This is a genomic window from Calditrichia bacterium, assembly GCA_020634975.1.
GTDB lineage: Bacteria > Calditrichota > Calditrichia > RBG-13-44-9 > J075 > JACKAQ01.
In genome coordinates this window covers 57672-101670 of the sequence record JACKAQ010000008.1, presented here as the reverse complement: position 1 = coordinate 101670, position 43999 = coordinate 57672, and the positions used below count along the sequence as shown (strand labels likewise).

Below are 43999 nucleotides of genomic sequence, written 5' to 3'. Positions count from 1 at the left end.
CACAATCAGGTGAAGAAATTTTCTTTTTGGTTAGCGGTTCAAGAGATGTATTTAAAATGAATGCCGATGGTTCAAATCGAATAAATTTAAGTAATACTGATTGCTTATGTGACAATATAGCTGTCTCTCCAGATGGATTACAGGTTTTGTATACTGAATATTGTTATGATGATTCGTCACATTCTCTCATTGTAATTGACTTAACAAACTCTGAAAAGAAAGTTTTGATACAAAAGAATCTAATACTTGACCCAATCTGGTTTCCTGGCGGATCGAAAATATTGTTTTCAGCAAACGACTCGACTTCGTGTGGCGGTCAATTTGTTTGTTCAGATTTATATATAATTGATAGCAATGGAGAAAATCTTTTACAATTAACCTATACGGTAGAGAGCGAATTTGAACCGGCTTTGTCCCCTTCGGCTGATAAAATCGCTTATTGGTGTTCAAAAGGGAATGGTTATGAATCTAATATTTACATCATGGATATGGATGGAAAAAATGCTGTTAAAATCACCGATTGTAACAGAGATTTTCATCCTATCTGGTCACCTGATGGTTCAAAAATTATATTTAAATCGATTCAGGATGATATTGGAGCCGTGTTTATTATTAATAGCGACGGTAGTGACCTCAAAAATATTTCAGAAGGTATATCTAACCTGGTAGGTTTTCATACTTTGTCACCTGATGGTACGAGAATATCATTTGTAGTAGATACAGATGGTGATCTTGTTGGAGATGCAATATATATATTAGATATAGAATCGGGAAATTATCAGAAATTAACGGAAGGTTGGTCATCTCCTCAATGGGCTAACTTAAGGATAGAGGATTAAGTTAAAATAGTTTTGGTGTGCTCTTCCCCCATACAAGCGGTCACGTAGATAAGATGTAAACAAATTATTGGGTTTTGCAGGGCTTTTTCCTTTCTACTCGGCTGCTAACTTTTCGGTCAAGCCGAACCCGCCGGTGTTGGATGATTAACAGGTTTCCGTGAATATACAAAATATTTGGGTCGATTTATGTACGGTGTTTTTGAGCGGGTCGGCTTTACTTTTAGTTAGACCATAAAAAATTCAAATAGGAAGCAATTATTGATGGAAAACAAAATATGCTTGATCACCGGTTGTAACACTGGCATTGGAAAACAGACTGCTATACAATTGGCAAAATTGAATTATACAATTATCACGTTGGTGCGAGATAGTGAAAAATCTAGAATGGCGTTTGAAGACATCAAAACTCGATCAAACAATCAAAACGTCAAAATGTTTTATGTCGATTTTTCATCCCCAGACTCGATAATCAGTGTCGTTGAAAAAGTTAAAGGCGAGTATTCAAAAATTGATGTATTGATTAATAATGCCGGCGTTCTCAAAAGAAATCTTCAAATTGGTTATAAAGGATATGAGATGACAATGGTAGTCAATTATTTCGCACCATTTTTATTGACCAACCTATTGCTGCCATTAATCGAAAAAAGCACTCACGGAAGAATCATAAATCTTTCATCCGAATTATATAAAAAAGGTGAGACCACTATATCAAAGCCTTCTTCTGCCAAAAAGTTCGACGGCAATAAAGTATATGCCGATTCAAAATTATTAATAGTCCTCTTCACAAAAGAATTGGCAAAAAGATTAAACGGTAAAAATATTACAGTAAACTCTGTTCATCCGGGAGTTGTTGGAACTGACGTTTTCAGAGACTATCCAAAATGGTTTAGCAAATTATTAAATTTGTTTATCTCAAAACCAGAGGTCGGTGCTGAACCGATTGTATATTTAGCAACATCGGACGAAGTATCAAATATAACCGGAGAATACTTTTCAAAAACACAACTTTCAAAAACTATCGACATTGTGAATGATGAGAAAGTTGCTGAACAAATATGGAAAGAGACTGAGACGATATTAGAAACCAACAATCAGTAAAATAAGGTCTAACATTTTGTTGCACGCGACGGCTTACGCCGTCGCGGTTGACAACTTCGCTGTCAACTTGTTTTAGATTTTGTTCGTTAATCCGATTACCTTTTCACACCGCGCGTGAAGCAAAGCGTTAGAAGCAGTTTTTATTTTTTTACAAAAGAAAAGACTCAAAAATGGAGTAATTGCCAACGTAGAAATAATAATTGAAAGACGTCAGCTTTTCGTAAGTGAATGCCAATTTGCGGGATAAATATTTAAGAGTCCCGATTCAAAAAGTGTGGTTTTGGCAGGTTTTATTTTTACTTTTTCTGTTTTCTGTCAGTGTTTTGGTCAGTCATAATTTTTTATTTTTCTGTGCAGTGCAAATCAGTTTTTGCGGTTCTAACTGTCGGTTGTACCGGACGCAACCGCGGGACTGTGCTTTCGTTCTAAATTTTAGTTTGTGCAAAATGGTTGTAAAAAATCAACAGATTGTGGTGTGGTGTTGCGCCGGTCCCGAAAAGCATGCCCTGGGCATCACCCGTGTTGTTAGTGCAAGCTCGTGCAGTTTTGGAGTAACTACCTGATAATTAACAACTAATTTTTTACAAATTTCTATACCCATCATTAAAACGCAATGGCATTCTAATATGAGATCCGCACCTTTATTCTTTTCGGTTTTTTTTATTATTGTATCATATCAGCTATCAGCTAAAAGTGTTACCATTCGGAAAATATTGGACAGCAATTTGTTTGAGATCGAAGGCGGGCAGAAAATTCAATTGGCATATATTGACGTGCCTTCAGTAATGGATCCCAATCCCAAAAATCGCTCATATGCGCGCTTCGTCCAACGATATGCCAAGGCTAAATTACTAAATAAATCTGTTGAAATTGAATACATTGTATCAGTTGAGGACGCAACGGACGTTCGCCTAGTTTGCATGTGGAAAAAATATCCTATGCAAACCGTTGATGTTATCAAAGATTATTTGGAAAACGGTTTTGGTAAACTGTTACAACAAACCGGATTGCCCGTTGAGGAAGCTTACTTTGCTGCCGCACAAAAGGCAAAAAGCGGACATCGTGGCGTCTGGAATCCAAATTTTTATAATATCGCTCCCCAAAATATTTATACCACTTACCTGATATTGGGCTACGGCAACGACAACGACGGTTCACCATATAATGAAATAATGCTAAACACAAAGTTATTTGCAAACGACAGTGAGTTTGGTATACAATTGTTAAGGACGTATGGGGAATACTCTTTAGAATACAGCAAACCACAAGATGGCGTACTTTACTATATCATTAGTTTAAATACGGGTTTTTATGGAAAAAACATTGGGTTTGAGCCGGGTTTTTTCTATATACATATTCCCTACGAACGACGTCACCGCAACTTTGCGTTGCCAAACGCCCGATTGAAAATCGGAGATTTGGATAAAGCATATTTCAGTCTGGATTTTCTCACTGATTTTTACTCCCCTTTTTCGATTGGGATAAATGTTGTATCTAATGACAATTGGTATTATAAATTTTGGTTTGGCATAACACCCTTGTCCTTAATTTCGAGCGAAGATAGATGGATGGCAGCCGTAAAATCTGAATTTGCAATTTCAAAGAATTTGTTGTTTAATATACAAGGGCTAATGGTTGACGATCGCTATGACCCAACACGATATGGTTTCCGGGCAGGTATCGGATTTCAGTTTCCCGTAAGTACTCGTAATCCTGATTTTAATCATAATTAGTCAAACATCCGGACGCGAAATTTGGGTCGTACCGGATGCAACTTCCCGGCTGGCAGTTTTGTACTTATTTATAATTTGTGCAAAAAAGTTTAAAATATCAGCAAATTATGGCGTAGTGTTACGCCGGTCCCGAAGGGATGCCTTCGGCATAAACCGTGTTGTTACGCGTAAAACTTGACACTAATGCCAACTTGAAACTGTTTCAAGAGAATAAACTAAAAAAAATAATGACCATTAAAAAGAACATATGAGAAAACTAATTGCAGCATTAAATATGACACTTGACTAATTGCGAGCATTACATCAACATTATACAGAACTATTAGGTCAGGGAGATGCAATTCTATATGGTCGAACAACATATCAACTTATGGAATTCTGGCGAACTATTTTGGATAATCCTTCCGAAGAAAAATCAATGAATGATTTTGCTACGGCTATTGACAAAATACCGAAAATAGTATTCTCGCGCACGATCAAAAATGTAGAATGGGAAAGTGCAACAATTGCAAAACGTGAGTTAAAAGATGAAGTTTTAGAACTCAAGCAACAATCTGGTAAAGATTTTTTGGAAGCCGCAGTTTAATTATACAGCTAATTAAACTTGATTTGATTGATGAATTCCAACTTTGTGTTCATCCTGTTGTTGTAGGTAGCGGTATGCCGTTATTTGAAAACATTGACCAAAGAACTATTTTAAAACTTATAAAGACTAAAATCTTTCGTAGTGGCGCAATAATTCTTTACTATGATCCGAGAAATATTTAAGCTCATGGAAAAAAACAGATATTAGAGATGACAGCGGCAATAACGCATAACCAGCAAATCAACTTGACTACTGTTCTTTCTCGACGGAATTTTGTAAATAGAATGTTTTGGAAGTCAATTTATGTTTATTGATAAAATGGCGTTTAATTTAAAAAATGAGTCCCAATTTTTACGAAAACCGAAATAAAAAAAAACGGTTCTCGGTAATTATACCAATCGTTTTTTAAAATAATAATAATACTTATTGGTGGGCAGGTTATTTACAAAGCTGTGAAAAAGTAAATTTAAAAACGGAGATCAAATGGAATATTTTCGTAAAGTTTTTATCTTTGTTTTTATTCTGTTTGCCACAGTTTCATGCACCTCACCAACTGAAAATAGAACTTCCAATGTTGAGGTGACAATTGAAGCCGGTCAGTTGATAAAAAAAACAATACAGATCAAACAGTTTACATATTTGCTGTTGAGCGCAATATTCTGGCTGTCATTAATTGGGCACCCCATTTTAATAATCCCTCAATAGCCAGGAAAAATTCAATTGCAATCTCCTTATCTGAAATAATTAATGGAAAAAGCGAAACCGTAAAAGAGGGAGATACAATTATTGTTCATTGGTGGACAAATCAATATACCCAGGACAAAAAAATGAATACCGTTTCAATTACACTATAGCCCGCATTTTTAGAGTAATAATATTCATGAGTCCGATTTACGTAAGTAAAATTATTTCCGTGATTTATAAGTTTAGGTTATTTGTAAATCTGAAAGTTTTTGTGATGTTATAGGGTGTAGTTTTTCGTGATAAAAGTCGGATTGTGCGGTAATAAATTTCAGTTGTATCGCCCAATCAGATACAATGTTCATTGATTAAAAGCTATCGATATTATGACAACTATTGGAAATATTGAAAGTATATGGCGGTATCCCGTTAAAAGTATGAGCGGTGAGGAAATAGCAGAAGGTTTTATGGGCTTTTCCGGCTTTTACGGAGATCGATGCTACGCCTTTAGGAATTCCTCTGCACGTAAAGGTTTTCCATATTTGAATGCAACAGCGAATCCGCAAATGTTACGATTTCATCCAAGGTTCCGTTATGCAGATAAAGCCGCCAAACCGCCAAACCTGATGGAGGCGATGCGCATCGAACCCGGTGTAAATCCTGCCAATCCGGATCCCAATGACTTAATTTTGGATGTTGCAACTCCGTCGGGCGACATCCTGTCGATTGACGATCCTGCGTTGATCAAAATGCTGACAACGGGGTTATCCGGTGAAAACCACATAACCTTAGTGCGTTCGGATCGCGCCTTAACAGATTGCCGGCCGGTTTCATTAATCAGTGTACAAACCATCCGCCAGATAGAAACGGAATCAGGAAAAACACTGAACAAACAACGCTTCCGTGCAAATATTTACATCAATCTGTCATCGGAAAAAGGCTTCGCCGAAGATACATTTGTCGGTCGCCGATTGCGTATTGGTGAACGAGCGGAGATTATGGTTTTAGAACGCGATCCTCGCTGCAAAATGATATCGCTCGATCCTGTTACCGGAGAACATAACCCAGAAATTTTACGTCATGTTGCAAAAACGCACGCGAATTTGGCTGGTGTTTATTGCGCCGTTTTGGTTGAAGGCATTTTGAAAAAAGGTGATTCTATAGAACTATTAGAAAATGTATAAACCTGGGAATAATTTCCAACAATACTGCAGCAACGAAAGGGACCTTCATTTGGAAAGCAACAAAGTAGATGAATTTATGGATAACCTGAACCATCCATACAAAGATGGCATTGCGTTTTTACGACAAATCATAAAACAATGTAATGAAAATATCGTCGAAGAAATAAAATGGAATGCCCCAAGCTATCGAATAACTGAACATTTTGCAACATTCAAACTATACCCCCCAAACATATTCAAATTGTATTACATACAGGTGCAAAGAAAAAGAACATCCACAGAAATTCCATTTGGATGACCCCTCAAGTTAATAAAATGGGCAGCACCGGATCGATGCACGATTACGATTAAATCGAATGAAGCAGCAAAAAAAAGTCGGTGAAGAAATCTCAACCATCATAAAAAGTTGGATTAAACAACTGTAATTCAACCATTTCCTTTCTGAGCACCGTCACCCCCGGAGATGGTTGAATTAATTTTCCATTCTCCCACGCTTTCGAATATTTTTTGGGTGTCAATCATCAGTTGCATCTTTTCCCATTTATTTTTATCATTGGTTGGCTTGAATTCAACCACAAAAGAGCGGCAAAAAATGTTCTGTGCAATTTTATAGACAGGTAAATACACTATGGCAAAGCTGATTAAGGCTATTCTTTTTATACTAATTTCAACCGAAATGATTTTTAGTCAGTCTGAGTCCACAATTCTCACGGACAATATCAGACCGAATTGGACAACCAGTGATTCAATCATGTATTTAAACATTCCCGATCGTCCGGCAAATGCGCTAACCGGTTCAGCATTTGTCAATCAGGTAAAAAATTTGAGCATCATCAATCGAGAAATAGCTGTCGTCAGTGAAATTTTATCTGGCAATGTCCCTTCTTTCTCCCGAAAATTAAAAGCCATAACAATCAATCAATCGATCAGCGGTAACAGCTATACGTTAATTTTTATACGCTGTGCGATTATATGGCGATCGGATCGGATCAGGATTATTTTTACATACCAATGACCCCATCCACTGCACAATTTTTGGCAGACAACTTGAATTGCATCCTGCCAACAAAAAAAATGGTAGATATCATATATAATAATGCCGAATTCAAGCTACAGCCTCAACCCATTCCGCCATCGGATACCATGACAACCGTTCCGGTTTTCTGGCAACACACAGGTTTAGTCAAACAACAATTTGATCAATTGGGATTTGACAGATCCGCAAATAACATCGTTGGCGGCACTAAAAAGATATATCATCATCTCAAATAAAATTTATAGTCTGGACAGAAATTATGAACGGGTTGTCATTTATGGCTGGCATTTGGGCGTGAATAATCCCATTCAACCAGTGTATAACGGGCATATAGCCATGTATGCGGATTATTCGCACGGCGTGCGATTGATTTCCAATTTGGCATTCCTCAACGGCGATTCTGTTCAAGTGGAAGACATTTTAACCCAACAAAGTTTGTGGATTTTATTGAGCAATGAAGGTATCATTCCGCAACCTTATTATCCGGATAGCAATTATTTAACCTCGCTGAATGACCATTTTGAAAACGCGCCAATCGATTTTCAATTAAACCAAAATTATCCCAACCCCTTTAACCCGACAACAACCATAAATTACAACCTGTCTAAAAAGGCTTTAGTTGAACTCAGCGTTTTCAACATGCTCGGTCAAAAATTGGTAACTTTGGTTTCCGGCGAACAGTCAGCCGGAAATTATGACATTAATTGGGATGCACAATCATACGCGAGCGGCATTTACATTTACAAGCTGAAGGCTGACCATTTTGAGCAAAGCCGAAAAATGATTTTGCTGCGTTAGGTTTTATTTTCAGCAAATAACCGGGCGCAACATGAGAATTATTGTTGCATTCTGCCATAAAATCAGGTCACTGATACGAAACCAAATCAACATATGCCCCTTCGATTTTCGCTACGCGCTTTTTGATTTTTGCTCTATTTTTGCGATAGAAATAATCATTGCCCTATTTATCCGGGATACATTTATTCGCCCATTTCTGGGTGATGTTCTCGTCGTAATAATGATCTTCTATTTCGTCCGGTCCTTTTGCGAATGCTCATTTTTAAACTTGCTTTTGGTGTCTTACTTTTTCAATACTCATTGAAATTTCGCAATACCTTGATTTGGTAAATATTTTGGGAATCGATGAGTGCGAGATTGCGCATATCATTCTTGGCTCGACCTTCGATTGGCTGGATATTCTTGCGTATCTGTTGGAGTACTACCGGCGTATATTTTTTCGAAAAGCGTAATCGCCACATCAATTGATTAACGGTACATAAAATATCGCTAACAGCTACACACAACGGTTATGCCAAATAGCTCCATATTTTTCAGCAGGACAGAAATTCATACATCTTTTGGACAATTTTTAAAAGAATTTGCTATTGATGTAAAATCATTTAAATCTTTTTTAAAAAAAATACTGTTGATTTTTATAAAGAATTTAATGTTTTCGTCAATTTTTCATGTTGATTTTGGGGAAATTTCAGTAAAAAAGTGGTTCAAGGCTCGATTCAATAATCGAAATCTATTACCTGAATTGTTGAAATAATAGAATTATTGCAACGTTGTCAATTGGTTATTTCTCATATTACGTCACAATCAAAAAAAATTAAGAAATTTGTTCAATGGAACCTATCCTGATTGTTGGCATCATCATCTTTACCGGATTTATTCTGGGTGAAATATGTACTCGTCTCAGATTGCCAAAAGTAACCGGATACATCCTCGCCGGAATCCTTCTAAACCCCGATATAATGCATGTTATTCCAAAAACGTTTATCGAGCACACGGCCCTCATTACCAATTTTTCATTGGCATTTATTACTTTCTCCGTTGGTGGCACCCTCTATTTTCCAAAGGTGAAGCGGTTGGGTAAACCGATAGTGTTTATTACACTATTTGAAGCCGAGTTAGCTTTTATTTGTGTTTCGATTGTTTTCATGATGATTTCGCCGCTGATTATTCCGGCAGAGTCAGGTGGCTTTTTTGCGTTTTATTTACCGCTTTCGCTACTAATTGCCTCATTAGCCTCACCCACAGATCCTTCGGCAACATTGGCGATCGAACACCAATACAAAGCCAAAGGTGAAGTCACATCAACAATAATGGGCGTTGCAGCGTTTGATGATGTTTTGGGCATCATCAATTACAGTTTGGCAATTGCCTTGTCGGGCATGTTTATTTCCAATCAATCCATCGCAATCAGTGCAATCACTCAACCGTTGTTCAGTATTTTCGGTGCAGTGATTTTGGGGTGTATTTTTGGCTATATTTTAAATCTGTTAACCAAATTAATTGACAAAGAAACAGAGAGTGTTTTAATAACACTCATCATCAGCCTTTTGGCATTATGCTACGGTATTGCAAAATATGTATCAGTTGATGAGCTGTTGTCGACAATGACAATGGGTATAATCGTAACAAACTATTCCATCCAAAGAGACAAATTATTCAAAATGCTCGAACGCTATACGGAAGAGCTGATTTTCGTTTTGTTTTTTACAATCAGCGCCCTTCATCTGGATTTTTCGGTGCTATTTTCAAGTTATTGGTTGATAATTTTATTTGTTATCTTTCGATTTATCGGGAAATTTAGCGGAGCTTTTTTGGGTGGTAAATTGTCAAAATCCTCCGAATCCGTTCAAAAATATACCGCCGGCGGGCTGATACCGCAGGGTGGTATCGTAATCGGTTTGGCGCTGGTTATTCAACAAAATCCAACCTTTCAACCACTCGCGGATATAATTATTAACGTTATCATCGGGTCAACAATTGTCCATGAAATTATTGGACCGCTGTTCTCAAAATACGCGTTGAAAAAAGCCGGAGAAATAAATCAATAATTTTTCAGCTCGGATTATCTGATGTATCATTTTTATTTCTTCGAATTCGCTTGAGTTTAGCATTTTAAGATAATGATTACTTTCAGCAGGCATGAATTCCGGATGCTTTTTTGTTTGTAAAAACGCAAAAAATCATTACAATGACCTTCGAGAAATCCAATGAAAACCTCACTCGCTGGAGAAAACCTGATGAAGAATACGATTACAGAAACGCCATACCGCACTATTGCGCGAATTACCGGAATTTTGTATTTGATAATAATTGTTTGTGCAGGATTCAGTGAAGGATTTGTTCGTGGCAATTTAATTGTTCACGGTGATGCAACGGCAACAGCCAATAATATTATGGCTTCCGAATTTCTGTTCCGTATCGGGTTCGCCAGCGATTTGATCGCATTTTTGTGTGATGCAGTTGTGTCTATTCTGTTTTATGTGTTGCTCAAACCGGTCAATAAAACGCTATCGCTGATTGCCGCGACGTTGCGGATATTGGCACATCCCGCAATTGCAAGTGTCAATATGTTGAATCATTTTATTTCGTTGGAGTTACTGAGCGGTGCGGATTATCTGAATACTTTCGGGGCGGATCAAATCAATAGTTTAGTGCTGCTATTTTTGGAAATGCACGGCATCGGCTATCTGATTGCCGGCGCTTTTTTTGGCATTCACTGTGTTATTCTCGGCTACCTCATTTTCAAATCGAACCTTTTTCCGGGTGTTTTGGGGATTTTTTTAATGATCGCAGCTGTTGGCTATCTGTTGAACAGTTTTGGCATATTCCTCTTTCCGGCACATGAGACATTTTTTGCAAATATTGTTGTTTTACCAGCCGTTATCGCGGAGCTTTCGCTTTGCATTTGGCTGTTGGTAAAAGGGGTTAAAGAACAGCGGATTGTCTGATAATCTGATTTTTAACAACATCATTTTGGCAACAGAAGTTGATTTTCAGGCAACCTAATGATACAAATTTCGGCTTTCGGGTGCGGATAAGCCATCCGGTGTAAAATCACCGTTGCTTTTGCACCATTGAATTCGCTGAATTGCCGAACCGGTCCAGGTGGTTTGGACAATCGTACCGTATTCATTTTTGGCAGTATTTTGGATTGTATTCTCATTCAAATCGAGTAAAAAATAATTATCCGCATCGCCAATCCGATATTGCAGGGCAATTTTTTTGATTTCGGGATGAAATTGAATGGCTTTTTCCAATTCAAGTGCAGCAGCTTTTAGCGAAAATTCCTGTCCGTTATTCTCCACCGGAATTATGAAAAAATCCTGTGGCGGCGCAATAATGACACCCGAAAGATCATCGCGGGTGCTGTCCGAATTACCGGAAAACGCAGCGTAAACCATCAATCCAAAAAACAAAACAAATACTGCGGCAACCACTTTTTTTATATCAAATTGCATCATTTTATTTCCTTTTTGGATTGAATATATCGAATTTATCAGGTGAAACAAGCTGAATCGCGATTGTTAAAATTAATTCAAATCCCGGTTACAATAAACATCTTCCAATAAATTGAATCAACATTATAACAGCAGAATCACTTCAAATGAAAAACCTTTGGTTACTCCTCATCCTCTTTTCGATTCAGCATCTCGCATTTTCGCAGGAATATAAGACGATTGAAATTGTTAACATAATTGACACAAACCTGTTCCTCTCAAAAAAAGGGCAATTTGTCAAATTAGCCAATGTGGAAACGGTTCCGATTTCTGCGGACGACAGCGGTTTGTCAAAAAAGATCATCAAATATGCCGAAAAAATGTTGAAAAATCAGCCGCTTAAATACACCGAAACGCAACAGGAAAACTCCGGCGACACGCTGTTTGTCCATTTGTATCAACGCTTTTTGGTGCCGAACAAATGCTTCAACATCGAATATTTGAAAGCGGGATTCGGCAGATATGCAAACACCGGCGATGGCAACGACATTGAAACATACGTTACGGCTGAACAATTCGCGAGATCCCGCAATAGAGGGATTTGGAAAAATCAATTGGTTACCGGCATTCCCAATCCTGATGACGCATACAGCATTCACTTCCGCTATTCAAATTCGATGAGAGAACGAGGCGGTGACCGACCATTCCGGGTGTTCAATTTGAATTACGATGATTTTTCGGGGAAACACAGATTACGGTTGAATTTTTCGAGCATTTTCAATCGCCACACCACAAATTCGGTGGATGATGTAATTGTTTCCGCCAGATTTTACAACCGCAGAAAATGTGCTGCAGTTGATTTTGGATTGGTTTATGCCCATCAGTTTACCGGTGAAGCCAGGGGGAAAATCCTGTTACCCGTGGTGGGTTTTGAATATGGCGACCTCGATAAAATGTTTACATCCTTCCACATTGTCGATGAAATTTTGTTGACTGGATTAACCTGGGGAATGAATTTCCGGTTCAACAATCCGATTGGCATTCTGACCGTTGGAGAATCTTTTGGAACGGATAAATGGATGCCATTTGCCAAATTGAAATTCAGTTTGGCAGATGTGATGGTCATTGATTTTCAGGGAAAATATCATTTCGGGAAAAAATACGGAAGTTTTACCTTTGGATTTGGCACTATTTTAAATCATTAAATGGAGAAAATATGGCACAAAATACAGCAATGAACAAACAAAATGCGATGGCATTTTACGATCTGATGTTCAATCAATGCGAGCCGGAAGCCGCGATTAAGCAATTCACCGGTGATGTGTATATCCAGCATAATCCCCATGTCGGCGATGGAAAAGCGGCATTCATTGAATATTTTCAACGGATGGCAAAGGAATATCCCGGCAAAAAAGTGCACTTCAAACGCGCCATCGCCGAGAACGATTTGGTGGTGTTGCACTGCTTTCAGGAATGGCCAAACGACCACAATTATGCCGGCATCGATATTTTCCGGTTCGATGAAAACGGGAAAATTGTTGAACATTGGGATGTGCTGCAAATAATTCCCGATACTTTTGCCCATGATAACGGGATGTTTTAAACCGCCAATTAACCGACAAGTTGTCACAAAGAATAATTTCTGGCTTGGTTTCCGCTGCGTTTTATCATTTCTTGATAATATCGATACTCGAAACAGCGGTCAAACAGAATATTTGTGATGAAATTTCAAACGATACACTCCAAACACCATCATTTTAAATGGGATAATTCCCGGCAGCCTGTGTTAACGATTGCGCCGGGCGACACCGTCGATTTCGAAATATTGGAAGCATCCGGCGGGCGCATTCGTCCGGATTCAACGGCAGCAGATATCCTCAATCTCGATTCGGACGTTGCCAATCCCGTAACCGGTCCGGTGTTTATCGATAGCGCTGAACCGGGCGATACGCTGGTTGTCGACGTCCTCGATTGCCAAATCAGCCAATGGGGATGGACGGGCATCATCCCGGGATTCGGGTTGCTGGCAAATGATTTTAGTGAACCGTATTTGCATCACTCCCGCTATTCATCTGATTTTATTGAATTTACACCGGACATAAAAATCCCCACCCGACCGTTTCCGGGCACCATCGGGATTGCGCCGGCTGCGGCTGGCGAATTTTCGACCATCCCGCCGTTGCCCATTGGCGGCAACATCGATTGCCGGGATTTGACCATCGGTGCCCGCTTATTTTTGCCGGTTCAGGTATCGGGAGCCCTTTTTTCCGTTGGCGATACGCACGCAGCACAGGGCGATGGCGAGGTTTGCGGCACCGCCATCGAATCGCCGATGACGATACGCCTCAGGTTTTCGCTGATCAAACAGCAGCAATCGCGTTTTCCGCGACTTTTGGTGAACAAAGAACCGGCACACGCATCCCAAAAATATGTTGTAACGCTCGGGATCGCGGATTCGCTGATGAACGCCGCAACCGAAGCCATCCGCGAGATGATCGATCATCTCATGAAAACATACGGTTTGAGCGCAGAACTCGCGTATTGTTTGTGCAGCGTTGCGGTTCATTTAAAAATCACTGAAGTGGTGAATGCCCCAAACTGGGTTGTCGGCGCGTATTTGCCAACAAACATGTTCAAATGACATTATTCGGATACTTAAAAATTTACAATACAAAAAAGGAAACAACGCATCATGGCGAAAATATACAATATTAATCTCCAACGGGTTGAAAACGATTTATACGAACTGGCCAAAATCGGCTATAATCCGGAAGACAAAGGCATTTATCGCCCCGGCTTAACTGATGCTGACATGGAAGGGCGCAGATGGCTGATGAAAAAATTTCGTGAAAACGGCATGACGGCGCGGATGGATGGTGCCGGGAATGTCATCGGTCGATTGGGCGACCCGGATAAACCTGCTGTGGTCATCGGATCACACACGGATTCCGTGCCCAGCGGCGGCATGTTCGACGGGACATTGGGTGTCATTGGCGGGCTGGAATGTGTTCGCATTATCAACGAGCAGAATATTGCATTAAACCACCCCATCGAAGTGATCGCAACCAGCGAAGAAGAAGGGCGTTTTGGCGGCATGTTCGGTGCGCAGGCCATCGTCGGTGATCTTACGCCGTCGTGGATCGAAACCGCCCGTTCCGCCGATGGCGAATATTTGATCGACGCATTGCGAAATTTCGATTTGCACCCGCACGACGCGCTGCATGCCCGCCGGGAACCGGCATCAATGCTAACGTATCTGGAATTGCATATCGAACAGGGACCGGTTCTCGATTTGGAAAAAATACCCATCGGCGTTGTGGAAGGCATTTCAGGTGTGTTCAAATGGATGGTCCGGTTGATCGGAAAAGCGGATCACGCCGGAACCGCACCGATGCACATGCGCAGCGATGCTTTTATGGGGCTGGCGGATTTCGGGCACGAAATTTACCGGATCATCGATGAAGAAGGTTCAGACAAAAGTCGCTTGACCGTCGGGAAAGTGGATTTAAAACCCGGTTTTGCGCACACCATTCCCGGGGAAGTCGATTTTACGCTGGTTGGCCGGGATATTGACGAAGACGTGATGCGCCAGCTTGCCGCTGCATGTCGGCGGGTATTATCCGCCATTGCCCGTAAACACCGGCTGATGTTTGAATATGAAGAACGCAGCTGGCTTTCGCCGCAGGATTGCCACCCGGATGTGATTTCCGCATTTGAAAAATCCACAAAAAAACTGGGCTACGATTACAAAAAATGCCCAGCGGTGCCGGACATGATGTCCAGTTTTTGCAAAAATTACCCCGTCCGGAATGATTTTTGTGCCCAGTGTTGGCGGTGTCAGCCATGCTCCGGACGAATGGACGCATTGGCAGGATGTCGAGAAAAGGCATAAACGTGCTGCTAAACACGGCTGTAGATATCGCGCAACAGGAAACCCCATTCAGCCTGTAGCGCCAATTTTTTGCCGCCCTCTCCCCCACTTCTTATCTCCGGCAATTATTCTCAAAATGAAATCATTTCTATTTCATTTTGAGAATTTCCCTCGCCCAAATTCAATAAAAACAAGCTAAATCCACTATTTTTCTTTTGGCATAAAACTTGAAGTATTGTAGACCAAAAGCCAAAAGGAGGTGATACGATGCCCTGTGGCAAAAAGCGAAAACGCAAAAAAATCTCAACTCACAAACGAAAAAAACGCATGCGGAAAAATCGCCATAAGAAAAATGGCAAATGGGATTAATGGATTTGTGCCATCAAATCCCGGCACAGATACATTCAACGGAATTGTGTAACCCGGAGATTCATGCGAAAACGTGAATCTCCGGTGAATTATCACAACTGCACCAGATCGCTATCCAAATACCATTTAACAGAAGAAATGACAATCTATAAATTATGAATTTATCGACCACTCAAAAATCAGGCACTGACAAAATTTTATACCGCCAACAAAAATCGCAACATTCAATCGCATTTAAAGATCTGAAAAAGTTCAAATTACAAACAGAAAATGGCGATGCGGGACAAATTCACGATTTGTATTTTGACGACAGTTCGTGGGCAATAAAATATGTGGTTATCGATTCCGGCGGCTGGTTTCCCGGTAAAAGACTGATTTTGCCGGTTTCGGAAATTGGCGATGCGGTGGAAGCTTTGCAGATTATCCGCGTCAATCTTCGGCGGGAAGATATCGAAAACGGACCCGGAATTGATGAGGTAAAGCCGGTTTCCCGGCAAATTGTGCGCACGCTGATCAGTCATCACAAAGTGCTGATCCTGCTGCCAACGGACAATCATTATTTGCCAAACTGGCTTATCAAAATCCTGAAAGCCGTTTCGTCCCAAACCGAAAAAATGCCGGCGCCGGCTGCCGGGCATCACCAACTCCGCAGCGCCCGGGAAATTGTTGGCTACAACGTTATTTATAATGATGAAAAAATCGGTTTTCTGAGCGATTTGATTGTGAACACGGTTGACTGGACGATTCCCTCGATCGTTGCAAAACAACGCAAACCGCTGATGGAAACATCGGTTCTCATGCTGTCCCCAGAGCATGTGGAAACTTTTGATTGGGCTGGTCACCAGATCGAACTATCTGACCCGCCGGTTTAAGCGATCGCAAAAATAAATCAGCAAAGGAATACGATATGTTAAGAAGTATGAACAAACTGCTCGCGACACACATTGCGGCAACTGATGGAAATATCGGAACATTGTTCGATGTTTATCTGGACGATGTTTTTTGGAAAATCCGCTATTTTGTTGTGGATACGGGCAACTGGCTGCCCGGAAAACGGGTGCTCATCGCGCCGCAATCGATTCTGGAAATGCCGGATAATCCGCCAAAAGTTATCCCCCTGAACCTCACCTGCCAACAGGTGGAAGACAGTCCGTCGTATAACACCGAAAAACCGATCTCCCGGCAATACGAAATTTCGTTACACCAATATTATCAGTGGAGCGGATATTGGCTGCTCGGCAATCCGTACGGCATTTTGACGCCATATCACAATATTCCCGACCCGGAAAAAGCGGCAGCCGAAGAATTATCAACTGCGCCGGAACACACTAACGAACACCTGCGGAGCGGAGTGGAAATTATGCGTTATTATGTGGATGCTTGCAACGGAAATATCGGGCATGTGGAGGATTTTTTGATCGAGGATGAGGACTGGCGCATCAATTACCTGATTCTGGACACCCGGAACTGGTGGCCGGGCGGAAAAAAAGTGGCCATCGCCCAACACTGGATCGAAAATGTGGACTGGAACAGCTCGCTGATAAAAGTGGAATTGAGCAAAGAAGTTGTGAAAAACAGTCCGGAATTCTCGTATGAAAATGTCAATCAGAAAGAAATCAAAGTTTAATGGGTCGTCAATCGGCAAATTGGTAATTCGGGTTTAAGGTATGATTTTTGGGTAATATGCATTAAATTATGCAAAACAGAAATCAAAAACCCAAAACCTGATTGATCGATGAAAAAAGGTCGTTTGCTAATAATAGATGACGAACCCGAGTTGCGAAAGCTGATGACACGGCTGTTCCGGCTCGAACATTATGATGTGTGGGACGTTGCGACGGAGCGTGAAGGCTGTGACATTCTCGCGGATGAGGATATTCACGTGATCCTTTGTGATGTAATGCTCGGCAACGTCAACGGCATTGAGCTTCTCCCCAAATTCAAAGAAATCAATCCTTTATGCGAAGTTGTAATGATGACCGCATTTGGCTCCATCGAAGACGGTGTGCAGGCCATCAAAACCGGCGCGTTCGATTACATCACCAAAGGCGATGACGACAACAAAGTGCTGCCCGTCGTTGAGCGGGCAATGAGCCGTGCGAAAATGGCGTACAAACTTGCTCGGCTGGAAGCACAACTGGATCAGCGATTCGGTTTCGAAAACCTGATCGGCGAATCCCAACCGCTGCATGATGCTATCAACATTGCCAAAAAAGTAGCCGAAACCAACACACCGGTGCTACTGGTTGGCGAAACCGGTACCGGAAAAGAGCTGTTTGCACAGGCGATTCACTATTCCGGCGATCGCGCTTCCAAACCCTTTGTTGCGGTCAATTGCAGCGCCTTTGCCAGAGATTTGCTGGAATCGGAAATGTTCGGCTACAAAGCCGGCGCATTCACCGGGGCGAACAAAAACAAAAAAGGATTGTTTGAAGAAGCTGACGAAGGCAGCATTTTTCTGGACGAAATTGGCAAAATGGATGTAAAACTGCAGGCAAAACTGCTGCGGGTTTTGGAAAGCCAATCCTTTATAAAACAAGGAGATACAAAACAAACAATTGTGGATGTCCGCATCATTGCCGCAACCAACCTCAATCTGGAAAAAGAGATCAACATTGGAAATTTCAGGGATGATTTGTATTACCGCATCAGCGTGATGAAAATCCGCATTCCGCCGCTTCGCGAACGCCTTTCCGATATTCCCGCCCTCACCCGGTTTTTTGTCGATCATTTTGCCCGAAAAATGAATCGCAATATCACAGCCGTCGAGCCGAAATTTTTAGAAAAATTACAACAATACAAATTTCCCGGTAACATTCGCGAACTGCGTAACGTGATTGAACGCTGCATCATTCTCAACGAAGGGCAAACGCTGAAAGCATCCGGGTTACCGGCAGAGTTTCACAATTTGGATTTTTCAGCCAAAACATCTGGCGAAACTGGCGCAATTTCGTTGAGCGAAATGGAAAAACGACACATTCAGCATGTGCTCGAAATGTGCAACGGCAACAAAACCCGCGCAGCAAAAATGCTGGGTATCGGCACCGCAACCCTCTATCGTAAAATAGACAGTTACGGCATTTAACGCTTCTCCCCTCCCCTTTTTTGATCTATCAATATGAAATTCAGTTTCATTCTGATAGAATTTCCAACATCCCACCGCAATTCAATTAATCACCTAAATTCAATATTTACAGTATCTTTGCCGAAAACTCGCAATTCTGGCATGTTTGTTGATTTATTCTATCGTAAGTTCAGAAAATATATCCATTTACTGAAAACGGAGAAAATAATGACACTTATCAATTTTTTATTGTTACTGCTCATCGCGGGTATTTGCGGCGCCATTGGAAAAATGTTTGGCGGCTATTCTCGTGGTGGATTCCTGTTCTCGATTGGCGTTGGATTTTTGGGCGCCGTCATCGGTTCGTGGCTCGCACGCCAGTTAACTTTGCCAAAGATATTTGTCCTGGAAATTGGCAGCAACACTTTTCCAGTTGCCTGGGCAATTATCGGCTCAATTTTGCTGGTCGCGTTACTCGGTGCCGTTTTCCGCAGTCGCGGCGCGTGATAATTTATGCTAACATTGTGGCAACCGGTTTAAAATCGGTTGCCTTTTAATTTATAATTGATCAGACAAATGATTTCGATTAAGTCCAAAATGATCCGGTTTTTCGGAGCGCTATTATTTTTGTTGTTACTGATCGCAGGTTACGCGACCTATCAAATTCACGAAATCGATCAAACAAACGACGAAAACCAACGCACCAACGCAAAAGCAGCCAAAACCATTCAGTCAATGATCCATTTGTTGAACGAATTGCAGCATCTGCAAATCCAATTTTTGTTTCTCTCCACTCGCGAATCTGACATTCGGCAGCATTTTGCAAACCAATCACGGACGCTGCGATCCCGTTTTTGGCAGGATTTTTCAGTTGCGGAACATAATATCCGCACCGCGGAAGATCGCCAATTAATCGAACAGCTCAGGATTGTGTTCCGAAATTATGGTGCGCGAACAGACAGTTTATTGATGACACCAAACGTGGACGCCTCAACTGCATACCATCGGTCACAAGAATATTTTCAGGCATCAAAGACTTTATTAACATCGCTTTACGAAAGCGATAATTTGTTTGTCAAAAGCACGTTTTTGACTTCGCAATACACGTTCAAACGTTTGCTGCTGATTTTTGGCAGCGTCTGCGTTTTGGGAATATTGCTATCGATCGTTTTTTCCGTGCATGTGCGCCGATTGCTGATTTACCCATTTACAGAATTAACCCACAAAATCAACGCTTTTTCCGAACGAAATTACGATATGCTGGCATCCGAAAAAATGCCGCTTGAATTTCATCCGTTGATGTCCGCTTTTAACGAAATGGCAGAGCGATTGAAAAAGTATGAAAATACAACGCTCTCAAAACTGTCGAGTGAAAAGCACCGGCTGGAAGGATTGATCAATCATTTGAACGATGTTATCGTGTTGCTGGATCAGGACAAACGTATTCTCTCGATGAACCGCCTCGCGGAAAAGCTGTTCCAAATTCCGAAAAAACAATTGGTTGGGGAATATATTTCGGATGTGGCGATTCACAACAATATCATGCTGGAAACGATCCGGCGATTGATTCCGGCAAAAGATCAGCCGAAATCGCAGCTCCCGATGACCATCAGCATCGAAAACGCTCAACAAACAATTTCATTTCTGCCGGAACTGATCTCGATTTATCCCGAAAATGCGAATTCAGATGCGCCGAAATTAATCGGCTATCTCATTTTTCTGAAGGATATTACGGAAATTCAAGAATCGAATAATGAGAAAAAACGATTCATTTCGTATCTTTCACATGAAATCAAAACACCGGTTTCGTCCATCAACATCAGCACCAAATTGCTGAACGATGCGCGACTCGGTAACCTCACCAACGAGCAGGTTGAATTGGTTGAAACCATTGAAAAGCAATCACAACGCCTGCTCAATCTCGCCAACGAAATCAGCACTTTTGAATCAAAATTTAAATCGAATTAGCTATTGTTTGATGGCAACGGTGGAAAAGCCAAACGTCGATTTTAGCTCGCGAACAACCTCAAAATATGATGCTTCATTTCGTTGGCGATGCACACATCAACAAATGCCGTCAATTGTTTCGCTCCACTAAATTGCACCCGTGGGTGACGTTGCAGTGTATCATTGAACCAATTGTGACGAAAGAAAAAATAACAGCATGCGCGAGGCACTTGGAATGGACCCAAAAATTTTGTAAAATCACGCCTTATGCGAACCGTCATTTCACTATTGTTGCTGTTCCTGCTGTTTCAGCCATCGGCTTATGTGGCGTTTTTCAAATTGCAACAGCATCACATCCGCAAAGAAATCAAACAGAAAATCAAACGCGGCGTTCCCGATGACGAATTGGTGCTGCTGAAAATCGCCAAAAACTCCGACATCGCATCGGACAATTTTTTCCGGCTGATGTTCGAAAATGAGATCCGGCTGGACGGCAATATGTACGACATCGTCCGGCAGGAAGATCGCGGCGACACAACCTGGTATTTTTGCATCCTCGATGACAAAGAAACCGGGCTTTTCACCAATCTGGATGGCTGGGTAAAACGCGAATTCGATAAAAACTCCGATCGCAAAAGCAATAATGACCGGCGACTGCAATCGCTGAGCCTGTGGTTTTTCGGGCAAACCGGCGATGACCGCGCGATCAAACCACATTTTTCGATTGCTGAACATCCATATGTTTTCCGGTCAAAAACCTGGTTTTCCCAACCCTCTCCCCCACCACCTCAAAGTTAACCCGCACAATTTTGCAACTTGCAGCGATTTCCGGTAGAATTTCAACCGCGCTGCATTTTCGATATTTTTGCCGATGCGGTAATTATACACCTGCGTACGCTCAAATTGTTGCGCCTGTGGCATTGCCGCAACCGGAATTTTACAACCGAATCAACATCCGTTCGAGGTTAACAGAATGAGGTACAGGATATTTTTATATCTTATTATTGCGATAGTTACATCAATTGCCGGTGCGCAGACACTCACTATTCGGGATAAACTTACCGGCGAACCGTTGGAGCAGGTAACCATCTATTCCGAACAACCGAACGCTGCGACGGTTACGGATAACCGCGGTCACGCTGAAATTTCTGCGTTCAAAACGGCTGCGAACATCCTGATCGAGCGGGTCGGGTATCGCCCGGTTGCGCTCAGTTACGAACAGCTCGCGGAAATCGGGTTTACATTGCAACTGGAACAGGCACCTTTTTCGATGAGCGAGGTGGTCGTTTCCGCATCGCGGTGGGCGCAGGAAAAGCGCGATATTCCCACAAAAGTCGTCAGCATCCGTTCGGCGGATATGAAGCTGCAAAATCCCCAAACGGCGGCGGATTTGCTGAGCACTTCCGGCGAAGTGTTTGTCCAAAAAAGCCAGCTCGGCGGCGGCAGCCCGATGATCCGCGGCTTCGCCACCAATCGCGTATTAATTGCCGTGGACGGCGTGCGGATGAACACCGCCATTTTTCGCAGCGGTAATTTGCAGAACGTGATTTCGCTCGATCCGTTTGCGACGCAGAGAACCGAGATCACTTTCGGTCCGGGTTCGGTGATGTACGGCAGCGATGCCATCAGCGCGGTGATGGGTTTTTACACGCTCTCCCCGCTGTTCGCCAGCAACGGGAAAACGCATGTTGCCGGGAATGCGGCGATGCGCACATCCAGCGCAAATTTCGAAAAAACCGGACATGCGGATATCGCTTTCGGCGGAAAAAAATGGGCGTTTCTGACCAGCGCAACGGTCACGGATTACAACGATCAGCGAATGGGCAGCAACGGACCGGATGAATATTTGCGCCGCGAATATGTTGCCACAATCGACGGGCGAGACAGCACCATCGCCAATCCCGATCCGGAAGAGCAGGTGTCAACCGGGTTCCGGCAGCTCAACCTGATGCAAAAAATCCGCTTCAAACCTGCCGAAAATTGGGATTTAAATCTGGGCATTCATTATTCCGGCACATCCGATTATCCGCGATACGACCGGCTGCTGCGCTATCGCGGCGACAATTTGCGCTCCGCAGAGTGGTATTACGGCCCGCAAATCTGGTCGATGAATGCGCTGAACATTCTGCACAGCGGCAGCAATCGCTGGTACGACAATTTCAGCGCGACAGCGGCGTATCATTTCTTCAAAGAGAGCCGGCATGACCGCGATTTCCGGAGTAGTGAACGGCATCACCGCACGGAAACGGTGGATGTTTTCACCGCCAATCTCGATTTCGAAAAAGGCTGGAAACAACGCCATTTATTGTTTTACGGGGTAGAAGCCGTGTTCAACACCGTCGGTTCCACCGGCGAGGACGAGGATATTTCTACTGGCATCCGTCAGCCCGGACCTTCGCGCTATCCGGACGGCGCGAAATGGCATTCGTACGCGGCATATCTCAATTACCGGCTAAAAGCCAGCCAAAAACTGACGCTTCAGGCCGGCACGCGGTTCAATGTTGTGACGCTGGATGCCACGTTCGATACCACATTTTACCCTTTCCCGTTCACAACTGCCGAAACGGAAAACGGCGCGGTAATCGGCAGTTTTGGCGCGGCGTACAAACCAGCGGATGATTGGCAGTTCAACGCCAATTTATCAACCGGTTTCCGCGCCCCGAATGTGGATGATGTCGGCAAAATTTTCGATTCCGAACCCGGTGCTGTGGTAGTGCCCAATCCCGGACTGGAACCGGAATATGCCTACAATGCCGAATTGGGGATCAGCAAAATATTCGGTGATGTTGTCAAATTGGACGTCGCCGGGTATTACACCTTGCTGAACAACGCCATGGTGCGGCGAGATTTCACGCTGAACGGGCAGGACAGCATCGTGTACGACGGCGAGTTGAGCCGCGTTTTTGCGTTGCAAAATGCAGCCGAAGCCACCGTTCGCGGTGTGGAATTTGGAGTGGAAATGCGACTGCCCGGTGGGGTGGACCTGCTCTCGCGGTTCAGTTACCAGCGCGGCGAAGAAGAGCTCGACGATGGCAGCACAGCGCCGCTACGCCACGCAGCGCCGTGGTTTGGCGCAACCCACCTCACTTACAGCCGCAGCCGTTTGAAAGCGGATCTATACGCCATTTACAATGGCGAAATCGCCTATGAAGATTTGGCGCCGGAGGAGCAATCGAAAGATTATATTTACGCCATCGACGATAACGGCAACCCGTATTCGCCGGGATGGTTCACCCTGAACCTGAAATCCGTCATTCAGCTCAACGATGCGTTGAAACTGAGCGCCGGAGTGGAAAATATTCTCGATAAGCGCTATCGCCCGTATTCATCGGGAATAGTTGCTGCCGGACGCAATTTTATTGCGGCGATGTATTTCACATTTTAAACAATGGGTGTGCGGAGATTTTGCTTCGCACACCCCGTTTTTTTCGCCAAAAATTTCAATCAGATATTGACAGTTAACCATTTCATTTTTACATTTCGCCAGTTATCGAAATGAGGTGACAAAATGCGCGAATTGACCAAAATATTTAAAGCACTATCCGACTCAAACCGGCTGCGGATTCTCAAAATGCTGGAGATCCGGGCGTTGTGCGTTTGCGAAATCACCGAAATATTGCAACTTGCGCCATCGACCGTTTCCAAACATCTGGCTATTTTGCGCGATGCTAATCTCATTACCGACAGCAAAGAGGGCAAATGGGTAAATTATGCCCTGAACACCGCGGAACGAACGGATTATGTTGCTGATTTGCTACCGATTTTAGCCGGTTGGCTCCCCGATGACAGCACGGTTGAAACGGATGCCCAAAAAGTAAGATCTGTCGATCGTTTCAAACTTTGCGGCGTCTGATTTTTTTTTCGATCGATAATTCGATATGTGGCGAAATATAAATGTGAGATTTACCATGAGTTGGCGGGAAGAATACAAAATATTACTGTGGATAACCGGCGGATTTTTGTTGGCCTTTTTTCTGCCCACCGAGAATATCCTTTTTAAAGATGCGCTGTTTTCCGCGTTTTCATTGCTGAAATGGTATGCGCAGGAGCATGTGCTGCTCTGCCTCGTTCCGGCGTTTTTTATCGCCGGTGTGATCGCCGTTTTTGTGAGCCAGGGCGCGGTGATCAAATATTTTGGCGCAGACGCTAAAAAGTGGGTATCATACCTTATTGCGTCGGTTTCCGGCAGCATTCTCGCGGTCTGTTCCTGCACGGTGTTGCCGCTGTTTTCCGGGATTCACAAACGCGGCGCGGGTTTGGGTCCGGCTATCGCGTTTCTCTATTCGGGTCCGTCGATCAATATTCTGGCGATCATTTTAACCGCCCGGATTTTGGGGATGGAGCTGGGCATCGCCCGGGTGATCGGCGCTGTGACTTTCAGCGTGGTCATCGGTTTGGTGATGCACCTGATCTACCGGAAAGAGGAAGCCGAACGCAGCGCCGGACAACTATCGCTCCCCCAACCGGATTCCGGGCGACCGCTCTGGCAGACAGCGTTTTTGTTTGCGGTGCTGGTTTTCCTGCTCATTTTTGCAACATGGGGCAAACCGGATGTTACGGAAGGATTTTTCTACCAAATATTTGCCATAAAATGGTGGCTGACCGGCATTTTCGGACTACTGCTGGCTGTCGCGTTGGTGTTTGTGTTGCACATTCGCCGATGGTTTGTGGTTTCGGGCGTTGCAATTGTCGCAGCGCTGGCGTTGATATTTCCCGAATATCCGCTCATTTCGTTTACGGCTGGCGTGATTGCGCTTAGCGTGATCATCTCCATTTCGCCGGGAGAACCGGAGGAGTGGATGCAATCCAGTTGGGATTTTGCGAAGCAAATTATGCCGCTGCTGGGCGCGGGTGTGTTGGTCGCAGGTTTTTTATTGGGTGACGCAACCGGCGGTTCCGGCATCATTCCCGGTGAATGGATTTCCGGGCTGGTGGGCGGCAACTCGATATTTGCCAATTTTTTTGCCGCGATTGTCGGTGCTTTCATGTATTTCGCAACATTAACGGAAATCCCGATTTTACAAGGGCTTATGCAAGCCGGAATGGGCAAAGGTCCGGCGCTGGCGTTGCTGTTGGCCGGTCCGGCGCTGTCGCTGCCAAATATGCTGGTGATCCGCAGCGTCATCGGCACCCAAAAAACGGCGGTTTACGTTGCGCTGGTGGTGGTGATGGCAACGTTCAGCGGGTTGATTTACGGTAGTTTTTTCGGATAATTATTATTTTCGAAATAGAAAGGAATGTTCGATGGCCAAAACGGGCAAACGGTTATCATTTATAGATCGCTTTTTGACGCTGTGGATTTTTGTGGCGATGTTCATCGGTGTTTCCGCCGGCTATTTCTACTCCGGAATTGCCGGATTCTGGGACCAATTTTCGGTGGGAACGACCAATATTCCAATCGCAGTCGGGTTAATTTTGATGATGTATCCACCGCTGGCGAAAGTCAATTACGAAAAATTGGGCGAGGTTTTCCGCAACTGGCGGGTGCTCGGGCTTTCGCTGGTGCAAAACTGGCTGATCGGTCCAACGCTGATGTTTGCGCTGGCGGTGCTGTTTTTGCGGGACGAGCCGCACTACATGGTCGGGCTGATTTTGATCGGGCTGGCGCGCTGCATCGCGATGGTCATCGTGTGGAACGAACTCGCCAAAGGCGACAACGAATACGCCGCCGGTTTGGTGGCATTCAACTCCATTTTCCAGGTGTTGTTTTATACGGTTTATGCCTGGTTTTTTATTGAAATTTTGCCCAAATGGCTGGGAATGGACGGCGCAATCGTGAATATTTCGATGGGACAAATTGCCGAATCCGTTTTCATTTATCTCGGTATTCCGTTGTTTGCGGGGATGATTACCCGACTGGTTTTGGTGAAGAAAAAAGGGGCGGAATGGTATCGCAGCAAATTTATCCCGGTGATTTCGCCGATGACCCTCATCGCGCTGCTGTTCACTATTTTTGTGATGTTTTCGATGAAAGGCGAGCTGATTGTGCAATTGCCGACGGACATTTTGCGAATCGCCGTGCCGTTAGTGATCTATTTTGTGATCATGTTTTTTGTATCCTTTTGGATGGGCAAAAAAATCGGGGCGGATTATTCCAAAACCACAACGATTGCCTTCACCGCCGCATCCAATAATTTTGAACTGGCGATTGCCGTTGCGATTGCCGCATTTGGCATCAGCTCCGGCGAGGCGTTTACGGCAGTCATCGGGCCGTTGGTGGAAGTGCCGGTGCTGATCGCATTGGTAAACGTTGCGCTCATTTTCCAGAAAAAATATTTTACTGCAACTGCGGCAAATATTTGATAAAATCTGGATTTTCAGCCACAGATGAACACGAATATGAAAAAATGATCGGAAGCAATTTATGGGAAAATTACTGGTTCAACTTGAAGCATATATCCATAAAAACATCATTGATGCCGGAGAGATTGCCGCTGAACGGAAAGCGTTGCTCGAACAAATTGCCCAATTTATTGCGCAACGAATCGCAGAAAATCAGCCAGCGGCGTTGACGTTCATTTGCACCCACAATTCCCGTCGCAGCCATCTCTCGCAGATTTGGGCGCAAGTGGCGGCACAATATTTTGATATCCCGAATGTAGCCACTTTTTCGGGCGGCACAGAAGCAACCGCGTTTAATCCGCGGGCGGTGCTGGCGATCGAAAAAGCAGGATTTTCCGTGGAAAAAACCGGATCGGAAAACAACCCGGATTATCTGGTGCGTTATGCAGAAGATGCCGCGCCAATGCGCTGTTTTTCCAAAACTTATAACGATAATTTTAATCCGCAAAACGGCTATTGCGCGGTGATGACCTGCAGCGATGCAGACGAAGCCTGCCCGATTGTTTTTGGTGCAGCTGCCCGCATTCCGTTGCGATACGACGATCCGAAGGCATTCGACGGAACGCCGCTCGAAGCTGAAAAATATGCAGAGCGCAGCCTGCAAATCGCCCGTGAACTGTTTTGGGCGATGCGGTTTTTGCGCGATCAACTCAATAAAAAAGGGGCTTAAACATGTTACACATTCAGGTTGTCGGACCCGGTTGTGCCAATTGTCAGAAACTGGAACAAATATGCAAAGAAGTTGTCGCAGAAGAACATTTGGATGCGACGGTGGAAAAAATCAGCGATATCAGCAAATTTGCAGATTTGGGTGTGCTGATCACCCCGGGCTTGCTGGTCAACGGCAAGTTGCTCAGCAGCGGCAAAATACCAACCAAACACACGCTGGTACATTGGTTGCAAAACAAAAGCGCATAATTAACCGGAATTTGTGAATCATCCCCGTCCTGAAATTCGGGGATGATTCACTCTAATCTTTCCCGCACTTGCCACTCCCTTTTTGAAAAATTTTCCAAAAAATTATTATCACTTGATAAATAAATAGACAGCATTAATTTGTTCTGTTTGCACGAAACGGAGAAAAAGCGATGAATTTGCGATTTAAAATATTATCCGGTTTTTTGGCGCTGACGCTGATGTTGTTTTTAGCGGGTGCCTGGTCTATTTATATTCTCAACACTACCGGCACTTCTGCACACAGTTTATTGGAAGACAATTACAAAAGTATCAACGCTGCCAACGTGATGCTCGAGGCGCTGGAACGGGAAGACAGCGGCATTTTGCTGCTCATGCTCGGCAACTGGGATGAAGGGCGTTCGATTATGGCTGCAGCAGACAGCTTGTTTTGGTCAGGCTTCAACACCGCAAGCGGTAACCTCACCATTCCCGGCGAACAAGTTCATTTGGACAGCATCCGAACGCGGTATCGAATTTTCCAATCGTTATGGGAAAAACCGATCGTTTCAACCGCAAAAGAGCGCAATGTTGATTGGTATTTCGCTGAAATTCACACCGCATTTCTCGATTGCAAAACATCGGTCAATCATTTACGAGAAATGAATAGCAAAACGATGTATCAAACTTCAACACATCTAAAAAATCGCACCAAACGCGCCATTATGCCGGGCATTATTGCGATGATAGCAGCGTTAATTTTTGCGCTGCTGTTTAATTTTTTTATCAATTATTATGTGGTCCAACCGGTTAGCCGGATCAATAAAGCCATTCGGGAATATCTGGATAACGGCACACCGGTAGAAGTTGAGGTTGAAACACATGACGAGATCGGCGAACTGCGCGAACTCGTGCTCACCATAATTCACAGAACGCGGTAGTGGACGATGATCACAAGATTTCAAATTATATATCGATATTTGGGCTTTATTTTTTTGCTGAATGCATTGGGAATGTTATTATCTGCCTTTGTGTCCATCATTTACAACGACGGATCGACCTATATTTTAATGTATAGTGCAATTCTGGCGGCGCTGTTTGGTGTTTTTCCGCTGATTTTTGTGCCACCGGCAGAAGATATTTCCAATAATGAAGGCTTGATTATCGTGGTTGCCAGTTGGCTGATTAGCTGCCTGATCGGTGCAATCCCCTATGTTTTATGGGGTGTGGAATTCAGCTTTAGCAACGCCTGGTTTGAAAGTGTTTCCGGTTTTACAACAACAGGATCGACCATTCTGGTGAACATTGAAGCGGTGCCAAAAGGGCTTTTGTTTTGGAGGGCAATGACCCACTGGCTAGGCGGAATGGGCATTTTTGTTTTTGCACTTTCGGTGATGCCGTTTATGGGTGAAGGCATGCGCGTGCTGTATCAAAGCGAAATGTCTGCGCTGGCGCTGAACAATTTTCAGCAGCGGGCAAAAATTGCGGTGAACATTCTGGCGAGCGTTTATGTGGGATTGACCGCGCTGGAAACGATAGCGCTGCTCTTTTGCGGAATGGATTTGTTCGACGCGATTACGCACTCCTTTGCCACTATTGCAACCGGCGGTTTTTCGCCAAGAAACGCCAGCGTCGCCTATTTCAACAGCGTTTCGGTTGAAGTGGTCATCATGATTTTCATGATTTTTTCCGGGATACATTTTGCCCTGCTGTTTGGCGTTATTTCGGGCGATTTCAAAAGCATCTGGAAATCGCGAATCGTTCGATATTACCTATTAGCGTTGTTTGCAGGGATCACTATTTCTTCAATCGATTTGTATATTACCCAATATGACAGCTTTGCTGAAGCATTGCGGCACGCTTCTTTTCAGATGTTATCTGTGGGAACGTCAACCGGATTTGCCACTGTGGATAGCTCCATCTGGTCGCCGGTTCGCAAATGCTGCTGATCTTTTTTTCGCTGCAATGTGCATGTGCCGGCTCAACTTCCGGGGGAATAAAAGCGGATCGCATCGTGATTTTGGGGAAATCGATCATGCGCCAGATCCGGCAATTGCAACATCCGCGAGCGGTACTGCCGCTGGCCATCGGCGATCGCGTACTGGAAAAAGATGTCGCGGAAAACGCCATACTGTATATCGTGTTTTATATCTGTATCATTTTTGCGACCACAATTTTGTTGGTTGCCCTCGGCACAGACACAACCGAAGCATTCACCGGAACAGTCGCCACCATGGGCAATGTTGGCCCCGGATTGGCCGGCGTAGGCTCGGTTGGAAATTTCAACCACATTTCAGATGCCGGAAAATGGATTTTCTCTGTCACAATGTTGTTGGGACGGTTGGAAATTTATGCGCTGCTGATGTTTTTTATCCCCAAACATTGGAAATGATGTCTCGGTTTCTGTTTCCGTCTTTTTCTCCTCGTTAAAATTCGCTCTCCTTTCTCCACTTCAATAGTGCCGTCACTGCATTTTTTGCCACCCGGTGCAAATTTTTGCACCGATGTCCGACCAAATTCATCAAAAAACGGATTTTTCTGCGTTGTAAATCCTAAAAACAAACGTTTTTGGGATTGGCATGCCTTTTGTGAATTACTGTATAGACACATATTTATCGCAATGAATCAAAACAATAAATGAGAATCTGACCAAATGGCTACTTTTTATGAATCTGCATTACAACTGGAATCCGAAAAACAATTTGAACAGGCATTTCACCACTTCGAAAAACTGCTGTTTTCGACGGACGTGGATCGCGGCGATGTGTTGTTCCATTGCGGATGGTGTTTGGAAAACGCACCGGAACTGGACAGCAAACTGGCTGTTTTCTGCTATCAGGAAGCCGCGGCGATTGCAAAAAGTGCACTTTGTCGGTTGAACAGCAGCTTTCGTGCAGGCTGGCTGTTGATGCACGAAAAAAATTATCGCGATGCGGAGAAATGGTTTTCTAACGCAATTGAGATACAATGCAAAACACCGGCGAGTGAATTGATTTACATCGATTCATTGTATTGGTGGGCGATGTGCAAGGAATCGCAGCAACGCTATTTTGACGCGCTGGAGGGTTACCGGAAAGTGGCGGAAATCGCCCCGCAAATGGCGCCGGAAAGCTGGTTCCGGCAAATCCAGTGTTTGAACAACATCGGTAATTTTGAGCAGGCGCTGGAAGTCTGCAGCTTTTTTGAGCAATCGCCGCCGAAGGGATTTGACCACAGCCGCTATCAAGATTTACAAAAGCAGGTCGCTACCGAACGCGATCGCCTGACAGAATGTCTTACTGTAAATATATAATAAATAACAGGTTACGAAAATGAGCGAAACGACACAGCACATGGAATTGTTCAGTAGCGGCAATCATCACATCGACCCGGCAGAGTTGGAATATATGGCATTCTCCGGGCAATTTGAGCAGGTGTATTCCCTCTTCAAACGAATTGCGCCGGACGAACGGAAAAATTATGCCAACAAATATGTGCTCAATCAGGTGGTGTGGGGCGGCATCGTCAAATTGCGAAAATTTTTGGCGGTGCAAAATGAGGAAGCTGCGGATGACGAGAAATTTTTCATCGACGAAGTGGTTACGCTGTTCATCGACGACTGCCGGAAAAACCGCAATTTTCCCCGCGAATTTTTCCAGACGTTGCTGTATTGGAGCGACGAACTGGTGAAACTGGTGCTGCAGGATGAAGCGATGTTTTACATCGAAACCGCGCTGGATTGCGGTTGCAATAAATTTCCCGAATTGCAATTGCAGTTTTTGAGCCGCGTTGCCCGCATTTCGGAAGACAAAGGTAATCTCCGCGAAGCTTACGTTGTTTTGGTGAATCTGGTCAGTCGCCCGTATTTGATGAACGACCGGAATCTGGTGCAGGAAATTTTGTTCGATCTCTCCCAAACCGCGCTAAAAATTGGCGATACTTCTAATTACAAACGTTTGTTATTTTTAGGCTTACGTTACTTTTACACCGACATGACCGGACGCCAGAATTTTGTTTCCCAAATTGGCAAAACGTATCGCAAGCCCTACCGCGTGCTGCTCGCCGGTGATGTTTCCCCTATCGACAAACTGTTGTTTTTCATCCACTGGCTGTATGGAAAATTGCCTGATTTTGGTGCGATTAAATTCGGTTTCATCAACAAATTTGTGAAATTTGCTGTGCTGGCGGTGGTTTACGTCATCAATTATCTGTGGCGAAGCGGCGAGGCGGGTCTGCAGCAAATTGCGATTTCGGAGTCATCGCAACAGTTTCCCGAAACGAGCGCATTTTTTGAAAAATCGCGAAACCCGCGCAGTAATTTTTTGATCACCCGGGCGATGGGCGGCATCGGCGATTTGCTGATGATGACGCCGGGCATTCACGCGCTCAAACAAAAATATCCGGGCGAAACCATTTTTCTGGCGATCCCCAAAAATTATTTTTCGGTGTTTCGCAACAATCCGGATGTGCAGCTCATAGATATCGAAAATGACAAATTTGATCCGTCGCAATTTCGCAAATGGTTCAATTTTACGGATTGTCCGGCGGCGCGCACCGAAGCCCGCACAGCCCCGAAAGTGAAATTGAGCCGGGTGGAAATTTTTGCCCGCGCGCTGGGCGTCAATCGGTTCCAGCTCAAAAAATACGGCACTAAACCGCGCTATTTTATCGATAACGCCGATGCACAATTCGCTGAATATTTTTGGGAAGAAAACGGGTTGACCGAAAAAACGGTTATCGGCGTGCAATTGCAGGCGGATGAAACTTACCGCAATTATCCGCACACCGAAAAACTGGTGGAAGCACTTTCGCGCTCGTTCACCGTGCTGATTTTCGACGCCAAACCGATCAGCGGATTCCACTTCAGCAATGTCATTAAAATTGACCGGTTCAGCATCGGGCAGGCATTTGCGCTCGCAGGACAATGCGATCTGCTCATCGCGCCGGATTCTGCATTTGTGCACCTTTCCGCTGCGCTGGATGTGCACTGCGTGGCGCTATTTGGTCCCATCGACGGAAAAATGCGCACCAAACATTATCCGCTTTGCGAATATCTGGATGCCAGCAAACAGCTTGGCTGCGTATCCTGCTGGCGCAACGAAACCATTCCCTGCAAATTAACCAACATGCGCACGAGCGTTTGCATGGGCGACATTCGCATCCCGCAAATTTTGGCGGCGGTGAATCGCGGATTGCGCCATCAAATCAACGAAAAACCCATCACGAAAGAAGTGACATATGAAATCCTTGAGCAAAGTGTGTGACGCTGCGGACTGGTTCGATCCGGAAATGGTCGAGATCATCCAAAATGAGTTGCACGAAACACCCTATTTTCACCGGAAACAATGGGAATTCGCCATGATTTTCCGGGCGCTGCGGCAAAACGGATTATTGCAGCCGGACAAAACCGGGCTGTCCATGGGCGGCGGAACGGAACGCGTGTTATACGCAATCGCCAAACATGTCCGGCAGTTGATCGTCACGGATTTATACGAAGCAAACACGAGTTGGGACTGTGCCCGGACGGATGATCCGAGCCAGCTCATTCGCGAAAATGCGCCGTTTCCGGTGGATTTGCAACATATCCGGGCAATGCGGATGGACATGCGTCAACTCGATTTCGCCGATAATTCCATCGATTTTTGCTATTCATCCTGCGCGGTGGAACACATCGGCGAATACGCCGATTTTCTGCGACATTTGAACGAAGTGCACCGTGTGCTGAAACCCGGCGGGCTGTATGTCTTCACCACCGAATTTGCGTTTGACGATGAAACAATCCACGAATCGCACAATTATGTTTTCTCCGAAACGTATTTGCATCGACTCATCGGCGAATGCCGGTTGGTTTCCGTTGCACAGCCAAATGCGCGTATCACACCGAATATTGCGAATTACCCGTTGCCGGGAAACGTGAATGAACTGTGGGATTTCGGCAGTGGAGAAATCAATTGTGAACTTTCCGCGCGTTTACCGCACGTCCAGCTCATTCGCGGAAAACACCCGCTCACTTCCGTTTTGCTGATATTGCGGAAAGATGACGCCGCCGAAAAAACCCCGCTGCATTTCCCCGGAAAAGTTGAATCGCGGCAATTTTTGCAAACGGGCATCGAGCAATATCGCGGTTGGCTGAACAGCAAACAGATGGCGCTCAATCCTTTTTCCGGGATGGGAAAATCGCGCTTTTTCGCCGATCACGCCGATTTTTTTGACAAAACCACCGCCGTTCCAGCAAATGAGGACACGGTTTTTCACACCGATTACAGTTGGCTCGGCAACGGCAATCGCGTTTTCGAAGTGCGGTTAACACCGGAAGCAAAAGTGTTTGAGCGAGAAACGCATCTGCAAATACGCGTGCATCGTTTTGCAACGCTAAACCACAAAATAATTGAATCGGTTTACGAAACCGATTTGCGAATCGGCGATAAACCGAATCACCAACTGCAATTCAGTTTGCAACTGGATGACAACTATCGATATGCAATTTTGGGCAAAATCATCGCCGGTGCGTGCCGGTTTTCGCACATCAGCATTTCTTGCGGGGGCAACTTGCATCTGTCTTCAACTGCGCAACCGGCGATTGCCCATACGAATAACGGAAATCACTAAACGGAGCAATAATGGAACTTGCATCATGGCGTTTCACATGGTTTTACGCCAAAAATCAAATTAAGCTGAAATATCGTTACACCTCGCTCGGTTTTTTGTGGAATTTTCTGGAGCCGGCGATGTATCTCACCGTGCTCAGCGTGGTGTTTTCGGTGGTAAATGAAATGAACATTCGCGATTACGCGGTGTTCCTGTTCAGCGCGCTGGTGCCGTGGCGGTATTTCGAAAAAATTGTAAATGCCTGCACAGATTCGATCACCGGCGGCGAGTGGCTGCTTAAAAAAATGTATGTGTCGCCATTCGTTTTCCCGCTGATTCGCTGGCTGGTTGCCAGCGTAGAATTTCTGTTTTCGCTGGTGGTTTTATTCGCAATTTTCGCAATACTGAAAGATAACTGGACAATCCACATCCTCATTTTACCGCTGACCATCATTCCGTGGTCGATGCTGGGTTTGGGCATGGGCATGATTGCCGCGGTGCTGTTCGTGTTTTTTCGCGACATCCGCACCATCGTGCAAATGCTGTTGATGATCGCCTTCTTTTCCGCACCGATTTTGTTCAAACCGGTGATGTTCGACACCCAATCCATCCAGTCGACAATGCTCAAATGGCATCCGGTGACCTATTTTGCAGCGCTGTTCCAAAAACCGTTTTACGAAGCGAGCTGGCCGAGCGCGCTCGATTGGGGCGTTTCGATGGGATTTGCGGGTGTATCGCTGCTGATCGGTTACGCGTTGGTTCATCGATATAAACCCAAGTTTTACTACTACTTATAGGAAAATATTATGCCTCCGGTTTTTCAACTAAAAGATGTATCCGTTGCGTTCAACAAACAGGCGATCACCCATCGCAGCCTGAAATCGACATTGGGAAATTTTTTCAACGGCGATTCGTCCGATAAATTTTTTGCCCTGCGCAACATAAACCTGACCATCGCTGACGGCGAAAATATCGGCATCATTGGGCGAAACGGGATGGGAAAATCCACCCTGTTGCGGGTGCTGACCCGGGTGATTTCGCCGCAATCCGGCAAAGTTTTTGTGGATAAATCGCGGCATATTGTGCCATTGCTGGAACTGGGCATTGGATTTCAGCCGGATTTGACAGGGCGGGAAAACTGCTTTCTGGCTGGATTGCTGATGGGTTATTCGCAATCCGAAATCGCCGGGAAAATCGACGCTATCATCCGGTTTTCCGAGCTTGGCGATTTTATCGATGAACCGGTGAAAAATTATTCCTCCGGCATGTATGCGCGGCTGGCGTTTGCGCTGGCAACCGATATTCGCCCGGATGTGCTGCTGGTGGATGAGGTGTTCGGCGTCGGTGATGAATTTTTTATGCGTAAATGCATCGTGCGAATGCAGCAATTGATGCGCGCCGGTCGCACCACCATTTTTGTGTCGCACAATCTGGATTTTCTGGTGAACCAGTGCAACCGGCTGATCTGGCTGTCGCACGGACAAATTGTGATGGACGGATTGCCGGAGATCGTTGCCGCAGCCTATCGCGCTGGCGCGGAACGTGAACACCATACGGAGGTGCAATATGCTTAAATTTTTGTGCAATCTGCTGAACGGATTTTTCGCGGATAAACACTGCAACACCGTTGTGATTAACGCGACAAATATCGGCAGTCACCCGAGCGGGATTGCCGTTTACACCCTTGCGCTGCTGCGTGAATTTGCCAAAGATCGCAGCGGATTGCGGTTTATTGTTTACGTCAATCGCAACGCCCGCGAGGAAATTTCGCAAATTGATTTTCCGACAAATTTTACAATACGGTGGATTAACAAATTTACCGCACCGGATTACCGCTTCCCCGGTCACCTACTGCGGCTGCTTTACGCCAACCTGTTGGCGTTGTGGCATTTGCGGCAACCGCTGTTCAACACCAGCCAACTCGAAGCCTGTTTCTTTCACCCGAACCAGATTATCACGATTCACGATATCATCCCGGTGCTGTTCAAGGAATTTCACGGGAAGCAATATTATTATTTCATGTATTTTTTGCCGCTGGCGTTGCGCACCGCACGACAGATTTTCACGCCGTCGCAGCACACAAAAATGCTACTGAATACGATTTTCGGGATTTCTTCGGAGAAAATTGAAGTGGTACACAATGGTTTTCAGCGATTGGATGTTGCAACAGCATCGCCCGAAATCGCGCCGGAAACGCCGTATCTGCTCTACATCGGGCGGCTCTGTCCGATGAAAAACATCGGTGCGCTGATTGATGCTTTCCGGCAACTGTCCGACCGGATTCCTCACAAATTGGTCATCGTTGGCGAGGATGAACGCTATCTCGATCGCACCCTGAAATACGATGATTTTGTGAATACCGCCGTCAAAAACGGGCGAATCGTTTTCAAAAAATATTTGCCGAAAGTGGAAATGTTTTCCTTGTTGCGCAATGCGGAAGTGTTTGTTTTTCCCTCACTTTACGAAGGTTTTGGCATGCCGGTGCTGGAAGCGATGCACTGCGGTTGTCCGGTGGTCACCTCCTTTGCCGCAAGCATCCCGGAAGTTTGCGGCGACGCCGCATTTTACACCGATCCGCACAATCCGGGCAGCATCGCAGACGGGATTTTGAGTGTGCTCAGCGACCCGCAGCTCCGGGAAAACCTGGTCGAAAAGGGCTTTCGTAAAGCCAGCCAATATCGCTGGGAGCGTTCTGCCGCGCATTATTTAACCACCTTCCGCGACGCAGTTTCCGCTACCGTAATCGGGGAATCCGCACCACAACCACTCCGTTAACACAACAAATTCCTGCCAAATTTCTAAATTGAAAAATAATGAATTTCAATTGCTTGCTGCCCGGCTTAATTGTATCATTTACCTGCAATTACACTTGCAGGCAGTTGTTATGCCTCAATTACAGTTAATTTTATAATAGATCGATCACTCAATGGGTATTGCAACAGATATCGTCATTATTGTTTTATTTGCCTTACTGGGCGGCATTCTCGCCAATTTCCTCAAACAGCCGTTGATTTTGGGATATATTTTGGCTGGTGTACTGATCGGTCCGTACACCGGCGGTATCACCGTCTCGAATATTCACGATATTGAAATGCTCGCAGAAATCGGCGTCGCGCTGCTGTTGTTTGCGCTCGGGCTGGAATTTTCGTTAAAAGAATTAAAACCGGTTCGCAAAATCGCCCTTTTTGGCACGCCGTTGCAAATGCTCCTGACCATCGGATGGGGCTATTTGTTTGGCTATTTGTTTGGTTGGGATTGGAAATCGGCGCTGTGGCTGGGTGCACTACTCTCACTTTCCAGCACGATGGTTGTGCTCAAAACCCTGATGAGCAAAGGATTAATGGGCACCCTTTCCAGCCGGGTGATGATCGGGATGCTCATCGTGCAGGATTTGGCGATCGTTCCACTGATGATCATTTTACCGCAACTCAACGATATTCAGTCCGGTTTGCCGGCGATCGGTTGGGCGGTGTTGAAAGCAGCGATTTTTCTTTTTCTGATTATCATTTTGGGCACCCGCCTGATACCGTTGCTCATGAAATATATTGCCAGAGGAAATTCCAGGGAATTTTTTCTGTTGACCATTACAGCGTTGGGGTTGGGTGTGGGTTACGGCACTCATATTTTTGGGCTATCTTTTGCATTTGGGGCGTTTGTGGTTGGGATGGTGCTCAGCGAATCGGATTACGGCTATCAGGCGCTCAGCGATATTATTCCGCTGCGAGATATTTTCGGGCTGCTGTTTTTTACATCTGTGGGCATGCTACTGGATATTTCCTTTTTGGTGAGCAACTATCAACTGGTGCTATATCTCATCCTGTTTGTAGTGATCGGCAAAGGATTAATTTTTGGCGTGATCGGCAAGTTGTTTGGCTACGGAAACGTTATCCCGATTGCCATCGCTTTCGGGCTATTTCAGGTTGGCGAATTTTCGTTTGTGCTGGCGCGAGTTGGGCTGAACACACAATCCATCGATGCCAATTTATATTCGCTGATCCTCACAACGGCGGTGGTCACGATGTTTATCACCCCTCTCCTATCCGGCTTAACCCAACCGCTGTATTCACTCAAAAAATCCGTGTTTAAACGGGAGAAACTGGAAACAATCAACCTGCCGGATACTGAGCTGAAAGACCATATTGTGATCGCCGGCGGCGGGCAGGTAGGGCAAAATATTGCCAAAATCCTGAAACGATTGTCGTTGAATTTTGTGATTATTGAACTGGATCATCGCCGGGTGGAATATTTCAAAACGGAAAAATTGCCGGTGATTTACGGCGATGCATCGCAGCACATTGTGCAGGAAGCTGCGACAGTGAATAATGCACGATTGCTGGTAATTACCACGCCATCGGCAGCGATATCTAACGCAATTGTGGATGAAGCGCGAAAAATGAATCCTAATTTGAGCATTGTCGCGCGTGCAAATAATATCGAGCATATGTCGGAATTGCACGAAAAAGGGGTTTACGAAGTGGTGCAGCCGGAGTTCGAAGCCAGCCTGGAATTAACCCGGCAAGCGTTGATCCATTTGAACATTCCGATGAACCAGATCAACGATTTTACCGATGTCGTTCACAAAGAATTGTATGCACCGCTTTACGATTCCGAGCATCACTACCGGATTATTTCGCAGCTTAAAAGCGTATCGCGCGGGCTGGATCTGAATTGGATCAATATTCCGGAAAACAGCCAGTTTGTTGGCAAAAGTATTTCGGAATTGCACGTTCGGGCAAAAACCGGTGTTTCGATTGTTGCAGTTATCCGCGATGAGCAATTTTTCCCGAATCCGCATGCGAATTTCACATTTGAAAAGTCAGATTTGGTGGGCATCATTGGCGAGTTTCGCCAATTGCAATCCTTTAAAGAATACATCAAAACAATCTGAAACAGCGTCCAAATCGTTGATTTCGAACAGCAAAACTTGTATAATTTCGGCACATTTATTCTGAATTATTGATTATTCAGATCGCTTCTGAAAAACGCCTCACAAAAAAAACAAAACATATATATTTTATATTAGTTGTTTAAAAACAACCACATACAGCGACAAATCAAAAATGTTTTTGCCAAATTTACATTTCTGGCACTCCAATTGATTTCAGGATAATTGTAAATTTATTCGTTTACCAAAAAAATGGAGTCGGGAATGAAAGTCAAATTTTCTCTGTTTATGTTTTTTATGACAATGTCTGTATTTGTATTTTATTCGCTCGGTATTTCCAAACCGGATGATAACGGATTGAGCGATCCCGGGTGCTCCGGCGGCAACTGCCACAATCACGATGCCGGAATAGTGAGCACACAAATGCTGCCGAATATGCAAATCGAAGTCACGTTGATTGGTGTTACCGCCGGTCAGGAAGTTGCCGGTGAGCTGATTGATGAAAATGGAAATGTGGTAGATGTTGAAAATTCATCCAACGACAACCCGTTCATTTTAACGGCACCTGCTAACGGAAAATATCTGATTAATGCAGGTTACAGAAGACCATCGCGGCTGTGGGATTCCACCTCTGTAGTTGTCGGCAGCGTAACCGGAATCGATGATCCGGCTATCAGCGATCTGCCACAGTCATTTGAACTTTACCCCAACCACCCCAACCCGTTTAACCCGGAAACGCAAATCCGCTTTACGATTCCGCAGTCCGGCGAAGTTGAATTAACAGTGTATAACATCAACGGTCAGGTTGTCCGGACGTTGACCGACGGCTTTCTGCAATCCGGGCTTCATGCGGTCCGTTGGGACGGGCGCAACGACCGAGGCGAGCTAAGTCCATCCGGAATATATATTTACGAAGTGATCAACAATGGAAAACGGCAGGCTAAACAAATGGTTCTTGCTAAATAATTTTGATGAATGAAGCTGTTTTTGGCGTCAGCGAACAGGTAGTTTCGCTGACGCTTTTTATTTTTGATCAATTTCCGTTACTCAAACGGAATATTTTTTGAGCTTCCGATATAATTCGGCAGGGTTAAACGGTTTTGTAATATAATCGTTCATCCCTGCGGTGTACACATCTCGTTTGGTTTCCATCAACGCGGAAGCAGTGAGTGCAATAATAGGAACCGTCGAATAACGGCTGTCGTCCAGATTTCGAATTTGCCGGGTTGCCTCGAGTCCGTCCATTTCCGGCATTTGCAAATCCATCAAAATGACAGAATAATTGTTCAGTCGCGCTTTCTCCAGCGCGATTTTGCCATTTTCTGCCGTATCCACCTCAATATCCCATTTATTCAAAAATTTTTGGGCAACACGGATATTCACACGGTTATCCTCCGCCAACAAAACCCTGGTTCCTTTCAGCGATGAAAACGTATCGGCGACAAAACTTGTCTCCTCTGTTTTCAGTATCTGATTTAACGGAACACGATAACGCATCACAAATGAGAACTCAGAGCCTTTACCAACCTCAGATTTTACAAATATTTGACTATCCTGTAATTCGAGTAGTCTTTTGGTAATTGCCAAACCCAAACCGCTGCCGCCATACATTCTGGAAATGTTGGATCGCGCCTGCGTAAAGCTTTCGAAAATACGTGACAAATTTTCTTTTTCGATGCCAATGCCCGTATCTCTCACGCTGAATAGGAGTTTGACAAAATCATTTTTGATCCCCAAATTTTTCACTGAAACCGTTACGTTGCCTTTTTCCGTAAATTTTAGTGCGTTGTTAATCAAATTTGTCAGCACCTGATTCAGCCGGATTGCATCGCCAACAACCACTTTTGGCACAGTTTTACCGATTTTGGTCAGCAACTGGTTCGATTGTTCCTCCGCTTTAAAGCTCATCGCGTGGCAAATGCTTTCCACCAATCGCGCCACATCGAACGCATTTTCCTCAAATTCTATTTTCCCGGCTTCAATCTTGTTAAAATCGAGAATATCGTTGATCAGCACCAGCAGATTTTCAGCGGAAAATTTTAACGTATTCAGATTTTCGATTTGATCATCACGGGGATTTTCCTGCCGCAACAGATGCGTCATCCCGATTACAGCATTCAGCGGCGTGCGAATTTCGTGCGACATCATCGAAAGGAACTCCGCTTTTGAATGCGATGCTTTTTCCGCCCTTTCTTTTGCCGCGATCAATTCCTGCTCGTATCGCACTTTTTCCGTAACATCTTGCGATGTTCCGCGTACTGCCCGCACAAAACCGGCACGGTTTAAAACCACATCGGCTTTTGCGTGAATGTATTTGATGGTCCCATTCGGCGTAACGATTCTATGCAACAAATCATATTTCTTACTATCAACTATCGATGCCTGAATGTATTCTTTCAACTTTTCAACATCATCCGGATGTACGGAATTTAAAAATTGCTCTCTGGAAAACTGCATTTCCTCAGTTTCCCAAATTCTGGCCATCCCTTTGGACATTATCACTTCATCTTTTCGAACCAGATATTCCCAGCTACCAATTGCAGCCAAAATTTGCGCTTCATTTAAGCGATTTTCGCTTTCCCGGAGCAATATTTCAACTTCTTTTTCCCGAGTGATGTCCATAAAGATGCCCGAAACACCGATTATTTTATCCCCCTCGTATTCTGGGCGTCCCATTGTGCGAATATGTTTTTCGATACCTGCCGCAGAAATAATTTTCAGATCCAGATTATACGGCTCACCCAACAACGCCTTTTTGAATGCCGCCTGAATTTTCGCCACACTTTCCGGATGATAGAAATTTATTGCCGTTGCAACATTTGGCGAAAAATCAACAGCCACATCGTGAATATTTTTTGTTTCCTCGGACCATTCCAGCGTGTTATTGATTACATCGAAATACCAATGCCCGATTTTGGCCGTTTCCTGGGCTTTTTTCAACATTTTTTCAGAACGCGAAAGCTTTTCTTCTGTCCGTTTCTTTTCGGAAATATCAGTTTCGACCGAAATATAGCCTTGCCATTTGCCGTTTTCGTAAATCGGCGTCAGCGATAGATACACCCAATACCCGGATCCATCTTTGCTATAGTTGTAAACTTCGCCCCGGAAAGTTTCGCGTGCCGCAATCGCTTTAGCAATATCATTTATTGTCTTCTGTTTTGTTTTGGGACCGGAAAGCAAATCCTCTGGCTTTTTGCCCGCCAGTTCATCCATGCTATACTTTGATATTTGTTCAAAACTTTTATTCACCCATGTAATTCTTCCCTGCGTATCAGTGATCAATACACCATTGATGGTTCTTTCTGCAACGAGTGCCAATCTGCGAACTTCCGCTTCCGCTTTTTTCAACTTGGAAATATCCGTATGTGTGCCAATAAAGCGTTTGGGTTTACCTTCTGCAGTGCGTTCAATAATTTTCCCATGTGAAATAATCCATACATAATGCCCGAATTTGTGGCGCATACGAAATTCGATGTAATAATGTCTGGTTTCTTCGTTAATATGTTTTTCAATCTTTTGTTTGGCTTTGGGCAAATCTTCCGGGTGCACCCGAGTTGCCCACTCATCCAGCGTATCCGAAATTTCGTGCGGTTCGTAGCCTAACAGTTTTTTCCAGGTATCGGAGTAAAATACTGTATTGTTTTCAACATCCCAATCCCACACTCCCTGGTTTGCGTTTTCCAGTGCAAACGCCCAACGCTGCTCGTTGATTTGCAGTTTTTGCTGCAGCTCAAATTTTTCCGTAATATCCGATATTGCGGCTGTTATCGTTTTTGCACCGCTTACCGGATCGATCACTCTGGAAATCGTCGCTATATAATACCGTTTATCGGCGGGGTGTTGATACTCCAGTTTTATCGTTTTACCCGTTTTGAGCACCGTTTTAAAATTCTCTGAGAAGTATTCCCCGAACTCATCCGCAAAAACTTCCCGGATGGTTTTGCCGATAAATACGTCTTCCGGCATAAACAAACGTGAGGGATCGGACACCCATACCGTGAGAAACCGTTCATTTTCATCAAACTGAAACACGATATCCTTGATAGATTTTACAACCGCTTTCAGATTGCTATTCGCTTTGGCCAAGCTCTCTTTTGCTTCGTGCAGTTCCGTAATATCCTGACAGGTGCCGGTGATGTTAACCGGCTGCCCATTCTCATATTCCGTAACAACATTTGAATGGACGACACGCACCGTGCCGTCCGGCCGGATAATTCGCTGGCTAAACTGACAATTCCCGTTGGCAATGCATTCTACAACTTTCGATTGAACGTATTCAACATCATCCGGATGCACCAGCTGGAAATATTCTGTTTTTGAGGGGGATGGTTTACCTGGGTCAATACCGTATATTCGATAAGTGCCTTCCGACCATATTGTGGTTTCTGTTGCTAACTGCAGAACCCAATATCCAACTTTTGCCTGCTTCTCAATTTGGTCTATTAAAGCACTTTTGTTCAGGAAACTCTTTTTCAATTCAATTACCCACATTTCTAATTCTACTAACTTATTTTGATTCTAATCAATAATTTCGACACAAAATGAATGAACCTTAACGCTTGCAAATTGCGGCGTAAAATTTAATAATTGTGTTCAATAGCAATCAATTACGAGCACTGAATGGTCTAAAAACTGGTGTAGCTTGGTAAATTTTAGCGTTTCGTTTTT

37 protein-coding genes and 3 pseudogenes are annotated in these 43999 nt (G+C 44.4%); 38 read left to right on the top strand and 2 right to left on the bottom strand.

Features of this window, described 5'->3' with window-relative positions; all coding sequences use genetic code 11:
* From H6629_23705 to H6629_23655, 11 genes and pseudogenes are all read left to right on the top strand, one after another.
* Nucleotides 1-839 (top strand): PD40 domain-containing protein (locus H6629_23705; GenBank protein ID MCB9070792.1); only part of this gene is annotated, 839 nt, incomplete at its 5' end.
* 261 nt (nt 840-1100) lie between these two features.
* Nucleotides 1101-1937 (top strand): SDR family NAD(P)-dependent oxidoreductase, encoded by an 837-nt coding sequence (locus H6629_23700; protein MCB9070791.1) that lies wholly within the window; start codon nt 1101-1103, stop codon nt 1935-1937.
* A 713-nt stretch (nt 1938-2650) separates the two neighbouring features.
* A complete protein-coding gene (locus H6629_23695) occupies nt 2651-3670 on the top strand; it encodes a hypothetical protein (protein MCB9070790.1) in 1020 nt (339 codons plus the stop codon).
* A 247-nt stretch (nt 3671-3917) separates the two neighbouring features.
* A pseudogene (locus tag H6629_23690) lies at nt 3918-4438 on the top strand (dihydrofolate reductase family protein).
* Nucleotides 4439-4739: 301 nt separating this feature from the next.
* Nucleotides 4740-4961 (top strand): hypothetical protein, encoded by a 222-nt coding sequence (locus H6629_23685; protein ID MCB9070789.1) that lies wholly within the window; start codon nt 4740-4742, stop codon nt 4959-4961.
* 362 nt (nt 4962-5323) lie between these two features.
* A complete protein-coding gene (locus tag H6629_23680) occupies nt 5324-6121 on the top strand; it encodes an MOSC domain-containing protein (protein ID MCB9070788.1) in 798 nt (265 codons plus the stop codon).
* Between the two features lie 628 nt (nt 6122-6749).
* A complete protein-coding gene (locus H6629_23675; GenBank protein MCB9070787.1) occupies nt 6750-7136 on the top strand; it encodes a hypothetical protein in 387 nt (128 codons plus the stop codon).
* Nucleotides 7137-7355: 219 nt separating this feature from the next.
* Nucleotides 7356-7955 (top strand): T9SS type A sorting domain-containing protein, encoded by a 600-nt coding sequence (locus H6629_23670; protein ID MCB9070786.1) that lies wholly within the window; start codon nt 7356-7358, stop codon nt 7953-7955.
* 31 nt (nt 7956-7986) lie between these two features.
* Nucleotides 7987-8407: pseudogene (locus H6629_23665) on the top strand (DUF2809 domain-containing protein).
* A gap of 378 nt (nt 8408-8785) precedes the next feature.
* Nucleotides 8786-10003, top strand: coding sequence for a cation:proton antiporter (locus H6629_23660; protein MCB9070785.1), 1218 nt, complete (start codon nt 8786-8788; stop codon nt 10001-10003).
* Between the two features lie 189 nt (nt 10004-10192).
* Entirely contained in the window at nt 10193-10903 is a 711-nt protein-coding gene (locus H6629_23655) for a DUF4386 domain-containing protein (protein MCB9070784.1), read from the top strand.
* A 54-nt stretch (nt 10904-10957) separates the two neighbouring features.
* On the opposite strand, the gene H6629_23650 is transcribed toward H6629_23655, so the two are convergent.
* The gene (locus H6629_23650; GenBank protein MCB9070783.1) at nt 10958-11416 is read right to left on the bottom strand and encodes a hypothetical protein; all 459 of its coding nucleotides are present in this window, start codon (nt 11414-11416) and stop codon (nt 10958-10960) included.
* 143 nt (nt 11417-11559) lie between these two features.
* Between H6629_23650 and H6629_23645 the strand changes: the two genes are divergently transcribed.
* From H6629_23645 to H6629_23515, 27 genes and pseudogenes are all read left to right on the top strand, one after another.
* Nucleotides 11560-12597 carry a hypothetical protein gene (locus H6629_23645; protein MCB9070782.1) on the top strand — a complete coding sequence of 346 codons (1038 nt, stop codon included), beginning with the start codon at nt 11560-11562 and terminating at the stop codon, nt 12595-12597.
* A gap of 11 nt (nt 12598-12608) precedes the next feature.
* Nucleotides 12609-12995: a nuclear transport factor 2 family protein gene (locus H6629_23640; GenBank protein MCB9070781.1), complete on the top strand. Its 387-nt coding sequence runs from the start codon at nt 12609-12611 to the stop codon at nt 12993-12995.
* 117 nt (nt 12996-13112) lie between these two features.
* Entirely contained in the window at nt 13113-14033 is a 921-nt protein-coding gene (locus tag H6629_23635; GenBank protein MCB9070780.1) for an acetamidase/formamidase family protein, read from the top strand.
* A 51-nt stretch (nt 14034-14084) separates the two neighbouring features.
* Nucleotides 14085-15462: pseudogene (locus H6629_23630) on the top strand (Zn-dependent hydrolase).
* Nucleotides 15463-15787: 325 nt separating this feature from the next.
* On the top strand, nt 15788-16504 hold the full coding sequence (locus H6629_23625) for a hypothetical protein (GenBank protein ID MCB9070779.1): 717 nt from the start codon (nt 15788-15790) through the stop codon (nt 16502-16504).
* Nucleotides 16505-16539: 35 nt separating this feature from the next.
* Complete coding sequence (locus H6629_23620) at nt 16540-17259, top strand: PRC-barrel domain containing protein (protein ID MCB9070778.1); 720 nt, start codon at nt 16540-16542, stop codon at nt 17257-17259.
* A 108-nt stretch (nt 17260-17367) separates the two neighbouring features.
* Nucleotides 17368-18717, top strand: coding sequence for a sigma-54-dependent Fis family transcriptional regulator (locus H6629_23615; protein ID MCB9070777.1), 1350 nt, complete (start codon nt 17368-17370; stop codon nt 18715-18717).
* A 207-nt stretch (nt 18718-18924) separates the two neighbouring features.
* On the top strand, nt 18925-19203 hold the full coding sequence (locus tag H6629_23610) for a GlsB/YeaQ/YmgE family stress response membrane protein (GenBank protein MCB9070776.1): 279 nt from the start codon (nt 18925-18927) through the stop codon (nt 19201-19203).
* Nucleotides 19204-19272: 69 nt separating this feature from the next.
* On the top strand, nt 19273-20664 hold the full coding sequence (locus H6629_23605) for a PAS domain-containing protein (GenBank protein MCB9070775.1): 1392 nt from the start codon (nt 19273-19275) through the stop codon (nt 20662-20664).
* Nucleotides 20665-20910: 246 nt separating this feature from the next.
* A complete protein-coding gene (locus H6629_23600; GenBank protein ID MCB9070774.1) occupies nt 20911-21441 on the top strand; it encodes a hypothetical protein in 531 nt (176 codons plus the stop codon).
* A gap of 175 nt (nt 21442-21616) precedes the next feature.
* The gene (locus H6629_23595; GenBank protein ID MCB9070773.1) at nt 21617-24028 is read left to right on the top strand and encodes a TonB-dependent receptor; all 2412 of its coding nucleotides are present in this window, start codon (nt 21617-21619) and stop codon (nt 24026-24028) included.
* Between the two features lie 123 nt (nt 24029-24151).
* Nucleotides 24152-24496, top strand: a complete 345-nt coding sequence (locus tag H6629_23590) for a winged helix-turn-helix transcriptional regulator (GenBank protein MCB9070772.1) — start codon at nt 24152-24154, stop codon at nt 24494-24496.
* 55 nt (nt 24497-24551) lie between these two features.
* Nucleotides 24552-25856 carry a permease gene (locus H6629_23585; protein ID MCB9070771.1) on the top strand — a complete coding sequence of 435 codons (1305 nt, stop codon included), beginning with the start codon at nt 24552-24554 and terminating at the stop codon, nt 25854-25856.
* Between the two features lie 31 nt (nt 25857-25887).
* On the top strand, nt 25888-26946 hold the full coding sequence (gene arsB / locus H6629_23580; GenBank protein ID MCB9070770.1) for an ACR3 family arsenite efflux transporter: 1059 nt from the start codon (nt 25888-25890) through the stop codon (nt 26944-26946).
* Between the two features lie 61 nt (nt 26947-27007).
* On the top strand, nt 27008-27655 hold the full coding sequence (locus H6629_23575; protein ID MCB9070769.1) for a protein-tyrosine-phosphatase: 648 nt from the start codon (nt 27008-27010) through the stop codon (nt 27653-27655).
* A 2-nt stretch (nt 27656-27657) separates the two neighbouring features.
* Nucleotides 27658-27903: a TM0996/MTH895 family glutaredoxin-like protein gene (locus H6629_23570; GenBank protein MCB9070768.1), complete on the top strand. Its 246-nt coding sequence runs from the start codon at nt 27658-27660 to the stop codon at nt 27901-27903.
* 170 nt (nt 27904-28073) lie between these two features.
* Nucleotides 28074-28820: a hypothetical protein gene (locus tag H6629_23565; protein ID MCB9070767.1), complete on the top strand. Its 747-nt coding sequence runs from the start codon at nt 28074-28076 to the stop codon at nt 28818-28820.
* Nucleotides 28821-28892: 72 nt separating this feature from the next.
* Nucleotides 28893-29828, top strand: coding sequence for a hypothetical protein (locus H6629_23560; protein ID MCB9070766.1), 936 nt, complete (start codon nt 28893-28895; stop codon nt 29826-29828).
* Nucleotides 29819-30271 carry a TrkH family potassium uptake protein gene (locus H6629_23555; GenBank protein MCB9070765.1) on the top strand — a complete coding sequence of 151 codons (453 nt, stop codon included), beginning with the start codon at nt 29819-29821 and terminating at the stop codon, nt 30269-30271. Before H6629_23560 ends, H6629_23555 begins: the two co-directional genes overlap by 10 nt.
* Nucleotides 30272-30532: 261 nt before the next feature.
* Complete coding sequence (locus tag H6629_23550) at nt 30533-31171, top strand: tetratricopeptide repeat protein (protein ID MCB9070764.1); 639 nt, start codon at nt 30533-30535, stop codon at nt 31169-31171.
* Nucleotides 31172-31190: 19 nt separating this feature from the next.
* Nucleotides 31191-33122, top strand: a complete 1932-nt coding sequence (locus H6629_23545; GenBank protein ID MCB9070763.1) for a glycosyltransferase family 9 protein — start codon at nt 31191-31193, stop codon at nt 33120-33122.
* The gene (locus tag H6629_23540; GenBank protein MCB9070762.1) at nt 33097-34467 is read left to right on the top strand and encodes a class I SAM-dependent methyltransferase; all 1371 of its coding nucleotides are present in this window, start codon (nt 33097-33099) and stop codon (nt 34465-34467) included. Before H6629_23545 ends, H6629_23540 begins: the two co-directional genes overlap by 26 nt.
* 11 nt (nt 34468-34478) lie before the next feature.
* Nucleotides 34479-35243 (top strand): ABC transporter permease, encoded by a 765-nt coding sequence (locus H6629_23535; protein MCB9070761.1) that lies wholly within the window; start codon nt 34479-34481, stop codon nt 35241-35243.
* A 9-nt stretch (nt 35244-35252) separates the two neighbouring features.
* Nucleotides 35253-36020, top strand: coding sequence for an ABC transporter ATP-binding protein (locus H6629_23530; protein ID MCB9070760.1), 768 nt, complete (start codon nt 35253-35255; stop codon nt 36018-36020).
* A complete protein-coding gene (locus tag H6629_23525) occupies nt 36013-37221 on the top strand; it encodes a glycosyltransferase family 4 protein (GenBank protein ID MCB9070759.1) in 1209 nt (402 codons plus the stop codon). The genes H6629_23530 and H6629_23525 overlap by 8 nt, the downstream gene beginning before the upstream one ends.
* 151 nt (nt 37222-37372) lie before the next feature.
* On the top strand, nt 37373-39334 hold the full coding sequence (locus tag H6629_23520) for a cation:proton antiporter (protein MCB9070758.1): 1962 nt from the start codon (nt 37373-37375) through the stop codon (nt 39332-39334).
* Between the two features lie 261 nt (nt 39335-39595).
* The gene (locus H6629_23515; protein ID MCB9070757.1) at nt 39596-40297 is read left to right on the top strand and encodes a T9SS type A sorting domain-containing protein; all 702 of its coding nucleotides are present in this window, start codon (nt 39596-39598) and stop codon (nt 40295-40297) included.
* Nucleotides 40298-40378: 81 nt separating this feature from the next.
* On the opposite strand, the gene H6629_23510 is transcribed toward H6629_23515, so the two are convergent.
* The gene (locus tag H6629_23510) at nt 40379-43807 is read right to left on the bottom strand and encodes a PAS domain-containing protein (GenBank protein MCB9070756.1); all 3429 of its coding nucleotides are present in this window, start codon (nt 43805-43807) and stop codon (nt 40379-40381) included.
* Nucleotides 43808-43999 lie beyond the last annotated feature (192 nt).

Bases quoted from the DNA above. Each gene is read 5' to 3' on its own strand.
- H6629_23550 (MCB9070764.1), top strand. From the start codon at position 30,533: ATGGCTACTTTTTATGAATCTGCATTACAACTGGAATCCGAAAAACAA.
- H6629_23605 (MCB9070775.1), top strand. From the start codon at position 19,273: ATGATTTCGATTAAGTCCAAAATGATCCGGTTTTTCGGAGCGCTATTA.
- H6629_23575 (MCB9070769.1), top strand. From the start codon at position 27,008: ATGGGAAAATTACTGGTTCAACTTGAAGCATATATCCATAAAAACATC.
- H6629_23635 (MCB9070780.1), top strand. From the start codon at position 13,113: ATGAAATTTCAAACGATACACTCCAAACACCATCATTTTAAATGGGAT.
- H6629_23650 (MCB9070783.1), bottom strand. From the start codon at position 11,416: ATGATGCAATTTGATATAAAAAAAGTGGTTGCCGCAGTATTTGTTTTG.
- H6629_23555 (MCB9070765.1), top strand. From the start codon at position 29,819: ATGCTGCTGATCTTTTTTTCGCTGCAATGTGCATGTGCCGGCTCAACT.
- H6629_23700 (MCB9070791.1), top strand. From the start codon at position 1,101: ATGGAAAACAAAATATGCTTGATCACCGGTTGTAACACTGGCATTGGA.
- H6629_23645 (MCB9070782.1), top strand. From the start codon at position 11,560: ATGAAAAACCTTTGGTTACTCCTCATCCTCTTTTCGATTCAGCATCTC.
- H6629_23675 (MCB9070787.1), top strand. From the start codon at position 6,750: ATGGCAAAGCTGATTAAGGCTATTCTTTTTATACTAATTTCAACCGAA.
- H6629_23515 (MCB9070757.1), top strand. From the start codon at position 39,596: ATGAAAGTCAAATTTTCTCTGTTTATGTTTTTTATGACAATGTCTGTA.
- H6629_23565 (MCB9070767.1), top strand. From the start codon at position 28,074: ATGAATTTGCGATTTAAAATATTATCCGGTTTTTTGGCGCTGACGCTG.
- arsB (MCB9070770.1), top strand. From the start codon at position 25,888: ATGGCCAAAACGGGCAAACGGTTATCATTTATAGATCGCTTTTTGACG.
- H6629_23560 (MCB9070766.1), top strand. From the start codon at position 28,893: ATGTTATTATCTGCCTTTGTGTCCATCATTTACAACGACGGATCGACC.
- H6629_23610 (MCB9070776.1), top strand. From the start codon at position 18,925: ATGACACTTATCAATTTTTTATTGTTACTGCTCATCGCGGGTATTTGC.
- H6629_23525 (MCB9070759.1), top strand. From the start codon at position 36,013: ATGCTTAAATTTTTGTGCAATCTGCTGAACGGATTTTTCGCGGATAAA.
- H6629_23545 (MCB9070763.1), top strand. From the start codon at position 31,191: ATGAGCGAAACGACACAGCACATGGAATTGTTCAGTAGCGGCAATCAT.
- H6629_23620 (MCB9070778.1), top strand. From the start codon at position 16,540: ATGTTAAGAAGTATGAACAAACTGCTCGCGACACACATTGCGGCAACT.
- H6629_23685 (MCB9070789.1), top strand. From the start codon at position 4,740: ATGGAATATTTTCGTAAAGTTTTTATCTTTGTTTTTATTCTGTTTGCC.
- H6629_23595 (MCB9070773.1), top strand. From the start codon at position 21,617: ATGAGGTACAGGATATTTTTATATCTTATTATTGCGATAGTTACATCA.
- H6629_23615 (MCB9070777.1), top strand. From the start codon at position 17,368: ATGAAAAAAGGTCGTTTGCTAATAATAGATGACGAACCCGAGTTGCGA.
- H6629_23520 (MCB9070758.1), top strand. From the start codon at position 37,373: ATGGGTATTGCAACAGATATCGTCATTATTGTTTTATTTGCCTTACTG.
- H6629_23530 (MCB9070760.1), top strand. From the start codon at position 35,253: ATGCCTCCGGTTTTTCAACTAAAAGATGTATCCGTTGCGTTCAACAAA.
- H6629_23535 (MCB9070761.1), top strand. From the start codon at position 34,479: ATGGAACTTGCATCATGGCGTTTCACATGGTTTTACGCCAAAAATCAA.
- H6629_23640 (MCB9070781.1), top strand. From the start codon at position 12,609: ATGGCACAAAATACAGCAATGAACAAACAAAATGCGATGGCATTTTAC.
- H6629_23625 (MCB9070779.1), top strand. From the start codon at position 15,788: ATGAATTTATCGACCACTCAAAAATCAGGCACTGACAAAATTTTATAC.
- H6629_23540 (MCB9070762.1), top strand. From the start codon at position 33,097: ATGAAATCCTTGAGCAAAGTGTGTGACGCTGCGGACTGGTTCGATCCG.
- H6629_23655 (MCB9070784.1), top strand. From the start codon at position 10,193: ATGAAGAATACGATTACAGAAACGCCATACCGCACTATTGCGCGAATT.
- H6629_23680 (MCB9070788.1), top strand. From the start codon at position 5,324: ATGACAACTATTGGAAATATTGAAAGTATATGGCGGTATCCCGTTAAA.
- H6629_23600 (MCB9070774.1), top strand. From the start codon at position 20,911: ATGCGAACCGTCATTTCACTATTGTTGCTGTTCCTGCTGTTTCAGCCA.
- H6629_23570 (MCB9070768.1), top strand. From the start codon at position 27,658: ATGTTACACATTCAGGTTGTCGGACCCGGTTGTGCCAATTGTCAGAAA.
- H6629_23660 (MCB9070785.1), top strand. From the start codon at position 8,786: ATGGAACCTATCCTGATTGTTGGCATCATCATCTTTACCGGATTTATT.
- H6629_23590 (MCB9070772.1), top strand. From the start codon at position 24,152: ATGCGCGAATTGACCAAAATATTTAAAGCACTATCCGACTCAAACCGG.
- H6629_23585 (MCB9070771.1), top strand. From the start codon at position 24,552: ATGAGTTGGCGGGAAGAATACAAAATATTACTGTGGATAACCGGCGGA.